The following is a 55848-nucleotide window of genomic DNA, read 5'->3' as shown; positions in this document are numbered from 1 at the left end:
CATGGATTCGCCCATCTCCTTGAAGGCGGGTTTCAGGCCGCCGAGCGTTTGCATGTCCGTGCCGGGGCGCATGTATTCGTCGCGGTCGAGGATCGGCAGCCCGTTCTGGTCGGTCACCGGGATGAGCGATTTCGAAAACCGCCCCTCGTCCCATGCCTGTTTGGCCCGGCGCTGGGATTCGACGGCAAGGGCGTCGGCCTGATCGCGGGTGAAGCCGAATTGCGTGGCGATGATGTCGGCGGAGATGCCCTGCGGGACGAAGTAATGCTCCATCGCGACGGTGGGATCGACGGCCATCGCCGCCCCGTCGGAGCCCATGGGCACGCGGCCCATCATCTCCACCCCGCCGGCGATATACCCGTCACCCGCGCCGCCGCGCACCTGGTTGGCGGCGAGGTTCACCGCCTCCATGCCGCTGGCGCAGAATCGGTTGATCGCGAGGCCGGGAATGGATTCGTCGAGATCGGAGGCCAGAACGGCGGTGCGCGCGAGGCAGCCGCCCTGTTCCTTGACCTGCGTGACGTTGCCCCAGATCACATCCTCGACCGCGTAGCCGTCAAGCGCGTTGCGGTCCTTCAGCGCGTTCAGCATGGCGGCCGAAAGGCTCACAGAGGTCACTTCGTGCAGGGCGCCGTCCTTGCGGCCCTTGCCGCGGGGGCTGCGCACGGCATCGTAGATATAGGCGTCGGTCATGACGGTCTCCTTTCTCAGGCCCGGTCCGCGGGGGAGCCGGGCATCAGGTCATAGGGGTGTTTCCAGCCGGGGGTCCGTTCGATGTTGGACAGCCAGCGGTCGATATTGGTCCAGTCGCCGCGATCGAAGCCGAAGGGTTCGGTGTAAAACAGATACCCGCAGCAAGACAGATCGGCATTGGTCAGCCCGTCGCCCACGATCCAGTCGCGCCCCTCAAGATGGGAGTCGAGCGTGGCATAGGCGGCCTTGAGGCGACCCTGATTGAAGGCGATCACCTCGGCGGGGCGCTTGTCCTCGGGCAGGAAATTCATCAGAAAGCGGGTCATCCCGGCCATCGAGCTGAGCTTGTGGTTGTCCCAGAGCACCCAGCGCAGGATCTCGTAGCGGTCCTTGCGGCTTTCGCCGCCGAACTTGCCCGTCAACTCGGTCACATAGGTCTGGATCGCGCCGGACTGCGAGGTGCGGAAATCTCCATCCACCAGCACCGGAGCCTCGCCCAGCGGGTTGACGGTCTCGCGGTAGTCCGGGCGTCTGGTCTCGCCGCCGAAGAAGTCGACGAAGACCGGCGCCCAGTCGAGGCCGGACAGTTCCAGCGCGAGGGCGGCCTTGTAGGAGTTGCCCGACTCGCCGAAGCAATAGAGTTGAATGGTCATAGATGCCTCCCTCAGTCGTCGTGCGCGTGGGGCCCCGGCGCCGGGCCGGGGCCGCCGTTTTGTTCAGAACGCCTCCGCGTCGAGCGCCATCACCGTGTCGGCGCCCGATTCGATGCGCGCGAGGTGCATCGCCGTGGCCGGCAGGCGGCGCTTCATGTAATAGCGTCCGGTGGCGAGCTTCGTCTCGTGGAACGCGGCGTCCGAGGTGCCGCCATCCAGCGCGGCGGCCGATGCCCTGGCCATCTGTGCCCACATCAACCCAAGGCAGACATGGCCGAACAGATGCATGAAGTCATATGACCCTGCAAGCGCGGCGTTGGGGTTTTTCATGCCGTTCTGCATGAAGAACATGCCCGCGGTCTGAAGATCCTTGGACGCCGCCTTGAGCGGGTCGAGAAAGTCGGCCTTGATCGCCTCGTTGTCGTCGTTGTCCTTGATGAAGCCCTTGACCAGATCGAAGAAGGCCATGACGTGCTTGCCGCCGTCCTGTGCCAGCTTGCGGCCCACCAGATCGAGCGCCTGAACGCCGTTGGCCCCCTCGTAGATCATGGCGATGCGGGCGTCGCGGGTGAACTGGCTCATGCCATGTTCCTCGATATAGCCGTGCCCGCCATAGACCTGCTGCGCGAGCACGGTCATGTCGTAGCCCTCGTCGGTCAGAAAGCCCTTGATCACCGGGGTCATCAGAGAAATCAGTCCGTCGGCGGCCTCGTCATCGGCGCGGTGGGCCTTGTCGATCAGCATCGCGCCCCACAGAAGGAAGGCGCGCCCGCCCTCGACAAAGCTTTTCTGATCCATCAGCGCGCGGCGCACATCGGGGTGCACGATGATCGGATCGGCCGGGCCGTCGGGGTTCTGCGCGCCGGTCACGTCGCGGCCCTGAAGCCGCTCCCTCGCGTAGATCACGGCGTTTTCATATGCGGCGGCGGCCTGCGCGAGCCCCTGCATTCCGACGCCGATGCGGGCTTCGTTCATCATGGTGAACATGGCGCGCATGCCCTTGTGCTTTTCGCCCAGCAGATAGCCGGTGGCGCCGTCGTAGTTCATCACGCAGGTGGCGTTGCCGTGAATGCCCATCTTCGTTTCGATATTGCCGACGCTGACGCCGTTGCGCTCGCCGAGGCTGCCGTCCTCCTTGACCATGATCTTGGGCACGATGAAGAGCGACACGCCCTTGATCCCGTCCGGCCCGCCGGGGATTTTCGCCAGCACCAGATGGATGATGTTGTCGGCCATGTCATGCTCACCGGCGGAGATGAAGATCTTCTGCCCGGTGATCTTGTAGCTGCCGTCGTCCTGCGGTTCGGCCTTGGTGCGCATCAGGCCCAGATCGGTGCCGCAATGCGGCTCTGTCAGGTTCATGGTGCCGGTCCACACGCAAGAGACCATCTTGGGCAGGTAGGTGGCCTTCTGCGCGTCGCTTCCGTGGGTCAGGATCGCGGAGGCCGCGCCGTGGGTCAGGCCCTGATACATGGTGAACGCCTGATTGGCGGCCGAGAACATCTCTCCGACGGCGGTGCCCATCACGTAGGGCATGCCCTGCCCACCGAACTCTTCGGGCAGGTCGAGGCCGGGCCAGCCGCCCTCTTTCACCTGATCGAAGGCGTCCTTGAACCCGGTGGGCGTGTAGACCACGCCATTTTCGAGCCGGCAGCCCTCGGTGTCGCCCACGGTATTGAGAGGCGCGAGCAGGTCGGAACTCAGCTTGCCGGCCTCTTCCAGAACGGCCTTGGTGAAATCGGCCTCCAACTCGTCATAGCCGGGGATACCGGCCTGAGAGACATTGAGCATGTCATGCAGGATGAACTGTGTGTCCCGGACGGGGGCGGTGTAGCTGGGCATCGGTGTCTCCCTTGGTTTGGATTACTCGGCGGCGGTCCGGTCCTGGCGCATGGAGGCGATGATCTTCTCACCCCATTTGAGTTGCTCCTGAAGGTCCGCGATCGCCTGATCGAGTTCGTCGCGCTGCGACTGCATGTCCCTGAGCCGTTCCTGCGCAAGCTCGTAGGTGCGGGTGATCTGGGTCTGCTGCTGGTCGCCCATGTCATACAGGTCGAGAAGCTGGCGGATCTCTTCGAGCGAGAAGCCGAACCGTTTGCCGCGCAGAATCAGCTTCAGCCGCGCGCGGTCGCGCTTGGTAAAGAGCCGCTTCTGACCCTCGCGGTGCGGGAAGATGAGCTCTTTCGCCTCGTAGAATCGCAAGGTGCGCGGCGTCACATCGTAGGTGTCGCACATCTCGCGAATGGTCATGGTCTGATTGGTCATGTCATCAACCCCCGTGATCTGAACATAGGGTGCAGGATAGGCGATGAAAGCGTCGTTACAACAAAAGTTGACGTTTACGTAATGAAGACGCTGCGTCATGCCAAGGTTGACGTAACTTCCTTTCAGGTCACCGCCGAAGTTGCGCAAGTTTCTGCGTGCGGGGTCATGATTGCGGGAGGATTTCGTCGATTTGATCTCTGCGTGTCGCGGTCAGCCGAGCGACGCGGCGGTCTGATCGCGCAAGTCCTGCAACTCGACGATGGCCTGTTCGATCTGCTGCTTCTGATCGCGCAATTCGTCCATCTGGCGGTCGGCCATTTCGATGAATGCCTCCATCTGCGCCTTTGTGCCTTCGCGTTCGTAGATCAGGAGCCATTGCCGGATGTCTTCGAGCTTGATGCCGAATCTGCGCCCGCGCATGATCAGGATCATCCGCGCCACCTCTCGCGGGCCGAAGAACCGCGCGCGGCCTTCGCGCTCGGGCTGGAGAAGTTCGATATACTCGTAGTACCGAAGGGTGCGCGGCGTCACGTCGAACTTGGCGCACATCTCCTTGAACGTCAGGCGGGTTTCGGCCATCGGACTCCTCCATTCGCCAGCGTAACTTAGGCTCCGGCGCGGGGAAGGGCAACCGGCGGGCTTGCACATCCACGCCGATCCGTTCGATATACGGGAGTGGAACGTGTCAGGAGGCGTAATGCCGGAAGAGAATGGGAAACTCGCGCAGCAATTCGTTCATTCGGTGCCTTTCGCCCACGCGCTCGGCATGGAACTGACCGAGATCGGGGATGGCCGCGCGGAGCTGATCATGCCCTTTGATCCGCGCTTTGTCGGCGATCCGGGCAAAGGGGTCATTCACGGCGGCGCGGTGTCGGCGCTGATGGATACCTGCTGCGGGGCGGCGGCGATGTGCCATCCTGACGCCAACTGTTTTACCGCGACGATTGATCTTCGGATCGATTACATGCGCGCGGCGGCGCCGGGGCAGACGATCCGCGCGCGGGCCGAATGCTATCATGTGACCCGCAGCGTGGCCTTCGTGCGCGCTGTGGCGCTCGACGATGACGAGGACCGCCCGGTGGCCACCGCCAACGGCGCCTTCACGCTGGAGGGCAAGGGATGAACCACAGACCGCCCGAACCGGTTCAGCTGATCAAGCAACGCCGCGATGCGGTGTTGAACGCGCTGGTGCATGAGGTGCCCTTCATCCAGTTTCTGGGGGTGGAGTTCGACCGGCGCGGCGATGAGCTGACCGCCGTGATGCCCTATGACGAGAAGCTGATCGGAAACCCGATGCTGCCCGCGCTGCATGGCGGGGCGACGGCGTCGTTTCTGGAAATCACGGCGATCATCGGCCTGAGCTGGATCAGCCTGTGGGACGAGATGGAAAACGGCCGGGCGCAGGCGGACGCGCTTGCCAACGGGCAATTGCCGCGCCTGCCCAAGACCATCGACTTCAATGTCGATTACCTTCGTGCGGGGCTGCCACGCGACAGCTATGCGCGGGCGCAGGTGAACCGATCCGGGCGGCGCTATGCCTCGGTTCACGTGGAGGCGTGGCAGGACCGGCGTGCAAAGCTTTTCGCACAGGCGACGGGGCATTTCATGATGCCGCGCCGCGATGACTGAACCGTCGCCGCGCGCAGAGACGGACATCACCCACGGCCGCGTTCTCAAGATCGCGCTGCCGATTGTGCTGTCCAATGCCACGGTGCCGATTCTGGGCGCTGTGGATACCGGCGTGGTCGGGCAGCTTGGCGCTGCCGCGCCAATTGGCGCGGTGGGGATGGGGACGGTGATCCTCACCACGCTCTACTGGGTGTTCGGGTTCCTGCGCATGGGGACGACCGGCCTTGCGGCGCAGGCGCGCGGGGCGGGCGATACCGCGGAGACCGGCGCGCTTCTGACGCGGGGGATCCTGCTGGCCGGGGCGGCGGGGTTGGTCTTCATCCTGTTGCAGGCGCTGATTTTCAGCGGCGCTTTCGCCATATCACCAGCCAGCGACGAGGTGGAGACGCTGGCGCGCGATTACATGGCGATCCGCATATACGGCGCCCCGGCGACCATCGCGCTTTATGCGATCACCGGCTGGCTCATCGCGCTGGAGCGGACGCGGGGCGTGCTGGCGATCCAGCTTTTCATGAACACGATCAACGTGGTGCTGGATGTCTGGTTCGTCCTCGGCCTCGATTGGGGGGTGCAGGGCGTGGCGAGCGCGACGCTCATCGCGGAATGGAGCGGGCTTAGCCTTGGGCTCTGGCTTTGCCGGGATGCCTTCACCGGCAACCAGTGGCGCGACTGGGGGCGGGTGTTCGATGGCGCGCGCATCCGGCGGATGATGCAGGTGAACGGCGACATCATGGTGCGGTCGGTGCTGCTCATGCTGTCGTTCACCACGTTCCTTTTCATCGGCTCCGCGTTGGGGGATGTGACGCTGGCGGCCAATCAGGTGCTGGTGCAGTTCCTCAATATCACCGCCTTCGCGCTCGACGGGTTCGCCTTTTCCGCCGAGGCGCTGGTGGGCGGATCGGTCGGCGCGGGGGCGCGGGCGCGGTTGCGGCGCGCGGCGCTTCTGGCGTCGCAATGGGGGCTTGGCGGGGCGCTGGGAATGGCGCTGTTCTTCGCGCTCGCCGGGCCGATGATCATCGACCTGATGACCACCGCGGAGGCGGTGCGCGCGCAGGCGCGGGCCTATCTGCCGTGGGCGGTGGCGGCCCCGATCCTGAGCGTTGCAAGCTACATGTTCGACGGGGTGTTCATCGGGGCCACGTGGACGCGCGACATGCGCATCGCGATGCTTCAGTCGGTGGCGCTCTACGTTGTGGCGCTGCTGGTCCTCGTGCCGCTGATGGGCAATCACGGGCTCTGGCTCGCGCTCATGGTGCTGAACGTGGGGCGGGCGTTGACGCTCTGGCGGCGGTATCCGCGGCTGGAGGCGAGCGTGGGAGGCGCGCCGTCAGAGTAGGTCGAGCAGCGCCTCGGGCGGGCGGCCGATCACGGCGGTGCTGCCCCTGATGCCGATGGGACGTTCGATCAGGATCGGATGCGCCGCCATCGCGGTGAGGAGCGTTTCCTCGTCGCTGTCCGCGCTCAGCCCCAGATCCCGGAATGTGGCCTCGCCGGTCCGCATCATCGCGATGGCCGGCAGGGCGAGCGCGGATGTCACGGCGCGCAGTTCCGCAAGCGTCGGTGGCTGCTTGAGATAAAGGCGCAGCGCGACCTGCGCCCCGCGTTCGTGCAGGAGCGCCAGACCGGCGCGGGATTTGGAGCAGCGCGGATTGTGCCAGTAGTCGATCATAGCCAGTCCTTTCGATTCTGGCCCACGGCCTGCGCGACATTGTCAAAGCCGTCACGCGCCAGAAGCCGGTCGAGACCGTGCAGGATGTCGGCCACCAGAGACAGCCCGCCGAACACCAGCGCGGTATAGAGCTGCACCGCGGAGGCGCCTGCGAGAATCTTGGCGTAGGCCTGTTCGGCGGAGGCGATCCCGCCCACCCCGATGAGCGGCAACGTGCCCTCTGTCATCTGCGAAAGCTGCGCCAGAACGCGGGTGGAACGCTCGAACAGCGGCGCCCCCGAAAGGCCCCCGGCCTGGTCGCGGTGGGGGGAGCGCAGCCCGTCGCGCGACAGGGTGGTATTGGTGGCGATGATGGCATCGACGCGCGCCTCAAGGGCGACGGCGGCGATCTCGGCAAGGTCGGTCTGCGACAGGTCGGGCGCGATCTTCAGGAACACCGGGATGGGCCGCTCCAGCGTGTCGCGCACCTCCATAACCCCTTGAAGAAGCGCGGAAAGCGCCGCCTTGCCTTGCAGGTCGCGCAGCTTTTCGGTGTTGGGGGAGCTGACATTGACGGTGGCGAAATCAATGTGCGCGCCGCAGCGGGCCAGCACTTGCGCGAAGTCGGCGGCGCGGTCGGGGCTGTCCTTGTTGGCGCCGAGGTTGAGGCCGGTCACGATGTCCAGGGGGCGGTGCGACAGCCGGTCCGCGATCGCCTCCATCCCGTCGTTGTTGAAGCCGAAGCGGTTGATCGCGGCGCGGTCCTCGGTCAGGCGGAACAGGCGCGGTTTGGGGTTGCCGGGCTGCGGGCGGGGTGTGGCGGCGCCGATCTCCAGAAAGCCGAAGCCGGAGCGGGACAGCCCCTGCAAGGCATTGGCATTCTTGTCAAATCCCGCAGCCAGTCCGACCGGGTTGGGCAGCTCAAGCCCCGCCACGGAGGTGCGCAAGCGGGGCGATGTGATCGGCCCGGGGGTGGGCGTCAGCCCCAGTTGCAGGGCGCGGATGGCGAGGGTGTGGGCGGCCTCCGCATCCATGCGGCGCAGGGCGGTCAGGCCGATCCGCTCCAGCCATTTCATGCGAAGCCCCCGCCGGTTTCAAGCGCGGCGCAGCGGATGAGACGCGAGGTTTCGATCGCGGCCTGCCGGTGGATCACCGCCTGCCGGTAGGCGGGATCGGTCACCATTTCAAGGAAGGCATGGGCCGAGGGATAGCGAGCCACGAAGGCCGCGTCCCAGCGTTCCGAGGCTGGGCCGATCAGCGTGGATTCAAAGGCGCCGCGCCAGATGATAGAGCCGCCGACGCGGGAGAGAACCGGGGCGGTGTCCTGCCCGTAGTTCGCGTAAGCCTCTGACCCGGATAGGGATTTTCCATGCAGCGGGTGATCGGCGGGATAGGCGGCCGCCGTGCGGAAACGCACGAGGTTGAGCATGTCGATGGGGTGATCGCGCCCCAGCGCCTTGAAGGCGTCGAACTGGGCGCGGGTGGGATCGACGTGGCCCGCGACCTCCTCGGGGAAGTCATGCGCGTTGCCGATGAGGGGCAGGGGCCGCGCCCAGAGCAGATCGCTCATGCGCAAGTCCCTGTAAAGATGGGGGAAAAGCGCGCCTCTGCGCGACGGCTCCCACTTCAGCGCGTCGCCCAGTGCGTCGCTTTCGGCGGCCAGAAGCATCAACCCGTCCTCGCCCGCGAAGTGCTTGGCGGCGGTGCCAAGGGCCTGTTCCGCCGTGGAAAAATGCACATAGCCATCGGCCAGATCGACCGGGGCGCCCGGCGTGGCGCCGTTGGCGAGAAGCTCGGCCCATTCGCCGGCGCGGAAAATCTTGTAGATCAGCATGGGGTGTGAGTGCCGCGCGTCGGGGCGAAGGTCAAGCGCGGTTTGCGGGCATTGAGACGGGCGCAACCGGCGGGTTTGGCCGAATCAGGGTTAACGCCCTGAAATCGCGAAAAAACCGCTTTCGGTAAAACGTCGGTATTACGTCGGTATCGCGTCGGTGTCCCATGCCGCCAACCTGGGCCCGGGGGCATCGTGAACGCAGCGTGCGGTGAGAGAGTGTTCATTCATGTTGACATTGGGTTAGCGCGCGTTGCGTCTGACCAGAGACGCCTCGCGCTGGTGTTCAACAGAGGACCGGGGGCCGGCGATGGCCTTTGCGGGCAGGTTGGAGCCGGGCCCCAGTGCGCGGAACAAAGGCGCGGCACGCGCCGCCGCGCAGCGCCCGACCGCCCCCTCGGGCTGGCGCTTTCAAAGCGTTGCGTGCCTGCGTGATCGTTGAGGTGCTTTGCACCATAAACTGACATCCACCACCTTTGAGGCGCCCACCCGGCGGTCTGGCGCCGCGCGATATTTCCCCGCGACCGCCATGTCGTTTTTGACCTTTGGAGATATACCATTACATAATGGGGACGTACATCCAACGGTCGTCGTCGCTCAACAAGAGACCCCGAAAGCATCCATCGGGCAAACGCCCTTCCCCAACAGATCGGAGCAATCATGGATACGCAGCCCATTCACATCGCCGCACGTCGCTACGCGGAGGAACACGAGCGCGGACAGCTTTCGCGGCGTGAATTCCTGACCCGCGCCACCGCCCTTGGCGTGTCGTCCGCGGCCGCCTATGGCCTGATCGGGTTGGCGGCCCCCACCCCGGCCCGGGCGCAGGCCCGGCAGGGCGGAACGATCCGCATTCAGTCGGATGTCCGCGCGCTCAAGGATCCGCGCACTTACGACTGGCCGCAGATGTCGAACTTTTCGCGCGGCTGGCTTGAGTATCTGGTCGAGTATCAGCGCGACGGCAGTTTCAAGCCCATGTTGCTGGAAGGCTGGGACGTCAGCGACGACGCCACCCGATACACCCTGCGTGTGCGCCCCGGCGTGACGTGGAACGACGGCACCGACTTTACCGCCGCCGACGTGGCCCACAACATTACCCGCTGGTGCGATCAGTCGGTCGAGGGCAATTCCATGGCCTCGCGCATGACCTCTCTGATCGACCCGGAGACCGGACAGGCCCGTTTCGGCGCGATCGAGGTGACCGACGATCTGACCGTGACCCTGACGCTGCAATCGCCCGACATCACTCTGATCGCCGGTTTCTCGGACTACCCGGCGGCGATTGTCCCGCAGGATTTCGGCGGCGATCCGATGGAAAACCCAAAGGGCACCGGGCCGTATCTGCCCGAGGAATTGTCGGTGGGTGTGAAATCCGCGCTGGTGCGCAACACCGAACATGACTGGTGGGGCGCCGAGGTTTTCGGCGGGCCCTATCTGGACCGGATCGAATACATTGATTTTGGCACCGATCAGTCGGCGCATTTTTCTGCCGCCGAGGCGGGCGAGGTCGATATGCTCTATGAATCGCTGGGCGAATTCGTGGACCTGATGGACAGCATCGGCTGGGAAAAATCCAAGACCGTGACCGCCAATACCATCTGCGTGCGCCCCAATCAGCGCGCCGAGGTCGATGGCACCAGACCTTATGCCGATGTCCGGGTGCGCCGGGCGCTGGCGCTGGCGGTGTCCAACGCGGTCTGTCTGGAACTGGGCTACGCCGGGCGCGGGGAGGTGGCCGAAAATCACCATGTCTGCCCGCTGCATCCCGAATACGCGGAACTGCCCGACCCGGTGACGGACCCGGTGCGGGCCGCCGCGCTGATGGAAGAGGCCGGCATGGCCGATTTCGAGCATGAGCTGATCTCCATCGACGACAACTGGCGGCGCAACACCTGCGATGCGGTCGCGGGCCAGTTGCGCGATGCCGGTATCCCGGTGCGCCGCACGGTGATCCCCGGCAACACCTTCTGGAACGACTGGACGGAGTATCCGTTTTCGGCCACCGACTGGGCGCAGCGACCCTTGGGCGTGCAGGTTCTCGCGCTGGCCTACCGTTCGGGGGAGCCGTGGAACGAAAGCGGCTTTGCCAACGAGGAGTTCGACGCGATCCTGAAAGAGGCGCTGGCGATGCCGGACGCGGACGCGCGGCGCGAGCTGTCGGCCCGGCTTCAGAAGATCATGCAGGATGAGGGGGTCGTCATTCAGCCGTTCTGGCGGTCGACCTACCGCCATTATCGCCCCGGCATCGTGGGGGCCGAGCAGCATCCGACGTTCGAGATCCACGTCTACAAGCTGGGCCTGTCGGACTGAGCCTGACCGGGCCTGCCGGGCGGCACGAGGGACCGGCAGTCGCGCGCGCGGCTGCCGGCTCGCGTTCAGGGGGCGCGTCAGTCCAGGCGCAGGGTGGCGCTGCCCAGTCCGGACATCTCCAGCACGATTTCGCCGGTGCCGTCGTGATACCAGATCGGGCTATGGGTGCCGCATAGCACCACCTGACCGGCCTGAAGCGTCAGGCCCCGCTCGCCCAGATGATTGGCCAGCCATGTCACCGCCTTCAGCGGATCTTGCGGGGCGGCGCCGGTCACGTCGTGGCGGATTTCGCCGTCGATCGCCAGCGTCGTGCGCACCGTATCCGGTTTCAGGGTTTCCGGTGCGGTGCCCGGCCCCCCGAGAACCGCGCCCACGTTGGAGATGTTCTGCGCGATGACATCGGGAAGATGAATCCGGCCCATGTCGGTCTCACGCATGTCCAGCAGCTCTATCGCGGGGATGAAACGGTCGATGGCGGCCAGCACCGTTTGGGTGCCGAAGGGGGCGTCCTGTGGTGCGAGCGTCGTGCCCATGACGGCGGCAATCTCCGGTTCGAGCGCGAACTGCCGGTAATCCGCGGCCCGCAGCATTGCCGGGCTGTCGTGGCGCTGGGCGGTGAACACCCGCCCGCTTGCAGGTTCTCCCAGACCGAAGCGGTCCAGCAGGGCGGTGGAATTGGCCGCGATCTTCCAGCCCGCGACCGGGCCGAAGGCGCCATCCTGCGTGAGGATTTCAGCGACGCTGTCCTGCGTCTTGTAGGCGTCCTTCAAATCCCGTGGCGGATCGGTTTCACGGGCGCTGAAGGGTGCGCCGCCGCGAATGTCCTGCACGATCCGGGTTACGGTTTCAGTCTCTGTCATCATGCGATCATCTTTCTGAAGCTGTCGATCCATTCGAGCCCGGCCGTCGTGTCGCCCGCCGGACGGTATTCCGCCGAGAGCGCCCCGTCATAGCCGGTCTTGCGAAGCGCGGTGAGCGCGGCGGGGAAATCAAGATCGCCGGTGCCCGGTTCGTTCCGGCCCGGCGCGTCGGCAAATTGCACATGGCCGATGCGCGGCCCGGCCTGCGCGATGGCGGCGCACAGGTCCGCCTCGGTGATCGCCATGTGATAGAAATCGAATTGCACGAAGAGGTTGTCATGCTCCGCCTCGTCCAGCAGGTCGAGCGCGTCTTGCAGGCCGGTCAGGAAAAAGCCCGGCACGTCATGCGGATTGACCGGCTCGACCATGACGCGCACGCCGATGTCCGCCATCACGCCCGCAGCATGGCGCAGGTTGTCGATCAGCGTGCGGCGGCACAACGCCGGGTCCGCGTCCGGGGGCGGGCGGCCCGACAGGATATTGACCTTGTCGGCCGACAGCGCGGTGGCCTGCCGCGCGCAGGTGGCGACGGCGGCGCGGAAATCGTCGCCGCGGCCGGGCAGGGCGGCAAGCCCCACCTCGTCACCCGTGCCGCGCGGCACGTTGATCAGCACGACCGGCAGGCCCGTCGCCGCGATGGCGGCGCGCAGCGGGGCGATATCGGCGGCTTCGGGGAACTGGATTTCCACGCCGTCAAACCCGGCATCGCGCGCGGCGGCGAGACGGTCCGCCAGCGCAACCTCGGTGAATAGCATGGAAATATTCGCAATCAGGTGCATCGACGGACCCCGGAAAATTCAACGTTGACAGGAAAAGGGATTCGGGTGTTGGGTGCAAGCACAAACATTCTTAGTTGAAACTTTCTCAGAGGGGAGCATCATGGCCGGCCCGTCCGACAAGACCCAGCCCGACACTCAAACGTCCGGCAGAAAACTGCGCTCCAGAATCACGACGGACGGCATCGACCGCACCCCGCACCGCGTTTTCATGCGGGCGATGGGGCTGGACGACGAGGCGATTGCCAAGCCGATGATCGGCGTCGTGAGCCAGAAGGGCGAGGTGACGCCCTGCAACATGACCCACTACGCTCAGGTGGACTACGCCAAGGAGGGTGTCGCCATGGCGGGCGGCACGCCGCGCGAATTCACCACGATTTCCGTTTCCGACGGGATCGGCATGAACCACGAGGGCATGAAATTCAGCCTTGTGAGCCGCGAGATCATCGCCGACAGCATCGAGGCGGTCATCCACGGGCACGCCTATGACGGGATCGTGGGCTATGGCGGCTGCGACAAGACCCTGCCGGGTGTGATCATGGGCATGGTGCGCTGCAATGTGCCGGCGGTGTTCGTCTATGGCGGCTCGGCGCTGCCGGGGCGGTTTCAGGGGCGCGACGTGTCGGTGCTGGACGCCTTCGAAGCGGTTGGCGCGGTCCAGGCGGGCACCATGACCGAGGACGAGCTGACGCAGATCGAAGAAGCCTGCAAGCCGACCATCGGCGCCTGCGCGGGGCAATTCACCGCCAATACGATGGCGATGGTGTCCGAGGCACTGGGTATGACCGTTCCCAATTCCGCGATGATTCCGGGTGTCTATTCCGAACGGCGCGGTGTCGGCCAGAGGGCCGGCGCGCTGGTGATGGAGATGCTGGAACGCGGCGGGCCGCTGCCCCGCGATATCGTCACGCGCAAGGCGCTGGAGAATGCCTGCGCCATCGTGGCGGCGACCGGCGGATCCACCAATACCGCGCTGCACATCCCGGCCATCGCCCATGAGGCGGGCATCGCCTTCACTGCCGACGACGTGGCCGCGGTGCTGCAACGCACGCCGTTCATCGGCAACCTGCGGCCGGGCGGAAAATACCACGCCAAGGACGTCTACGAGATCGGCGGCGCGCATGTGGTCATCAAGGAATTGATCGCGCATGGCTTCATGCATGGCGACACGCTGACCGTGACCGGCCGGACACTCGCCGAAGAGGTGGCGCATGCCCGAGCGCCCGATGGCGAGGTGATCCGCCCGGTGTCCGACGCGATCATGGCGTCGGGCGGGGTTGTCGTGCTCAAGGGCAACCTGTGCCCCGACGGTGCGCTGCTCAAGGTGGCGGGGCTGAAATCGCTGACCTTCACCGGCATCGCGCGGGTGTTCGAATCCGAGGATGATGCGGTCGAGGCGGTGCACAGCCGCGATTACACCGAAGGCCAGGTGTTGATCGTGCGCAACGAGGGCCCGGTCGGCGGGCCGGGGATGCGCGAAATGCTGGGTCTGACCGCGCTGATCTACGGGCAGGGCATGGGCGAGAAGGTCGCCCTGCTGACCGATGGGCGGTTTTCGGGCGCCACGCGCGGCATGTGCATCGGCCATGCCGCGCCCGAGGCGGCGGCCGGCGGGCCGCTCGGGCTGGTGCAGGACGGCGACAGCATCACGATCGACGGCAAGGCCGCGACCATCACGCTCGACGTGCCCGAGGAGGAGCTGGCGCGCCGCCGCGCCGGCTGGTCCGCGCCTGAAATCCGGCACAAGGGCGGGCTTTTGTCGAAATACGCCGCGACCGTGGGTCAGGCGCATGAGGGCGCCGTGACCCATGCCGGAAACGCCCAGTGGCCGGAACAGCGCCGGGGCAAGACAAAAGGACCACGCGCATGAGCGAGACACCGACACTCGGCTATATCGGCACCGGACTGATGGGTGCGCCGATGGCGGCCCGGCTGATCGAGGCGGGCCATTCCGTCACGGTCTGGAACCGCACCGCCGCCAAGGCGCAGTCGCTGGTCGATCGCGGCGCGGCGTTGGGCGAAAGCCCGGCGGAGGTGGCCGCGGCATCGGATATCGTGTTCCTGTGCCTGACCGACACCGACGCGGTTCGAGAGGCGGTATTCGGCGACAACGGCGTGGCGCGCGGCGCGCGCGAGGGGGCGATCCTCGTGGATTTCTCGTCGATCCAGCCGGACGCGACGCGCGAGATGGCGGCCCGGCTCAAGGACGAGGTCGGCATGGACTGGATCGACGCGCCGGTTTCGGGCGGTGTGCCGGGGGCCGAGGCGGGAACGCTGGCGATCATGGCGGGCGGGTCTGAGGACGGCTTTGCCCGCGTGGAAAAGATCGTGCTGGAGATGGCGTCTCGGTTCACCCTCATGGGGCCGGTGGGTGCCGGCCAGACCACCAAGCTGTGCAATCAGGTGATCGTCGGCTGCACCATGGCCGTTCTGGCAGAGGCCACGCGGCTTGCCACGAACGCGGGGGTGGACGCCTCGCGCCTGCCCGAGGCGCTGGCGGGCGGGTTTGCCGACAGCAAACCGCTTCAGCTTTTCGTGCCGCGTATGGTGAACGCGCAGCACGAGCCGCCGCTGGGCCATGTCCAGACCATGCTCAAGGATCTCGATTCCGTCTGCGATCTTGCCCGGTCCAGCACCTCGCCGGTGCCGTTCACGGCAATGGCGGCCGAGCAGTTCCGCCTGCTGAAGGCGCGTGGTGGCGAAACGGCGGATGCGCTTGAGGTTTTCAAGCTGAGCGCCCCCACGAAACTTTAACAAGACCAACAAAAACTCAATCCAACACGGAGGAAGACATGAAACACTTCAAGACCCTGATAATATCCGCGGCGATCGGTGCAACCGGCCTGCCCGCGATGGCGCAGGAGGTCACGACCCTGCGCGTCGGAAGCTGGCTGCCGCCGCATCACCTGATCGTGTCGGGCATCATCGAGCCGTGGGCGGCCGCGATCGAGGATGAAACCGGCGGATCGCTGCAATTCGAGGTCATGACATCGGCGCTTGGGCCGCCGCCGGCGCAGTTCGATCTTTTGCTCGATCAGTCGTTTGACGTCGGCTATGGCGTGAGCGGTCACAATGCCGGCCGGTTCACCATGACGCAGGTGATGGACCTGCCGTTCATGTCGCCCGACCCATGGGCCGGATCGGCGGCCGCATGGCAGACCTATGAGAAATACGGCGACGAATATGGAGAGCATGAAGGCGCGCATGTCGTCGGGCTGTTCACTCACTCCAACCCGAATATCAACATGGCCGAGGGCCGGGTCGAAACGCTGTCCGATCTCGAAGGCAAGACGATCCGCGTTGGCGGCAACGTGACCGGGCGCATCATGTCCGAACTGGGCGCCTCGCCGGTACAGTTGCCCCCGACCGAGGCGCAGACCGCGATGTCGCGCGGTGTCGCGGACGGGATCACATTTCCGTCCGAATCCATCGACTTCTTCGGCATCACCCCGGTCATCAACTCGATCACGCGCATTCCCGGCGGTCTTTACACCGACACGTTCTGGGTCGCGTTCAACGAGGATAGCTGGAACGGGCTGACCGACGAGCAGCGCGCCGCGGTCAACAAGCATTCCGGCATGGCGATCGCGCTTCTGGCCGGTTTTGCATGGACCAATGGCGACACCTTTGGCGAGGAAAAGCTGGTCGAGAAGGGTGTCGAATTCCTGACCCTGTCCGAAGAGGATGTGGCCACGGCGCGCGACAGGCTCGAACCCCTGCAAACCGAATGGCTTGAGCAGGCCGAGGAGAAGGGCTTCGATGGCGAGGCGATCCTCACCTATGCCCGCGACATGGTTGAACACTATCGTGCCGACAAGGTTGTCAACGTCGTGAAATGAACCGGGAGCTGGCACCGCCTCGTGCGGTGCCAGCCTGCCCATGCCACGGAGCCGCCACCGGATGCACCGCCTTTTTACACTGTTCGACCGTTTGTGTCTGGCGCTGGCCTGGCTGTCGGGCCTGATCGCCGCTTTCGTGATGACGGTCACATTCGTCGGCGTCGTCATGCGATACCTGCTGCGCAAACCGCTGATGGGCGGGTTCGAGATGATCGAGATCGGCATGGGGCTGATCGTGTTCAGCGCCCTGCCATGGATGGTGCGGCGCGGCGCCAATATCCGCGTCACGGTCCTGTCGGACAAGTTTCCGACAATGCTGGCGCGTCTGGCCGATTTTTTCAGCCAGTCCGTCGGTGCGATCCTGATGGCATTCATCGCCTGGCGTGTCTGGCTACAGGGTGAACGTCTGCTGAAATACAACGAGGTGACGATGGAACTCCGCGTGCCCAAGGGGATGATCGCGCAGGGCATGTCCGTCCTGCTGGCGGTCACTGCGCTGGCCTTTCTGCTTTGTGCCGTGGAGGTGCTGCGCCGCGCGGGGCGCGGCGAACCTTCTGCGGGCGGGTCGCGCTGATGGGACTGTGGGAGATTGCCGGGCTGAGCTTCGGCGGCGTTTTCATGCTCATGATCATCGGTATGCCGATCGCGCTGGCGATGCTGCTGGTCGGTCTGGGCGGAATCTGGTTCACCATTTCCGAACGCACCGCGATGGGCATGATCGGCCAGTTGCCGATCAACGCCACCATGTCCTATGAACTGTCGGTCCTGCCGATGTTCATCCTGATGGGTGTTTTCGTCACCCGCGCGCGCATGTCCGAAGACCTCTACCGGTTGTGCCACGGATTTGTCGGCCACCTGCGGGGCGGGCTGGCGGCGGCGACCGTGCTGGCCTGCGGCGGGTTTTCCGCGCTCAGCGGGTCGTCCATTGCGACCGCGGCGACGATGGCGAAGGTCGCGGTGCCGGAAATGCGCCGCTACGGATACGCGGACGGTTTCGCGGCGGCGGCGGTGGCGTCGGGCGGAACGCTTGGCATCCTTATTCCGCCCTCGGTGATCCTGGTGCTTTATGGAATTGCCACCGGCACCGATATCGGCGCGCTGTTTATTGCCGGTATCCTTCCGGGGCTGCTGGCGATCGCACTCTATCTCGTGGCGATCCGGATCACCGCCCAACTCGATCCGGGCTGCGCCCCCGCCGCGCCGCGACAGGACTGGCCCGAACGGATTCGCAACCTGCGCAGCGTGGGGCCGATCCTTCTTTTGTTCATCGGTATCATTGGCGGGCTCTATCAGGGCGTTTTCACCCCGACCGAGGCCGGCGGGGTCGGTGCCACGGGCGCGTTTGTTTTCGCGCTGTGGCGGCGGTCGATGTCCTTTCGCGTGTTCATCGACTCGCTGGTCGAAACCGTGCAGACCACGGCCAGCCTGTTTCTCGTGCTGATCGGGGCGCTGGTATTTTCGAACTTCATGAACCTGCTTGGCCTGCCCGGCGCGCTCTCCGATCTGATCACAGAGCTCGGGCTTGGCCCCACAGCGGTCATATTCGTGATCTTCGCGATCTACCTTGTGCTCGGCATGTTCATGGAAAGCCTGTCCATGATCCTGCTGACGATCCCGATTTTCTTTCCCATCGTCACGGACCTTGGGTTCGACCCGATCTGGTTCGGCATCTTCGCCGTGATGGTCACCGAGTTGTCGCTGATCACGCCGCCGGTGGGGCTGAACCTGTTTGTCATCAAGTCGGTGATCATCGATCTGTCAATGGGCGCCGTCTACCGTGGCATTCTGCCGTTCGTGCTGGCCGATCTTGTTCGGATTGCCATTATCATCGCGGTTCCAGCCATCGCCACGATCCTGCCGGAACTGGCGAAATAGGAGATGCGATGTCTGATCCCATCCTGCCCCCTCTGATCTATGAAGACCAGATCCCGCCGGCTTTCGACCGGCTGGATCACGGTATCCTGCACGAGTTCATCGGGATGTATCTGCGCGTCGCCTATGAGGCGGCCTACGAAGATTTCCGCAAGCGGCTGGGCGACGAGGCTCTCAAGCCGGGGTATTTCACGATCCTGACCCTGATCGTGCACAATCCCCGTATCACCCAGACCCAGATCGGGCTGGCGTCGCAACGCGACAAGTCCAACGTCACCAACGCCTTGCGCTGGATGGAGGACAACGGCTTGATCGTGCGTCACCTGTCCATCCGCGACCGGCGCACCCATATGTGCGTCGCCACGCAGGACGGAATCGAGATGCAGGCCCGTATGCAAGCAAAGGCTGCGTTGCATCTTCAGGCGCTGAATGACGCCATTGGCCCCGAGCGGCGCACCGAGTTCGTCCGCACGCTCAAGGACCTGATCGGAGCGCTTCGCAAGGGCCAGGACTGATCGGCTGCGCGGACCCGCGGCGCGGGACGCGCGGCGCCCGCCCATGACGCAACCCGGAGCGAAAACGGGAAACCCGGGACGACGACGCATCGACTGAACAGGGGATCTGGTGGAGCCTAGGGGAGTCGAACCCCTGACCTCTACAATGCCATTGTAGCGCTCTCCCAACTGAGCTAAGGCCCCGACCGCGCCTACCTAGGACGTCGGCCGGACGGGATCAAGCGAAAAATCTGCCCTGTCCAAAGAATCCCGCACCCCCGGCGCGGGGGCGCTGGCGGCGCGGCTGACGGGTTGGCGGCGGCCGGGTTTCGTGGTAATTATACGTTCGTATAAGATCGTGCCTCTTCTGATTCCCGGAGATCCGCCCTGACCGATACGCGCCGCAGTTTTACCCGCGAGTCTGCCGAGCGGCGGCGCGAGGCGCTGATCGCGGCCACGCTCGCGCTCATCTCCGAGCAGGGGATGGGTGCGGCGACGGTGCGGGCGATCGCGGCACGGGCCGAGGTCACGCAGGGGTTGATCCGGCACTATTTCGACAGCAAGGAGGCGCTTCTGACCGCCGCCTACGAGGCGCATATGCACCGGATGACGCAGGCCACGGCGGATGGGGCCGGGGACGGGACCACGGCGCGGGCGCGGCTGGCGGGGTTTGTGGTGGCCGGGCTGACGCCGCCGGTTGTGGATGGCGCGTCGGTTGCGCTCTGGGCCGGATTCCTCAAGACGGTGCGCGAGAACGAGCGGATGCGTGCGACCCATGAGGCCACCTATCGCGATTTCCGCGACCGGCTGGAGGTGCTGATCGCGGCAGCGCTGGAGGAAGAGGGGCGGCACCCGGGTGCGGAGCAGCTTCGGCGGCTGGGGATCGCGGCCAACGCGGTCATCGACGGGCTCTGGCTGGAGGGCGGGGCGCTTCCGGGCGCCTTCGCCGACGGAGAGCTTCCCGATCTCGGGTTGATGGCGGTCGGGGCGATCGTCGGGTTGAATTTGACAAGCGAGGATAGCAGAGCATGAGACTGGCATCGGTGAACACACGTCTGGCGGGACTGGGCGGCGCGAAATGGGACGTGCATTTCAGGGCGCGCGAGATGGCCGCCGCGGGGCGCGAGGTCATTGAGCTGACCATCGGGGAACCGGATGTGCCCGCACCGCAGATGCTCATCGACGCGGCGCAGGACGCGCTTGCGCGCGGGCGCACCGGCTATTCCGACGGGCGCGGAGAGCCGGGGCTGCGCGCGGCGCTGGCCGAACGCTATACGCACACCACCGGAGGCGCGATCGCGCCCGATCAGGTGATGTGCTTTCCCGGCACGCAGACCGCGCTTTACGCGGTGATGACGGGGATCGTGGAGGCGGGCGACGAGGTGCTTGTGGGCGATCCGATGTATGCCACCTATGAAGGGGTGATCCGGGCCACCGGCGCGGACATGGTGCCGGTGCCGCTGCGCCCCGAACGCGGCTTTCGGCTGTCGGCGGAGGATGTGGCCGCGCGGGTGACGCCGCGCACGCGGGCGATCCTGCTCAACACGCCGCACAATCCGACCGGCGCGATCCTGACCGCGGCGGATATGGAGGCGATCGGCGCGGTGGCGCGCGCGCATGACCTGTGGATCGTGGCCGACGAAGTCTATGAGGAGATGGTGTTCGACGGGGCGGAGTTCGTCTCGCCGCTGGCGTGGCCGGATCTGGCCGAGCGGGTGATCGTTGTTTCCTCGATCTCGAAATCCCACGCCGCGCCGGGGTTCCGCAGCGGTTGGGCCATCGGGCCGGAGGCATTCATGGAGGCGCTTCTGCCGCTGTCGGAGACGATGCTGTTCGGCAATCAGCCGTTTCTTGCGGACATGACGGAACGCGCGATCCGCGAAGGCTCTGACGTGGCGGATGGCATGCGGGCGCGGTTTTCGGCGCGCGCGGCGCGGCTGCGCGACCGGCTGGCGGGCGAGAGCGCGCTTGGCGTGCATATGCCGCAGGCCGGGATGTTCGCCATGATCGACGTGTCGGCAACGGGGATGGACGGGCACGCCTATGCCCTCGATCTGCTGGAGCGCGAGGGGGTGGCGGTGATGCCCGGCGCCTCCTTTGGCGAGGTTCTGGATGGCTGGGTGCGCGTCGCGCTGACGGTGGAGGATGCGGCGTTCGACGCCGCCTGCGACCGGATCGTGGCCCATGCCAATACCTGTGTGGGAGAGCCGGCATGACCAGTATCGCAGAGGCACTTGTCGCGCAGTTGAAGGCGCGCGGGGTGGCGACCGTGTTCGGCATCCCCGGCGTGCACACGGTCGAACTTTATCGCGGGCTGGAGGGATCTGGGATCCGCCATGTCACGCCGCGGCACGAACAGGGGGCGGGGTTCATGGCCGATGGCTATGCCCGCGCCTCGGGCCGGCCGGGCGTGGCCTTCGTGATCACCGGGCCGGGGCTGACCAATACGCTGACGCCGATGGCGCAGGCGCGCGCCGACAGCGTGCCGATGCTCGTGGTCTCTGGCGTCAATGCGCGCCCGAGCCTTGGCAAGGGGCTGGGTCATCTGCATGAATTGCCCGATCAGCAGGCGGTGGCGCGCGGGGTTGCGCTCGTCTCCGAGCAGGTGGGGCAGGCGGGCGATCTGTCCCCGGCGCTCGATCGGGCGTTCGCCTGTTTCGAGGGCGGGCGTCCGGGCCCGGCGCATGTGGAACTGCCGCTCGACGTGGCGGGGGCGCCGTATGACGCCGCGCCCGGGCAGCCCGCTCGGCCCGCCGCGCCAGTCCCCGGCGCGGCAGAAATGGCAGAGGCGGCGGCGCGGCTGCGGGCGGCGAAGGCGCCGGTGATCCTTGTCGGGGGCGGGGCGCGCGGCGCGGCGGCGTCTTTGCGCGCGCTGGCCGAACGATTGGGCGCGCCGGTGGTGCAGACGGTGAACGCGCGAGGCGTGATCCACGGCCATCCGCTTGGCGTGCCCGCCAGCCCGAGCCTTCAGGCGGTGCGCGATCTGATCGCGGGGGCCGATGCGGTGCTGGCGGTGGGCACGGAGCTGGGTCCGACCGACTACGACATGTATGAGCGGGGCGACCTGCCGGAGATGGCCGGGCTGATCCGGGTGGATATCTGCCCGCAGCAGCTTGCCCGGCGCGATGCGGCCCTGTCGCTCAATGGCGATGCGGTGGCCACGCTGGAGGCGCTCAATGCCGCACTTGCCGATGTCGGATCTTTGGAGGCCAACGGCGCGGCGCGGGCGGCCGGTGCCCGGCAGGCCGCGCGCGCGGAGATCGGCCCGCAGATGCGCGCGCTCTGCGATATGCTGGAGGCGATGCGCGATGCGGTGCCGGATGCGCTGATCGTCGGCGATTCGACGCAGGCGGTCTACGCCGGGAACCTCTACTACGATCACGACCGAAGGGGCGGCTGGTTCAATTCGGCCACCGGCTATGGCGCACTGGGGTATGCCATTCCGGCGGCGGTGGGAGCCGCGCTCGGCGCGCCGGGGGCGGATGTGATCGCGCTGACCGGCGATGGCGGGGCGCAGTTCACCCTGCCCGAAATGATGGTGGCGGTGGAGGAGAAGTTGCCCGTCACCTTCGTGATCTGGAACAATCTCGGCTATCGGGAAATCGAAACCGCGATGCGCGAGGCCGGGGTCGCGGTGGTGGGCTGCGATCCGGTCCCGCCGGACTTCGAAGCGGTGGCGCGATCCTGCGGGATGCCGTTCACGCGCTGCGCGCCCGGCCCGCAGGACGTGGCCGCCGCCCTGCGCGCGGCGCGGCGCGGCGATGGCCCGGCGATGGTGGAGGTCGACGCGCGCTGATGCGGTGAGCTACCCCTTATGCACATGTGGAAAGAGCCGCACCGCGTGTGCGACCCTTCCCAGGCCCTTGGAGGGATTATTGCAAGGGGGCAGGCTCGAAGCTCAGCGCGCCGTGGATCGTTGCGGTTTCCGGATCGGCGCCGTTCGCAAACTCCAGATGGGTTTCTTCGGTCACCGAAAGCGTGAAGCTCTCGTTCTGTTCCAGAACGCCGGAATCCCAGCTTGCGTCGGTGGCGGTGGCCATGCCCGCGAGATCGGTGACATTGACGAATTGCACCGTATCGCCGGGATCGACAAAGGCGACATCGGGGAAATACCCGTCACCCATGATCAGGATCTGATGTTCCGCCGCCTGAAGCGGCATGACACCGACCATCACGGTCAGCGCGGCCGCAGCGAATGTCCTGTGCACCATTTCAAAGCCTCTTTCGTTACCAATTCTGTAGAACCTGTGCCCCTTTCAGGATCACCTTTTCAAATACAGTGAAATTGCGGCAGGAATTTGACCATGCCCCGGATGAAACGGGCCGGGGCGGATGGTCGTCCGGGGGATTATCAAATAATCCGAACGGCACCTTCAGGGTGTGGAGCGCGCGATTGCGGTTGGATATGCAGGGCGATCACGGTTTGATGACGTGGCGCGCCCTTTCGCCGCGCGCCGCCACAAGGAGACACCCATGCCCGGCCCCTATCACGTTCCCCAAGGCGGGTTGCCACCGCAGACCCAGCTTCTGACCGGCAGGGCGGTCTTTACCGACGCCTACGCCGTGATCCCCGCCGGCACGATGAGCGATATCGTCACCTCGCGGCTGCCATTCTGGGAGGGGGCGCGGTTCTGGGTGCTGGCGCGGCCCATGAGCGGGTTTGCCGAGACCTTTTCGCATTCCATCGCAGAGCTGGCAGCGGGCGGCGGGTCGGACAGGCCGGAGCTGGACAGCCGGGCGCAGGCGGTGATCTTCGTGGTCGCGGGCATGCTGCGGCTGACGATCGACGGGACGGCGCATGAGATGGGCGCGGGCGGCTATGCCTATATTCCTGCCGGGGCGGACTGGACACTCTGGAACGCGGGGCAGGAGGCGGCGAGTTTCCACTGGGTGCGCAAGGCCTATGAGGATGTCGAGGGGCTGGACCGACCGGGGGCTTTTGTCACCTCGGACGCCGAGGTGCAGCCGCAGCCGATGCCGGACACGGAGGGCAAATGGGCGACAACGCGGTTTGCCGATCCGGACGATCTGCGCCACGACATGCATGTGAACATCGTCACCTTCGAGCCGGGAGCGGTGATCCCCTTTCTGGAAACCCATGTGATGGAACATGGGCTATACGTGCTGGAGGGCAAGGCGGTCTACAGGCTCAACCGCGATTGGGTCGAGGTGGAGGCGGGCGATTTCATGTGGCTGCGCGCCTTTTGTCCGCAGGCCTGCTATGCGGGCGGGCCGGGACGGTTCCGCTATTTGCTTTACAAGGACGTGAACCGGCATATGTCACTGCGCTGAGCGCGCGCCTTCTTTCAGGGCGCGCCGAGGGCACGGGAGAGATCGGCGGCGGCGCGGGATATCAACGCCCCGAGGTGTTCGATACGGTCCTCGCGCATGCGGTGGGTCGGGCCGGAGACGGAGATGCCCGCCACCGCCTCACCGTAGAAGTTCAGGATCGGGGCCGCGATGCAGCGCATCCCCTCGGTCCGTTCCTCGTCGTCGAAACTGTAGCCACACACGCGAATGCGGTCGAGATCGGCGCGCATGGCCGCCGGGTCGGTGATCGTCTTGGGCGTGAACGCCTCTAGGGTGTCGCGCAGGAAGCCGTCGATGCGGGCCGGGTCGGCAAAGGCCAGAAGCGCCTTGCCGATGCCGGAGGCGTGCAGCGGGCTTTGCGTGCCGGGGGGGGAAAAGGCGCGGATCGTTTCATGCGTTTCGACCTGCGACAGGAACAGAATCTTCCCGCCCTTCTCGATCGCAAGATTGGCGGTCTCTCCGGTCGATTCCATCAGGCTGCGCATGACGGGGCGGGCGCGTTCCACCACCGAGGCGCGGCGCAGGAAGGCGGAGCCGAGCCGGAAGGCGCCGGGGCCGACGTGCCATGTCTGATCGCCGGGATCGGCCTCGGCCATGCCGCGCACCTCCAGCGTGGTGAGGATGCGGTAGATCGTGGCCGGGGATTGCCCCAGATCCTCCGCGATTTCGGTGAGGGTCTGACCGCCTTGTGCCGCCAACGCCTCCAGCACGTCAAGCGCGCGGTCAAGCGACTGAATCCGGGTCTTTTCGGTCTGATCGTGGAACGCCTTGGGGCGACCGCGCTGGCGGAGTTTCGGGGGCATGGGATACCTGTGTGTTGCCGCCGAGGGCGGGGGGCTGAGCTATTTTGAAATATTATTTTGTGCAGTGAAAAATATCAAGTGATTGTAATAAGGTTAAGAATTACCCTTTCGCCGTTTCTGAAAAATGTTTTCAAAAAAATTGCGGTATGACGGAGGCGGGCCTATCCTTGCGTCAAGCCAAGCCAAGGAGCCTGCCATGAGCTTTCAGAACCCGGTTTTCATTCCCGGCCCGACCAATATCCCCGAGGCGCTGCGCCGCGCGGTGGACATGCCGACGATCGACCACCGTTCCGCGCTGTTCGCCGAGATCCTGCATCCGGCGCGCGAGAAGGTGAAGGCCGTGCTGAAAAGCGAGGCGGCGGAGGTGTTCTTCTTTCCCTCGACCGGAACGGGGGGCTGGGAGGTGGCGATCACCAACACGCTTTGCCCCGGCGACCGGGTGCTGGCGGCGCGCAACGGCATGTTCAGCCAGCGCTGGATCGACATGTGCGAGCGGCACGGGCTGACGGTCGAGGTGGTCGAAACGCCCTGGGGCGACGGCATTCCCGCCGACCGCTTCGAGGAGATCCTGACCGCCGACGCGGGCCACGAGATCAAGGCCGTTCTGGCCACCCATAACGAGACCGCGACCGGCGTGACATCCGACATCGCGGCGGTGCGCCGGGCGATGGAGGCCGCCGGGCATCCGGCGCTGCTTCTCGTCGATGGGGTGAGTTCCATCGCCTCCATGGATTTCCGTATGGACGAATGGGGCGTGGATGTTGCCGTGACCGGATCGCAGAAGGGGTTCATGCTGCCGGCCGGGCTGGCCATCGTCGGGTTTTCGCCCCGCGCGATGGCAGCGGTGGAGCGCGCGACGCTGCCGCGCACCTTCTTCGACATTCGCGACATGGGGCGCAGCTATGCCGCGAACGGCTATCCCTTCACCCCGGCGGTGGGGTTGCTCAACGGTCTGAACCAGAGCTGTGACATGCTGCTCGCCGAAGGGCTTGAGGCCGTGTTTGCCCGCCACCACCGTATCGCGGAGGGGGTGCGGGCGGCTGTTCGGGCCTGGGGGCTGGAGCTTTGCGCCAACGCGCCGGAGCTTTATTCCGACAGCGTGAGCGCGATCCGCACGCCCGAAGGGGTCAACGCCACCGATATCGTGACCCATGCGGCCGACGTTTATGGTGTGGCCTTCGGTGTCGGGCTGGGCGAGGTCGCGGGCAAGGTGTTCCGTATCGGGCACCTCGGCTCTCTGACCGATGTGATGGCCCTTTCCGGGATCGCCACCGCCGAGATGTGCATGGCCGATCTGGGGATGGATGTGACGCTCGGCTCCGGCGTGGCCGCCGCGCAGGAAGTCTATCGCCGCAGCGCGGGCAACGGCCGGCGCGAGGCGGCCTGAGATGAAGGATGCGCCGATGTATATACCCAACCTCGATGACATGCTGGCCGCGCGCGTGCGGATCGCGCCCCATGTGCATCGCACGCCGGTCCTGACCTCTTCGTTTCTCAATGAACTGACCGGGGCGGAGCTGTTCTTCAAATGCGAGAACTTCCAGAAGGCCGGGGCGTTCAAGGTGCGCGGCGCCTCCAACGCGGTGTTCGGGCTGAGCGACGAGCAGGCCGCGAAGGGCGCGGCGACGCATTCGAGCGGCAATCACGCGCTGAGCCTGTCCTATGCCGCCGGGCGGCGGGGGATTCCCTGCCATGTGGTGATGCCGCGCACCGCGCCGCAGGCCAAGAAGGAGGCCGTGATCGCCTATGGCGGGAAGATCACCGAATGCGAGCCCTCCACCTCCTCGCGCGAAGAGGTCTTCGCGCGGGTGCAGGAAGAGACCGGCGCGGATTTCGTTCACCCCTACAACGATCCGCGCGTGATCGCGGGGCAGGGGACATGCTCTGCCGAGTTGCGCGAGCAGGTCGAGGGGCTGGATGCGGTGATCGCGCCCATTGGCGGGGGCGGCATGATCTCGGGCACCTGCCTGACGCTGTCGAATCTCGCGCCGGAGGTGGAGGTTTTCGCGGCCGAGCCGGAGCAGGCCGACGACGCCTGCCGCAGCTTCAGGGCCGGACACATCATCGCCGATGACGCGCCGGTGACGGTGGCGGACGGGCTCAAGGTGCCGCTCAAGGACCTGACATGGCATTTCGTGAGCCATCACGTCACCGATATTCTGACCGCCTCCGAGCAGGAGATCATCGACGCGATGCGCCTGACGTGGGCACGCATGAAGATCGTGATGGAGGCATCAAGCGCCGTGCCGCTGGCGACCATCCTCAAGAACCGCGAGCGGTTCGCGGGCCGGCGCGTGGGCGTGATCATCACCGGGGGGAATGTCGATCTCGACAGGCTGCCCTGGATGGAAAGCTGAAAATCTGGCGCCGCGCGACAATGCGCGCGCGAACGGAAAGGACCTGAAGGATGAAAGACGTGACCAACCTAGACGACTTCGAAGTCGGCTTCGACATCCCGGCCAAGCCCGGTATGGATGAGGCGGATATTCAAACCCCGTGCCTGATCCTCGATCTCGACGCGCTGGAGCGCAATATCAGGAAGATGGGCGATTATGCCAAGGCGCACGGGATGCGCCACCGGGTGCATGGCAAGATGCACAAGTCCGTGGACGTGGCGAAATTGCAGGAAAAGCTGGGCAACTCTGTCGGGGTCTGCTGCCAGAAGGTGTCCGAGGCAGAGGTGTTCGCCCGTGGAGGGATCAAGGATATACTGGTGTCCAATCAGGTGCGCGACGCGGCCAAGATCGACCTTCTGGCGCGAATGCCGAAATACGGCTGCCGGGTGATCGTTTGCGTCGATGATATCGACAATGTGGCGGACCTGTCCACCGCCGCCGCCGCGCATGGAACGCAGATCGAATGCTTCGTGGAAATCGACTGCGGCGCGGGGCGCTGCGGCGTGACGACAACAGAGGATGTCGTCGCCATCGCCAGGGCGATCGACGCGGCCGATGGGCTGAAGTTCAGCGGTATCCAAGCCTATCAGGGCGCGATGCAGCACATCGACGCATACGAGGACCGCAAGGCCAAGCTCGACATTGCCATCGCCATGGTGCGCGACGCGGTCGAGGCGCTGACCGCCGAGGGGCTGAAGCCGGAGCTGGTGTCGGGCGGCGGCACCGGCAGCTATTACTTCGAGTCCAACTCGGGCGTGTTTAACGAGCTTCAGGCCGGATCATACGCCTTCATGGATGCCGATTACGGGCGCATTCTGGATGAGAATGGCCAGCGGATCGATCAGGGCGAGTGGGAGAATGCGCTCTTCCTGCTCACAAGCGTGATGAGCCACGCCAAACCCGACAAGGCGATCTGCGATGCGGGGCTGAAGGCGCAGTCGGTCGATAGCGGGCTGCCGGTGATCTTTGGCCGGGACGATGTGGAATACATCAAATGCTCGGACGAGCATGGCGTGATCGCCGACCCCGATGGCGTGCTGAAGATCAACGAGAAACTCAAGCTGGTGCCGGGCCACTGCGACCCGACGTGCAACGCGCATGACTGGTATGTGGGCGTGCGCGGCGGCAAGGTGGAATGCGTCTGGCCTGTCACGGCGCGCGGGCGGGCCTACTGATTCGGGGCTTGGTCAGAGGCGCCCGCCGGATCGGGCGGGCGCACCGATACTGAAAAGAAGGATTGCGCGATGATCATCGTTCCCGAACGGGAGATTGCCGGGCTGATCACGCCCGAGGCCGCGTTCGACGCGGTTGAGAACGTGTTCGGCGCGATGGCGCGCGGGGAGGCCCTTAACTTCCCCGTGATTCGCGAGGCGATCGGCCATGCCGACGCGCTCTATGGGTTCAAGAGCGGGTTTGACCGGGCCGGCCTTGTCATGGGCCTGAAATCGGGAGGCTACTGGCCGGGCAACGCCGACAAGGGGCTGACCAATCATCAGTCCACCGTGATTCTGTTCGATCCCGACACCGGGCGGGCCACGGCGCTTGTGGGCGGCAATCTTCTGACCGCGCTGCGCACGGCGGCGGCCGCTGCGGTGTCGATCCGGCATCTAGCGCGGCCGGACGCCAAGGTGTTGGGCATGATCGGGGCAGGTCATCAGTCCACATTCCAGATGCGTGCGGCGCTGGCGCAGCGGCGATTCGAGAGGGTGATCGGCTGGAACCTGCATCCCGAACGCCTCAGCCGTCTGCAAGAGGTGGCGCAAGAGCATGATCTGCCCTTCGAGGCGGTGGACCTGCCCCAGATGCGGGAGGCGGATGTGATCATCACCATCACGTCAAGTTTCGATCCCATCCTGATGAGCGATCATGTCGCCGACGGCACGCATATCGCCAGCATGGGCACCGACACCAAGGGCAAGCAGGAGCTGGAGCCCGCGCTGGTCGCCCGCGCCCGCCGTTTCACCGACGAGGTGGCGCAATCGGTCAGCATCGGGGAATGTCAGCACGCGGTGGCCGCGGGGCTGATCGGTGCCGACGACATCGCCGAGATCGGCGCGGTGATCAACGGCACCTATCCGGGACGCGAAGGCGCGCGGGAGGTCACGCTGTTCGACGGCACCGGCGTGGGGCTTCAGGATCTCGCGGTGGCGGCGGCGGCGGTGCGTTTGGCCGGTGAAAAAGGCGTCGCCATCGAGGTGGATTTCTGAAGCGGGGGCTGGTGTTTCCCGCGCAAACCCGGTGAACTGCATGAAAGCACCACCACAACGGACGCCGGGAAGACATGACCACAGCACCCACTCGCATCTTCATCAACGGGTTTGGCCGGATCGGCCGGACCCTGCTGCGCATCATGGCGCGCGGCGGGGAGTTCGATGATCTGGAGATTGTCGGGATCAACGATATTGAGCCGTTGGAAACCTGCGCCTATCTCTTTGAATACGATAGCGTTTTCGGACCATACCCCGGCGACGTGCAGGCCGGGGGCGGGCAGTTGACGGTGGACGGCCGCGCCATCCCCTTTCACGCGGAAGGCGATTTGCGTGCGCTCGATCTGTCGGGTGTCGATCTTGTACTGGAATGCACCGGCATGGCCGGCAAGCGCGCCGTGGCCGAGCGCGGGATCGAGGCGGGTGCGGGCGCAGTGCTGATTTCCGGCCCGTCCGATGAGGCGGATATCACAGTCGTGATGGGCGCCAACGAGGATCGGCTGGGCGATCACCGGATCGTGTCGAACGCCTCCTGCACGACGAATGCGCTTGCGCCGCTGATGCGCATGCTGGACGACGGGTTCGGCCTGATCAGCGGGCAGATGACCACCGTGCATTGCTACACCGGCAGCCAGCCAACAGTGGACAAGCCGCGCGGCGATCTGGCGCGCAGCCGGGCCGCGGCGCTGTCGATGGTGCCCACGACGACATCGGCGCAGCGCCTGACCGACCGGGTTCTGCCGCACCTCAAGGGACGGGTGGAGGCGCGCGCGATCCGGGTGCCGACCGCCAGCGTGAGCGCCATAGATATGACCATACAGACCCGCGCGCCGGTCACGAAAGAGAGTGCGAACGCCCACCTGAAGGCAGAGGCGGCGCGCTCGCCTTTGATCGGCTGGACGGAAAAGCCGCTGGTGAGCACCGACCTGCGCGCCCGGCCCGAATCGCTCATCCTGTCCGGCCCCGAAACCTCGGTTTCGGACGGCGGGCTGCTGCGGGTGTTCGGCTGGTATGACAACGAATGGGGGTTTTCGTGCCGGATGCTGGACATGGCGCGCCTCATGGCGTGTCGCGGCAACGGCTGAGAGGGACAGAGGGAGGACACAGATGACGAGCAGTGGCAGGGACGACGACAAGCTGCGCGAGCGGGCGCTTTACTACCACGAGTATCCCAAACCCGGAAAACTGGAGATCCGGCCCACCAAGCCGATGGCCACGGGGCGCGATCTCAGCCTGGCCTATTCACCCGGCGTGGCCGAAGCCTGTCTTGAGATCGACAGGAACCCGGCGGAGGCCGCGCGCTATACCGCCAAGGGCAACCTCGTCGCGGTGATCACGAACGGGTCCGCAGTGCTTGGCCTTGGCAATATCGGGGCGCAGGCGAGCAAACCGGTGATGGAGGGCAAGGCCGTCCTGTTCAAGAAATTCGCCGGCATCGACTGCTTCGACATCGAGGTGAACGAGGACGACCCCGAGGCGCTCGCCGATCTGGTGTGCCGGCTGGAGCCGACGTTCGGCGCCATCAACCTTGAGGACATCAAGGCCCCAGATTGTTTCGTGGTGGAGCGGATCTGCCGCGAGCGGATGAACATCCCGGTGTTTCACGACGATCAGCACGGCACCGCCATCGTGGCGGCGGCGGCGGCCTATAACGCATTGATCGTGGCCGGAAAATCGGTGGAGACCATCCGCGTTGCCGCGCTTGGCGCGGGGGCGGCGGGGATCGCCTGTCTCAAGATGCTGATGGTGATGGGCGTCAAGCACGAGAATATCCTCATGCTCGACAGCAAGGGGGTGGTGCATACCGGCCGCAACGATCTGTCTCCCGAGAAGGCGGAGTTCGCGCAGGACACCGATAAGCGCAGCATCGAGGACGCGCTCAGCGGGGCGGACCTGTTTCTCGGGGTGTCGGGGCCCGGGCTGCTCACCGGGGAGATGGTCAAGCTGATGGCGAAGGACCCCATCATCTTCGCGCTGGCCAATCCCACTCCCGAGATCATGCCCGATGTCGCGCGAGAGGCATCCCCGGGGGCGCTCATCGCCACGGGGCGGAGCGATTATCCCAATCAGGTCAACAACGTGCTGTGTTTTCCCTTCATCTTCCGGGGCGCGCTTGACGTCGGCGCGACAGAGATCAACGACGAGATGAAGATGGCCTGCGTGGAGGCGATCGCGGGCCTTGCGCGCGCCACGGCCTCGGCGGAGGTGGGGCAGGCGTATCGCGGCGAGACGCTCAAGTTCGGGCTCGATTACCTGATCCCCAAGCCCTTCGATCCAAGGTTGCTGCCAACCATCGCGCTCGCCGTGGCCAAGGCGGCGATGGACAGCGGCGTGGCCACGCGGCATATCGACCTCGACGCCTATGGCGCGCAGCTTCAGGCGCAGGTGTTCCGCTCGTCCATGATCATGCGCCCCGTGTTCGATGCGGCGCGCGCGTCAACCCGGCGGATCGTCTTCGCCGAGGGTGAGGATGAGCGCGTGATGCGCGCCGCGCAGGCGATGGTCGAGGAGGCGGTGGACACGCCGATCCTGATCGGGCGGCCCGAGGTCGTGGAAATGCGGCTCGACCGGATGGGGCTCAAGATCCGGCCCGGCGCGGATTTCGAACTGGTCAATCCCGAAAGCGACGCGCGCTTTCGCGACTACTGGTCCCGCTATCATCAGATCATGCGCCGCAAGGGGGTTACCCCCGATCTGGCCAAGGCGATCATCCGGACCAACACCACCGCCATCGCCGCCATGGCGGTGGAGCGCGGCGAGGCCGACAGCATGATTTGCGGTACTTTCGGGGAATACCGCTGGCATCTCAACTATGTCACGCAAGTTCTTGAAAACACAGAACTACACCCTATCGGCGCGCTCTCCCTCATCCTGCTGGACCGGGGGCCGATCTTCGTTGCCGATACCCATATCCACATCGAACCGGAGGCCGAGCAGATCGCCGAAACCGTGATCGCCGCGGCGCGTCACGTGCGCCGCTTCGGCGTCACACCGAAGATCGCGCTCTGCTCCGGAAGCCAGTTCGGCAACCTCGACAGCCGCTCGGGCCGGGTGATGCGCGGCGCGCTGGAAATCCTCGACACGCGGTCCCGCGATTTCGAGTATGAGGGCGAGATGCACACCGATGCGGCGCTCGATCCGGATCTGCGCGAGCGGCTGTTTCCCGACGGGCGGTTGAGCGGCAAGGCCAATGTGCTGGTCTATGCCAATACCGATGCGGCGGGGGCCACGCGCAATGTGCTCAAATCGCTAGCGGACGGGCTGGAGGTGGGGCCGATCCTGATGGGGATGGGCAACCGGGCGCATATCGTGACCCCCTCGATCACGGTGCGCGGGCTTCTCAACATCTCGGCGCTGGCGGGAACGACGGTGTCGACCTACGGTTGAGAGAATCAGGGTTAACGTGCTGAAAACGCTGAAAAAGCCGTTTCGGTATCACGTCGGTAAAACGTCGGTATCGCGTCGGTGGCGATGACCGCCTCGCGCCGTCTTCGGACGTGATGAACGGGACGGGCGTTGCGTTGGAGTATTTTCGGAACAAAGAAAGGGCAGGGCACCTGCCGCATCTTTTCGGGTCAAATGCCTTGGGAGTTTGGGGGTGAATCCCCCAACGCACGTATGAGTCGCGCCGCACGGCGCCCCGTTTGGTCCTAGCGCAGAGGCTTGAAATGGGCGTTGCGGGCGGCGCAGTCGCGGCTGACGTCGCGGCCGCAGGGGACGGGCGCGAGATCTTTTGACAGGCAGATGCGCGCCTCCTGGATGTGGCCGTCGCGGCAGGTGATGGTGATCATCTCCTCGGTGAGCGAGGGGTTGGCCCTGAGGAACGCCTCCTCCACGACAGAGGCGGGCAGGCGCACCGGGTCCGTGAGGGTGCGGAACATGGGCGGGCGGGCGATGCTGTCATAGGCGCGGCGCGAGAGGGCGAAGTAGTCCTCTGCCGCAAGGCCCGAGCAGCGCCCGTGCTTTTTCCACTGATACCAGGCCAGGCCCGGGGTGCCCATGATATCGGCCATCGACCGTGTCAGGGCGCGCGGCGGGTTGGGCGTGGCGGTCGGGCAGAAGGCGGGCCAGCCGCGATGATACTGCGGCCAGAGTCCGTGCAGCACCCAGCCATGCCCGCCCCCCGTCTCGCAGGGGGCCGCGCCGCGCGCATCCCCGTCGAGCGCGCACCAGTTGGGCGACCAGCTCAGGCTGAGCAGGTAATAGTCGAACACGCCCGCCGGCTCGCCGTCGGCGCGCGCGGTGGCGGCGGGCAGGGCGAGGATCAGCCCGCAGAGGAAAAGGATCACAGGGCGCATTCGCTCTTTCCTTATGGAACGACAGGCACTATATAGCCGCCAAGTTCCCCGACAACGGAAACCCGTCCCGGATCTGCCATATCCGGGGCAGCCTGCCAAGGCAGGCGCCGGGAAAGTCTTGTCGGGGCCGACCCGTGAAGGAGATGACAATGGCAAAACCGATCATGGCCAAGGCGACAGCCGTCTGGCTTGTTGACAATACCACCCTGACGTTCAAGCAGATCGCGGATTTCGTCGGGATGCATGAGCTGGAGATCCAGGGGATCGCCGATGGCGATGTGGCCGCGGGGGTGAAGGGCTTTGACCCGGTCACCAACAACCAGTTGTCGGCCGAAGATATCGAATTGGCAGAGAAAGACCCGCAGCGCGGGCTCAAGCTCAAGCACAACCCCGCCGCGCAGGGCGAGGAAAAACGCCGCGGCCCGCGCTATACCCCGCTGTCCAAGCGGCAGGACCGTCCCGCGTCGATCCTGTGGCTGGTGAAGTTCCACCCCGAGCTGACCGATGCGCAGATCGGCAAGCTGGTGGGCACCACGAAGCCGACGATTCAGGCCATCCGCGAGCGCACCCATTGGAACATTTCCAATATTCAGCCGATCGACCCGGTGGCGCTTGGCCTGTGCAAGCAGTCCGAGCTTGACGAGGCGGTGCAGAAGGCCGCCGGCACGAAGGTCGCCAAGGGCACGGTGATGAACGATGACGAGCGTCGCAAGCTGGTCAGCACGGAGCAGTCGCTCGGCATGGATGCCGAGCCGCGAATGCCCACTGCGATCGAGGGGCTGGAGACCTTCAGCCTGACCGAAAGCGATGACCGTCAAGCGGACGAAGACAAGCCGGACCGCGGCGATTACAGGGATGCGGAGAGTTTCTTCAACCTGCCCGACGGCGCACATGAAAACGACGATGAGGATGACGACGAGGACGACGACGAGAAGAAGGGCCGCGACACCCGCAAGGGACGCTGAGCCTTACCGGGCGTTTCGTTCAGACTCTGTGCACCGCCCCTTTCGGGGGGCGGTTTTTTCGTGCCGCGCAGGCGCATGTGGCGGTGCGGCCGTCTGCGCGGTCAGAGCGGTTTGCGGGCGCGCAGGGCGGCACCGATGGTGCCTTCGTCGAGATAGTCCAGCTCTCCGCCGATCGGCACGCCCTGGGCCAGCGACGACAGCCGCACCGAATCCTCGAGCATGTCGGCGATGTAATGCGCGGTGGTCAGCCCCTCGACCGTGGCGTTCAGGGCGAGGATCACCTCGGTGATCCCTTCCGCCTCGATCCGGTCCTTCAGGCGCGGCAGCGACAGTTCCTCGGGGCCGATGCCGTCGAGCGCCGACAGGGTGCCGCCGATGACGTGGTAACGGCCCTTGAAGACGCCGGCGCGTTCCATCGCCCAGAGATCCGAGACATCCTCGACCACGCAGAGCTCTCCGGTGGCGCGCCGTTCGTCGCGGCAGATCGCGCAGGTCTCGGAGGTGCCGATATTGCCGCAGGTGAGGCATTCGCGGGCGGTGCGGGCGACGGTCTGCATCGTCTCGGCCAGCGGGCCCAGAAGAAGCGCGCGCTTGCGGATCATGGTCAGCACCGCGCGGCGCGCCGAGCGCGGGCCGAGGCCGGGCAGGCGGGCCATGATCTCGATCAGCCGGTCGATGTCGTTGCTGTTGCTCATCGCGCGCCTTTTGCCGGCGGTCCCTTCAGAAGGGCAGTTTCATGTCCTTGGGCAGGCCCAGATCCTCGGTGATCCGGCCCATCTCTTCCTGCGCGCGGTCGGCCGCCTTGGCCTGCGCGTCCTTGATCGCGGCGAGGATGAGATCCTCGACCACTTCCTTGTCGTCGCCGGAAAAGATCGACGGGTCGATGTCGAGCGACTTCAGTTCCCCCTTTGCCGAGGCGGTGGCCGTCACCAGCCCGGCGCCGGATTCGCCGGTGACGGTGATCTTGTGCAGCTCGTCCTGCATTTCGGCCATGCGGGACTGCATTTCCTGCGCTTTTTTCATCATCCCGGCCATGTCGCCGAGATTTCCAAGGCCCTTGAGCATGTTGTTCTCCTGAGTGGTCTGGCTTGGCTGTTAGATACGGATGGCGATGCGGGCGCACAAGGGGCGGCGCGTCAGTCTTCCTCGAACGGGTCCCATTCGTCGGAGACCTCGGGCAGGGCCTCGGCCTCGGCTTCGGCGGCGATGTCGCGGGCGGAGCGGACGGAGGTGATGCGCGCGCCGGGAAAGGTGTCGAACACCGCCTGCACCAGCGGGTGGGCGCGGGCCTCGTCGCGCAGGGCGTTGTCGTCGGCCTCGCGGGTCTCTGCAATGGTGGGGGCGCCCGCGCCGTTGACCACGCTGACCGCCCAGCGGTTGCCGGTCCAGCGTTGCAAGGTCGCACCGAGGCGCTGCGCCAGATCGCCGGGGGCGTCATCGGTGGGGGTGAATTCGATGCGCCCGGGCTGATAGGCGGCCAGGCGCAGGCAGGTTTCCACCTCCACCAGCAGTTTCACGTCGCGGTTGCTGCGGATCAGCTCGATCACATGCTCGAAGCTGGGATAATGGGTCAGCGCCGGATCGGCGGCCAGCGCCTGCGCGGGGCCGGGACCGCCGGAGGGGGCGCCGCCGCCGGTCGCCCGCGCGGGGGCGTGGGAGGTGTAGCCGCCATTGCCACTGTCCCCGCCATTGCCGGCGGCCGGGGCGCGCGACCCGCCGCCGCCGCCCGGTCCGGGGCCGGCTGCGGGGGGCGGGGGCGTGTCCTGAAGCTTGCGCAGAAGCTCTTCGGGGCTGGGCAGGTCGGCCACATGGGTCAGGCGGATGATCGCCATTTCGGCGGCCATCATGGTATTGGGGGCGTTGCCCACCTCCTCCAGCGTCTTGAGAAGCATCTGCCACAGGCGGGTGAGCACGCGCATTGGCAGCGCGTCCGCCATGGCGCGGCCGCGGGCGCGTTCGTCGGGGCCGACGGTGGGATCCTCGGCGGCCTCGGGGGTGATCTTCACCACGCTGACCCAATGGGTGATCTCGGCCAGATCGCGCAGCACCGCCATCGGGTCCGCGCCCTCGGCATACTGGGCGGACAGCTCGTGCAGGGCGCCGGCGGCATCGCCGCGCAGGATCATGTCGAACAGGTCGAGCACGCGGCCCCGGTCGGCCAGACCGAGCATGGCGCGCACCTGCTCGGCGGTGGTTTCCCCGGCGCCGTGGGAAATGGATTGATCCAGCAGCGAGGTGGCGTCGCGCGCGGAGCCTTCGGCGGCGCGGGTGATCAGCGCCAGCGCGTCGTCGGCGATCGCGGCGCCTTCGGCGGTGGCGATGCGGCGCAGCATGGCGATCATGTCCTCCGGTTCGATCCGGCGCAGATCGAACCGCTGGCAGCGTGACAGCACCGTGACCGGCACCTTGCGGATCTCGGTCGTGGCGAAGATGAATTTCACATGCGCGGGCGGTTCCTCCAGCGTCTTGAGCAGCGCGTTGAAGGCGCTGGTCGAGAGCATGTGCACCTCGTCGATGATGTAGATCTTGTAGCGCGCGGAGGCGGCGCGGTAATGCACGCTTTCGATGATCTCGCGGATGTCGCCCACGCCGGTGCGCGAGGCGGCGTCCATCTCCATCACGTCCACATGGCGGCCTTCCATGATGGCCTTGCAATGCTCGCATGTTCCGCAGGGGTCTGTCGTGGGGCCGCCCTGACCGTCGGGACCGATGCAGTTCATGCCCTTGGCGATGATCCGCGCGGTGGTCGTCTTGCCGGTGCCGCGGATGCCGGTCATGATGAACGCCTGCGCGATGCGGTCGGCCAGAAACGCGTTCTTGAGCGTGCGCACCATCGCGTCCTGACCGACGAGATCGGCGAAGGTCTCGGGGCGGTATTTACGGGCGAGAACCTGATAGGCGGGGGTATCGGACAAGGGGCGCACCTGTTGCGGGGGAATCCTGCCCCGCAGACTAGGGGCTGGCGTGGCGGAGGTCCAGTGGCAGGCCGGGGGCGAGTCCCGCTTGACTTTGTCGCCGCGATGCGGCAAACACCCCTCAACGCCGCCTTGCCGCGTGAGCAGGCCGCGCCCCGTCAGACCGGGCGCAACGGTGTTCGCAATCACCAGATCCCCATCACGCAGGGTTCTTTCGGTCGGGTCGGACCGCATGGGATACGCCCGTGCATGTCGAGGCCCTGCCATACCCTCGTGCGCCGACCCCGAGAGGCGGCCATGACATCCGTCCGTGTGCGGGTCATCTGGCCCTGTGCGGATCGAAAGGATACCTTTTGTTCGATTTCGACATGCTGGGCCTTGAGCCCTCCCTGACCAAGACCATTGCCCGCGCCGGGTTCACCGAGCCGACCCCGATCCAGAATCAGGCGATTCCGCTCGCGCTCGACGGGCACGACATTCTGGGGCTGGCGCAGACCGGCACCGGCAAGACGCTGGCCTTCGGGCTGCCGCTGATCCAGCATCTGCTGGCCGAACCGGCGCGTCCCGCGCCCAAGACGGTCAAGGCGCTTATTCTCGCGCCGACGCGCGAGCTGGTGAACCAGATCGCCGAGAGCCTGCGCCCGCTGGCGTTTTCGACGCCGCTCAAGATCGCCACGGTGGTCGGCGGGCAGTCGATCAACCGCCAGATCGGCGTTCTGGGGCGCGGCACGGATATTCTCGTGGCCACGCCCGGCCGCCTGATCGACCTGATGGAGCGCGGCGCGGTGCGGCTTGAGACCGTGCAGCATCTTGTCCTCGACGAGGCCGACCAGATGCTCGACCTCGGCTTCATCCATGCGCTGCGCAAGATCGCCGCCCGGCTGGGCACGCCGCGCCAGACGATGCTGTTTTCGGCCACGATGCCCAAACAGATGGAAGAGCTGAGCCGTGCCTATCTGACCAACCCCAAGCGGGTGCAGGTCGCGCCTCCGGGCAAGGCAGCGGACAAGGTGACGCAATCCATCATCTTTCTTGAAAAGGCGCACAAGCCCGGCAAGCTGCGGGAAATCCTGTCGCGCGATCTGGATGCGCTGACGCTGGTGTTCGCGCGCACCAAGCACGGGGCGGAAAAGCTGATGAAGCAGCTTGTGGCCGACGGCTACAACGCCGCCTCGATCCACGGCAACAAGAGCCAGGGACAGCGCGACCGCGCCATCAAGGCGTTTCGTGACGGCACCGTGAGAACGCTTGTGGCCACCGATGTGGCCGCGCGGGGGATCGACATTCCCGGTGTGACCTATGTGATCAACTATGACCTGCCCGACACGCCGGACAATTACGTTCACCGCATCGGCCGCACCGCGCGCGCCGGGCGCGAGGGCGAGGCGATCGCCTTCTGTGCGCCCGAAGAGGCGGATCTGCTGTGGCAGGTGGAAAAGGTCATGAAGATCGAGATCCCCGTGGCCAGCGGAACGCGGCCCGAAAGGCTCGGCAAGACGGTCGGCAAGCCGGGCGGCGGACGCAACCGCAATCGCGGCGGTGGCGGCGGCGGCGGTCAAGGCCGTGGCGGCGCGCCTGCCTCGGCGGGCAAGCGCCGGCCCCAGCGGCGTCGGGCGGCGTGACATTCCGGCCTCGGCGGGGAGATCCGGCGAGGCCCTTTGCCCCCCCTTTTGCGCAGCGTGTCGGCCATTTCCATGAAACGGAAAGATTTGACATCCCGCGCGATCCGCCTATCCCGATAGGAAATGTCGATGGATAGCGCAAACGGGGGAGTGGTCTTGACCCAGCCTATCGGGGAGAAGGCGGCGGTGGAGGCATCGGACTACACCATGTCCTATGTCTGCCGCGCGATGGTCGAGCGGAACCGGGACGGCGAGGACGGCGCGCAGCCGGGGCTGTCGCCTGAAACGCTTGAACGGGTTGTCGCGGCGGTGTTCCGGAAATCGCGGGAGAGTGGGTTTGCCACGGTGCGCCTTGAAGAACTGGCGCGGGAGGCGAACCTGTCCGCGACGTTGCTGGACAAGGCGGTTGGCGGCAAATGCGGCCTGATGACCATGATGCTGCATGAGGTGGCGGAGGCGATCGTCGCGGTCCTTGGCCGTCCGCCAGAGGCGATCGGCCGCGATCCGGTGGCGCATCTGGGCTGGTTCATGACCACCCACCTTGCGCTGAGCGAGGCGATGGGGGACTGGTTCGTGTTCATCTTCATGGAGGCACGCAGCCTGCCCGCACCGCAGCGCGCCATGGCGGTCGAGATCGAAGAGGCGACCGACATCTATCTTGCTGAAATTCTGGATGCGGGTCGCGCGGCGGGATGCCTGCGCCCCGATGATCCGGAGTTGATGCCGTTGCTGATCAAGCCCCTGCTCCGGGACTGGTATCTCAAGCGCGCGAAATATCACCGCCGCGGGATCACGCCGGACCGCTATGCCCGCGAGGTCAAGCGGATGGTGATGGCGGCCTGCGGGGCGGCGTCCGGCGCGCCCTGAACGGCGGGGATCAACCGGGCACGCAGACCACGAGGATTCGCGCGTCGCGGTCCCCGTCCGAGGCGTAGAGGTGACCGATGGCGCTGTCGAAATAGATGCTGTCGCCGGCCTGAAGATGCACCGGATCCCGCCCTTCGGCAAAGACCGTGACGGCGCCGTCCATCACGATCAGGAATTCCTGCCCCGGATGGCGCACGAATTCATCGAAGTCCACGAAGGCGCGCGCCTTCAAAGACCCCATCATCGGGCGCATTCCCTTGTTCCACAGGTCGGGAAAGAGCATCTCGTAGACGTAATTCTCGGTTTCCTGCCGTTTGAATTCGCCCCGCCGGGCGACGGCGAAGCTTCCGGGGGTGAACGTCTCTCCGCTATCGCCGAAGAAGGCGGCCAGATCGGTGCCGAGACCGTCGGCAAGCTGTGCCAGCCGGTCATAGGTCAGCGCGATCAGTCCGCGTTCGGCCTTGGAGATGGTGGAGATGGCAAGGCCGGATCGTTCCGCCACCTCGGCCAGTGTCCAATTCTTGTCGCGGCGCAGCTCTCGCAGGCGCCTGCCGAATTCCTGACGCTGAGTCGCGTTATCCTGCGATGTTTTCATGGTATGAGATTACGGGCAAACTTCTGAAAGGCCAAGAATTTTTCCTATCGGAAAAATTTGTTCTTTCCCATTGGAAAATTGCTGCTACGCTCCGAGTCGGAAACCACGCGAGGGGAACGGGATGGCCGCGAGGGCGCAACAGGTCGATATCGTCGTGATCGGTGCGGGCATGGCCGGGGCCTCGGTCGCGGCGGAGCTTGCCGGGGCGGGCGCGGGGCGCATTGTGCTGCTGGAGCGGGAGGCGCAGCCGGGATACCACACCACGGGACGGTCGGCGGCGATTTTCACGCTGGCCTACGGGCCGCCGGTGATCCGGGCACTGACGCGCGCCTCGCATCCGTTCTTTCTTGGGCAGGGGCCGGCGGGAACGCCGCAGGATCTTTTGCGCACGCGCGGGGTGATGTTCGCCGCGCGGGCCGATCAGCGGGAGGCGCTTGCCGCGCTGCACGCGGAGTTGGGCGAGGCGGTGCGCCCGCTGGGCGCGGATCAGATGGCCGAAAGGGTGCCGCTTCTGCGGCCCGGCTATGCGGCGGCGGGGCTGATTGACGAAAGGGCGGCCGATGTCGATGTCGCCGCGCTGCATCAGCATTACTTGCGCGTCTTCCGCGCGGACGGCGGGCATGTCGTCACCGGCGCGGAGGTGCGCGGACTGACCCGCGACGGCGCGGGCTGGCGGGTGGAGACCGAGGCGGGCGATTTTACCGCGCCGGTCGTTGTCAATGCCGCCGGGGCTTGGGCCGATGAGGTGGCCGCGCTCGCGGGGGTCGCGCCGCTGGGGCTGCGCCCGCTGCGGCGCACCGCGATTCTCGTGGCCGCGCCCGAGGGGATGGTGCCGGACCCATGGCCCATGGTGGTCGACGCCGAGGAGCAATTCTATCTCAAGCCCGATGCGGGCAAGCTGCTGCTGTCGCCGGCGGATGCGACGCTGTCGCCGCCCTGCGACGCGCAGCCCGAAGAGCTTGACGTGGCGATCTGCGTGGACCGGATCGAAACGGCGTTCGATCTTCAGGTGCGCCGGATCGAGAGCAAATGGGCCGGGCTGCGCAGCTTCCTGCCCGACGGCGATCCGGTGGCCGGTTTCGCGCAGGACGCGCCGGGGTTCTTCTGGCTGGCGGGGCAGGGCGGCTACGGCATCCAGAGCGCGCCGGCGCTGGCGCGTGCGGCGGCGGCGCTGGTGCGGGGGCGCGCGGTGCCGGGTGATATTGCCGATCTCGGAGTCAGTGCGACGTGCCTTGCGCCCGCAAGAGTGCGGGAGATGGCCTGATGATCTGGGTGGTGATGGCCGGGGCGGCCTTTCTGTTCTCCGGTCTGGCGATTGCCTATGTCATCGGCGGCGCGGCGGTTCTGGCGTTTCTGGCGACCGACAACGCGCGTTATCTGGCGATCCTGCCGCAGCAGATCTTTTCCAAGATCGACGTGTTCGCGCTCATGGCGATGCCGCTTTTCATCCTCGCGGGCGAGTTGATGAACCGGGGCGGGATCACCAAGATCCTGATCAACCTGTCGATGGCGCTTGTCGGGCGGGTGCGCGGCGGGCTGGGGCATGTCAATATCCTAACCTCGGTGTTCTTTGCCGGGATTTCCGGCTCGGCGGTGGCCGATTCCGCGGCGCTGTCCAACACGCTGGTGCCGGAGATGCAGCGGCGGGGCTATACGCTCAGCTATGCGAGCGCGATTACGGCCGCGTCGTCGATCATCGGGCCGATCGTGCCGCCCTCCATCATCCTGATCTTTTACGGGGCGCTCATGGGCACCTCGGTCACGGCGCTGTTTCTGGCCGGGATCGTGCCGGGGCTGGTGCTGGCGGGGGCGCTGTTGCTGGTCAACACCTTCTTTGCGATCCGCGACGACCATCCGCGCGTGCCGCGCGAGGAGATGCCGTCGTTTTTCCCCACGTTGCTGCACGCGCTGCCGGCGCTGTCGATTCCGGCGATCATCCTTGGCGGGATCGTGCTGGGCTGGATGACCCCGACGGAGGCGGCGGCGGTGGCGGTGTTCGCGGCCTTCGGGGCGGGGTGGTTCTATGCCGGGCTTGGCGCCAATGACATCTTCGAGGCGTTCCGGCGCACGGCGCTGCTTTCGGGGTCGATCTTCGTGATCATCTGCGCGGTGTCCGCGCTGGGCCATCTGGGCGCGCTGGAGCGGGTGCCGGAGGCGATTTCGGACACGGTCGCGCGGCTTGGCCTCGGGCCGCTGCAATACATGCTGGCGATGAACGTCATATTTCTTCTGGCGGGAATGGTGCTCGATATTCCGGTGGCGCTTGCGCTTCTGGTGCCGTTGCTGGCGCCGGTGGCGCTTGAACAGGGGGCGGACCCCGTGCATCTTGGGATCGTGCTGTGTTTCAACCTGTGCATCGGGCTTGTCTCTCCGCCGATGGGGGGCTGCCTTCTGGTGGTCTCGGCGGTCACGGGGGTGAACTACTGGCGGCTGGCGCGGACGATCCTGCCGTTCGTGCTCGTTCAGATCGGGGTGCTCGCGCTTCTGGTGTGGCGCCCTGAAATCAGCCTCGCGCTGCCGCGGGCCTTCGGGCTGGCGGGAGGTTAGCGAGGCGCAGATCAACCAGACCAAAAGACCAATCCAACAAGGGAGACAGAACCATGACCATCAGACATATTTTCGGAGCGGCGATGCTGGCCGCCTCGGTGGCCTTTGCCCCGGCGGTGTCGGCGCAGGTGAAGATCGCGCTGGACAGCCCGCCGGATCTTGACGGCTCGGGCAGCTACGTCTGGGCGCATGCCTTCGCCGAATACCTCAACGAGAACGGCATGGAGGCCGAGGAATACCAGCGCGGCGCACTTGGCGGCGATGACGAGCTGTTCGACCAGGTGAGCCAGGGGCTTCTGGAGGTGTCGATGTCGCCGCTCAATATCGTGGGCTCGCTCGACAAGTTGATCTACGGGCTGCGGCTGCCGTATTTCTTCCGCGACATGGAGCAGGTCGATCGCGCCCTGAACGAAGGTGGGATGCTGGCGCAGATCAACGAGGCCACGACGCCCGAAGGCGTGCGCGTGCTGGCGGTCAATACCGTGGGGCAGTCCAGCGGCATCTTCAACACCAAGCGCCCGGTGCGGTCGGTCTCTGACATGGAAGGGCTGCGGATGCGGGCCCTCGACGAAAGCCAGATCGAGCTTTACGAGGCATGGGGCGCGGCCGGCACCATCGTAAGCTGGGCCGAGGTGCCGAACGCGCTTCAGACCGGGGTGGCGGACGGATACATGAACCCGGCCTTCGTGCCGCTTCTGTTCGGGCATACCGATTTCCTCAAGCATTTCACCGATGCGCGCGTCACGCCGTCGCTGCGGATCACCATCGCCTCCGAAGACTGGTATCAGGGCCTGAGCGACGATGAGCGGGCCACTGTCGATGCCGCCGTCGCCGCCGCGACCGAGGCCAACCGTGAATGGCTCGGCACGCAGGATGCTGTGATGGACAAGCTCGAAGAGGCCGGCGTCGAGGTCGTGCGGCTTGATCAGGAGGCCCGTCAGGAGTTCCTTGAAGCCTCTGCCCCGGCCTATCAAAGCGGGCTTCTGAGCGCCGAGCAGATCGCGGCCTGGGACGCCGCGAAGGGCGAGTGATCCGATGATCCGGCTGGCCGATCACGTTGACAGGATTTCCGCCGCGCTCAACCGCATCGCCCTTTGGGGGGCGGTGCTGGCGCTGCTGGTCATGTTGCTGTCGGCCAGTTGGCAGGTGGTGGCGCGCTATGTTCTTGACGCGCCACCGATCTGGACAGAGGAACTGTCGCGGCGCGGCATGGTCTGGGCCGGGATGCTGGGCGCCTCCTGCGCGTTTCGCGCGGGGGCCGATCCCACGCTGTTCCCGGCCATGCGCCACTATCGTGGCGGGACGGGCATGGCGCTGTCGCTCATCCGGGGGGCGGGCGTTGTGATCTTTGCGACGCCAGTGATCTGGTATTCGGTCTTCAATGCCCGGATGGACCCGGCGCGCGGATTTCTGGGCCGCAGTCTCAACCGGCAGGCCGAGATGCTTGAGATTCCGATGATCTTTTTCACGGCGGCGGTGCCGGTCGCCTTCGTGCTGATCGTCATTCACATGACGGCGGGGATACTGGTGCGCGCCTCGGGGCGCCTGCCCGCGAACGAGACACCGAGAGAGGATATCGAGACATGAGATTATTCATCGCCGGGCTGAGCACGGAGAGCAACTCCTTCTCGCCCCTGCCCACCGGGCTGGCCAGCTTCGAGGAGGCCGGGATCTATCACGGCGATGGCACACGCCACGAGATGCATTACTGGACCGCGGCGCTTCACATCTGGCGTGAGCGGGCCGAGGCCGAGGGCTGGGAGGTGGTGGAATCGCTGGCCACCGCGGCGCAGCCATCGGGGCCCACGGTCAAATCCGTCTTCGAGGGGTTCCGCGACGAGATCCTGTCGGACCTGCGGGCAGCGGGGCCGGTGGATATCATCCTGTTCAGCCTGCATGGCGCGATGATCGCGGATGGATACGACGACTGCGAGGGAGAGCTGATCGCCGGGGCGCGCGCGATTGCGCCCGATGCGGTGATTGGCGGGCTTCTCGATCCGCATTGTTTCCTGACCGACCAGATGATGACGAAAGCCACGCTTCTGGTGCCTTACAAGGAGTATCCACACGTGGATATTCCCGAGCGGGCGGGCGATCTGTTCGATCTGGCATCGCGCACCGCGCGCGGCGAGATTGCCCCCGTCATGCGCGATTTCGATTGCCGGATGATCCTTGCCATGCCGACCCCGGCGCAACCGATGCGCGGGTTTGTCGATGACATGATCGCGCGCGAGGGTAAGGACGGCGTGTTGATGCTGGCGGTGGCGCACAGCTTCCCTTGGGGCGATCATCCGCGCGTGGGCGCGCGGGCGCTGGCGATCTGCGACGGTGATGCAGAGCACGCCGAGACCGAGGCGAGGCGTCTGGGCGAGGCGCTTTTCGCGTTGCGCCATGAGTTGCACCGCGAGATGCCCGATATCGACACCGCGCTCGATCAGGCGGAGGCGGAGCCGGCCGGGCCGGTGGTGCTCGCGGATGTGTCGGACAATGCCGGCGGCGGAGCGCCGTCGGACGCGACCTTCCTGCTGCGCGCGATGCTGGAGCGGGGAATGCAGGGCGTGGCCACGGGCATCTTCTGGGATCCGGTGGTGGTGCGTATTTGCAAGGAGGCGGGCGAGGGCGCGACGCTGCCCATCCGGCTTGGCGGGAAATGCGGGCCGGTGTCGGGCGATCCGCTCGATCTGACGGTGACGGTCCGGCGCGTGGCCTCGGGCCTGACGCAGCGGTTCGGAGAGTTGCCCGCGCCGCTGGGCGAGGTGGTGTGGCTGCATTGCGACGGGATCGACATTCTGGTGAACGACACCCGCACGCAGACCTTCCACCCTGAAGCCTTCGAGAACATGGGGATCAGGCTGGCCGAGCGGAAATACGTCTGCGTGAAATCGTCGAACCACTATCAGGCCGGGTTCGCGCCGATCGCGTCGAAGGTGATTCCGGTGGCGACCCCCGGCTCCATCACGCCCGATTATGCCAATATTCCCTATACCAAGCGGGCGCGCGATTACTGGCCCGCCGTGGAGGATCCGTTCCAATGACCAATCCGCTGATTGCCGCACGCGATGCGTTCGCCGATGCCATGCCGGAAACCCGCGCGTCCTTCGGGGGCCGTGAATGGGGCTATATCGACACCGCGGAGGGGGACGAGGCGCTGATCCTCATTCCCGGCACGCTGGGGCGGGGCGACATCTTCTGGCAGCAGATCGAGGCGCTGCGCGCGCGGCTGCGGATCGTGGCGCTGACCTATCCCGCGTCGGGCGGTGTGAGCGAGTGGGCGGATGATCTCGCCGCGCTGATGGACAGGCTTGGCATTGCGCGCGCCTCGGTGCTCGGCTCGTCGCTGGGTGGCTATCTGGTGCAGTATTTCGCGGCGGTTCATCCCGGACGGGTGGTGCGGGTGTTCGCGGCCAACACGATGAGTTCCACCGCAGGCTATGAGACGCGGATGCCCTATGCGCTCGATCTCGATGCGGTGCTGGTGGAAGAGTTGCGCGCCGGTTTCGAGCAGGGGCTGTCGGCATGGGGTGTGAGCCATCCCGAACAGGCCGATCTAGTGGAGCTTTTGCTGGGCGAGGTGGGCGGACGCATCCCCGAGCCGGAATTGCGCACGCGGCTCAAGGCGCTGAAATCCGCGCCCGAACTGCCGGAGGTGACCCTGCCGCGCGCGGCGCGCATCACGATAGAGGCGGATGACGATCCGCTGATCCCGCCGGAAAAGCGCGCGGGCCTGCGCGAAAAACTGGCGCCGGGGGTGGCCTATCGGTTCGCCACGGGCGGGCATTTCCCCTATGTGGCGCGGCCGCAGACCTATACCGCGCTGCTGGAGCAGGCGATGGGCCTTGAGGTGACGGGGCCGGACTGGGGCACACAAGAGGAGCGGGTGCTGTGATCGTTCTGACGCATGAGGATGTGGCGCGGCTTCTACCGATGACAGAAGCGATAGAGGTGATCGACCGCGTGATGCGGCAGGTGTCCGACGGCGGCGCGGAACTGCCGCTGCGGTCCGTGGTGCCGGTGGGCGGGGCCAACCGGATGGGCGTGATGCCCGGTTCCATCGGCGATCCGGCCTGTTACGGGGTCAAGCTGGTGAGCCTGTTTCCCGGCAATCCCGAAAAGGGGCTGTCCTCGCATCGCGGCGCGATTGTCCTGTTCGAGGCGGAGACCGGCGGCGCGGTGGCGATGATGGATGCGGGGCTGCTGACGGCGGTGCGCACCGCGGCGGCGAGCGCGGTGGCGACCCGCGCGCTGGCGCGCGAGGAGGCGTCGCGGCTGGCGATCCTCGGCTATGGCGAGCAGGCCGAACATCACCTTGACGCGATGATGGCGGTGCGCCCGGTCACGCATCTGCATGTGGCCGGGCGCTCGGCCGGCAAGGCGGAGGCGTTCGCGCTTCGCGCGCAGGCGCTTTATCCGGGGCTGAGCGTGGCGCATGGGGACGACTGCCGCGCGGCGGTGGAGGGGACGGACCTGATCTGCACGGTCACGGCCTCTCCCACGCCGATCCTGATGGGCGACTGGGTGCCCGAGGGCGCGCATCTCAATATCGTCGGCTCGTCCATCCCGTCGATGCGCGAGGTGGACGACGCGCTGGTGGAGCGCGCTTCGGTCTGGGTCGATTACATGCCTTCGACGCTGGCGCAGGCGGGCGAGATCGTGGAGATGATCGCCGCCGGAAAGCTGTCGGCCGGGGATCTGATGGGCGAGATCGGCGCGCATCTGCTGGGCCGGGTGCCGGGGCGCGGCGACACTGGGCAGATCACGGCCTATCGCTCTCTCGGGGTGGCGGCGCAGGATCTGGCGGCGGCCCATCACGTCCTTGGCCGGGCGGAGGCCGAAGGGGCGGGGCAGGCGGTCACGCTCTGATCCCCGGCCCGTTGCCGCCACGGCAGCGCGCGCCCCGGCGTTGACACCGGGCCGCGCTTGCGGCCATGTCCGGGCGCGGGGCAAGGGGGCCGGTATGCAGCAGGCGCGAGCAGACGAAGACGGCATTTGCGATCTTTTCGTGATCGGAGGCGGAATCAACGGCTGCGGCATCGCGCGGGACGCGGCGGGCCGGGGGCTTTCGGTGACGCTGGCGGAGCGGGGCGATCTGGCCTCCGCCACCTCCTCGGCGTCCACCAAGCTGTTTCACGGCGGGCTGCGGTATCTGGAGTATTTCGAGATCCGGCTGGTGCGCGAGGCGCTGAAGGAGCGCGAGACGCTGTTGCGCGCGATGCCGCATATCGCGTGGCCCATGCGGTTCGTCCTGCCGCTGCATCCGGGGATGCGGTTCGACACCAGCACCCCGGCGGCGCGGTTCCTGTCGCGCCTGATGCCGTGGATGCGCGGGCGGCGCCCGGCGTGGATGATCCGGCTGGGTCTGTTCCTCTATGACCATCTGGGCGGACGAAAGATCCTGCCGGGCACGACGACGCGCGATCTGCGCAGCGGGCCGGAGGGCGCGCCGCTGAAGGACGCCTTCACCCGCGCCTTTGAATATTCCGATTGCTGGGTGGAGGATTCGCGGCTTGTCGTGCTCAACGCCCGCGACGCGGCGGTGCGCGGCGCGGATATTCTCGTGCGCCACGAGGTGACGGGTGCGGTGCCGGAGGCGGGGATCTGGCGTGTGACACTGCGCGAGACCGGCACCGGCGCCGAATGCACGGTCCGGGCGCGGATGCTGATCAACGCGGCGGGCCCATGGGCCGGAGAGGTGATCGCGTCGCGCCTTGGCATCGACACCGGGGCAAGCGTGCGTCTGGTGCGCGGAAGCCATATCGTCACCCGGCGCCTCTTTGATCACGACAAGAGCTATTTCTTTCAGGGGCGCGACGGGCGGATCATCTTTGTCATTCCCTATGAGGGGGAGTTCACGCTGATCGGCACGACCGACGAGGATCATCCCGACCCGTCGGTGCCGCCGGTCTGCACCGAGGCGGAGCAGGACTATCTCTGCGCCTTCGCGTCGGAATATTTCCGCGTGCCGGTGCGGCGCGAGGATATCGTCTGGACTTATTCCGGGGTGCGGCCGCTTTACGATGACGGCACGCGCAGCGCCACGGCGGCGACGCGCGACTATACGCTGACGGTGGAGGAGGCGGGCGGCGCGCCGGTTCTCAATGTCTTTGGCGGCAAGATCACCACCTACCGGCGGCTGGCCGAAAGCGCGTTGGAGAAGGTGGCGAACCATTTCCCCGGCCTGCCGGGGCGATGGACGGCGGGCGTGCCGCTTCCGGGCGGGGATTTCGCGGTGGATGGCGCCGGGGCGCTGATGGCGCGGCTGCGGGGGGACTACCCGTTTGTGACCGAAAGCTGGGCGCGGCGGCTGATCCGCGCCTATGGTACAGAGGCGTGGGCGGTACTGGGGCAGGCCGGCAGCGCGCGGGATCTGGGCCGTGATTTCGGCGCGACACTGACCGAACGGGAGGTGACGTGGCTGATGACCCGCGAATATGCGCGTGAGGCGGACGATGTGCTCTGGCGGCGGGGCAAGCTGGGCCTGCGGCTGAGCGCGGAGGAGGCGGCCGCGCTGGAGGCGTGGATGGCGCGCGGATAGCTCAGGGTTCTTCCACATCGAGGACGAAGGCGCCGGGGCCGATCTCGTTGCGGATGAGGTTCACGGTTTCCTTTCGGATCGCGCCGTCCTCGGGGCGGAAGAGCCCGCATTTGCGCAGCGCCGCCTTCACGTCGATGTCCTTTCCGAGAAATTCCAGCACCACGCGCGAGGCGCCGGGTTTGCGCCCGCGCCGCGTCGGCCCACCGGTCTGGATGCCCACGAGCCGGTCGAGCCTGTGGCGGTGGCTTGGGTAGAGTGTGACCGACGTGATGGAATTGCGTTCCAGCGTCTCGTATTCCATGACGTAGATGCGGTCCGCGAGGTAGAACAGCGCCCCGTCGTATTTGTTCAGCCCCGAGGCGACCCTTTCGCCGGGTTTGCGCAGGATCTCGATATTGCGCCAGTAGTATTTTCCCTCCTCGGGATAGACGGACGCGAGAGAGCGGATGATCAGCCCCGGATTGCCGAATGAAAAGAAATAGCGAAAGTAGAATCCGACATATTTTTCAAGGCTCTGGCTTGAATGATAGAGCTTTTCGAGATGCTGGAGCGGTTTGCTCAACTCGGTTTCCTGCGCGGGTTTGCGGCGCAGCGAGATCATGTCCTCGAAGGGCGCGGCCTCCATCAGCAGTTCGGCCTCGGTCACGCCGAAGAAATCGCAGATCCGGCGCATGTTGCGGCGCGAGGGGCGCGATTGCCCGGCCAGATACTTGTTGAACTGCTGCCGGTTGAAGTCCAGCTTGCGGCAGACCTCTGCGATGGAGCGGTGATAGCTGCACAGCAATGAAAGATTCGTGGCAAAGTCATTCGTCATGCCCCTAGTGCACACTGACGCGAAAAGAGTGTCAAGGCGCGAAGGGGCGCGAAGTTGAGATTCGCCCGGCCGTATTCGAGGCTGTCGCGTGAGCGTCGCGTTGCGACAGGCGAAAGACAGGGGCGGGAAAGCATATGAAACATGTCACGGAGTATCCCCACGCGGTGAAGGAATATCGCCACGTCGAGGTGCCGATGCCTGACGGATGCATCCTGGCCGCGCGGATCTGGATTCCCGACGGGGCGGAGGCGGCGCCGGTGCCCGCGATCCTTGAATATCTGCCCTATCGCAAGAACGACCTCACCACGGAGCGCGACGCTTCGATGCAACCCTATCTGGCGGGTCATGGCTATGCTGTGATCCGGCTCGACCTGCGGGGGGCGGGCGATTCTGAGGGGCTGATGGTCGATGAATACACCGCGCAGGAATTGCAGGACGGCGTCGACGCCATCGCCTGGATCGCGGATCAGCCATGGTGCGACGGCACTGTCGGCATGATCGGGATTTCATGGGGCGGATTCAACGGCTTGCAGATCGCCGCGATGCAGCCGCCCGCGCTCCGGGCGATCATCACGCTGTGTTCGACCGACGACCGCTATGCCGACGACATTCACTACATGGGGGGCTGTCTGCTGGGCGAGCAGCTGAGTTGGGCCTCGATCATGTTCGGGCGCAACACGCTGCCGCCCGATCCGGCCAATGTCGGGGCGAAGTGGCGCGAGATGTGGATGCAGCGGCTTGAGGGAAGCGGTCTGTGGCTCAAGACCTGGCTGGAGCATCAGGCGCGCGACGATTACTGGAAGCATGGATCGGTTTGCGAGGACTGGTCGAAGATCCGGATCCCGGTTTACGCGGTGTCGGGCTGGGCCGATGGCTATTGCCGCAGCGTCTTTCGCCTCATGGAGCATTTGCAGGGCCCGAAGAAGGGTCTGGTCGGCCCATGGGCGCACCGCTACCCGCATATGGGCGAACCGGGTCCGGCGATCGGGTTTCTGAAGGATGAGCTGCGCTGGTGGGATCACTGGCTCAAGGGGCGGGAGACCGGTATCATGGAGGAGCCGATGCTGCGCCTTTACATGCAGGACAGCGTGCCGCCACAGGGGCATTACGAGCATCGGCCCGGCCGCTGGATCGCGGAGCCGTGCTGGCCCTCGCCCCATGTGGCGCGCACCGATTTTCACCTTTGCCCCGATGGCGGGCTTCGGCGCGAGGCGCCCGAGGGGGCGGCGGAGTTCACGCATCACTCGCCCGCGACGGTGGGCATGGCCTCTGGCAAATGGTGCGGCTATTCCAAGCCGGGCGACGCGCCGTTGGATCAGCGCGCCGAGGATGGCGGCAGCCTGTGTTTCGAGACAGACCCGCTATCCGCGCCGCTGGAGATGGCGGGCGATGCCATCGTGCGCCTGCGGGTGAGCGTGGACCGCCCGGTGGCGCAGGTCGCCGCGCGGATCTGCGATGTGGACGCCGATGGCCGATCCACCCGCGTGTCCTTCGGGGTGTTCAACCTGACCCATCGCAACGGGCATGAGGTGCCCGAGGCGCTGGTGCCCGGCGAGATCTATGACATCGAGATCCCGATGAAACACGTGGCGCAGAGTTTTGCCGCGGGCCGCCGGCTTCGGCTGGCGATCTCGACCAGCTATTTCCCGATGATCTGGCCCGCGCCGGAGCCGGTGCGCCTGACACTGCACAGCGCGGGCAGCGCGCTGTCCCTGCCGCTTCGGGCGGCGCGGCCGGAGGATGACGAACTGCCGGCATTCGGCGCGCCGGAGGCCGGGCCGCCGCCGGGCATGGACCAGATCGAGGCGCCGGAAGTCTATTTCCGCGTTCTGGAGGATGCCGCGAACGGATGCACCGAGATGCAGATCGCCGACGGTGCCGGGGTCTTCCGGTTGCATGACAACGACCTGACGCTGCGCAAAGAGGGGGTTGAGAGCTACAGAATTGCGCATGACGATGTGACATCGGCCTCGGGGCGCTGCGAATGGACCTACGGGATGCAGCGTGGCGACTGGTCTGTGCTGACGAAGACCGAAACCACCATGAGGACGGACCGAAGCGATTTCATCATCCGCGCCCGGCTGCGCGCATGGGAGGGTAGGGTGCTTGTCAAGGAGATCGAATGGGATGAGCGAGTTCCACGAAATCATGGGTAATGACGCTATATGGCGCGGTAATCGCGTCATATGGCGAATGACTGCGAACTGGAGGGGTGCGTTATAAAGATGAATAATTCCCTCAAACACATTGAAAACAGGAGGACCACCATGAAACATAGCGGAACAACACGGCGCGGCTTTCTCGCCTCGACGGCGGCGATCGGCGCGATGGGGCTTATGCCCGCCCTGCCCACGGCGGGGTTCGCGCAGGCCGGATCGGTGCTGCGGCTGCGGCTGGACGGAGACAACGATATTCTTGACCCGGGCTACATGTCCGGCGGCACGGAGATCGAGGCGCAGAAGCAATGCCTGCCGTTCCTTGCGCAGTATGACCGCACCGAAGAGGGCTTCGACTGGGCGCCGACCTATTTCGTCACCAAGCTGGAACAGCGCGATCCGACGCATATCGATTTCGAGCTGGCCGAGGGGCTGGTGTGGTCGAACGGCTATGGCCCGGTGCGGGCCTCGGATGTGAAATTCTCCTATGAACGGATGAAGGGCACCGACTGGTCGGGCTATTTCGATGCCATGGATCATGTCGAGGTGACTGGAGAGCGCAGCGGCACCATCGTGCTCAGCGAGCCGTTCGCGCCGTTCATCATGATCACGCTCTGCCACGGCCCCGGCGCGGTGCTGTGCGAACAGGCGGTCAAGGACGCGGGCGGCGAGTTCACCAACGAATTCCCGGCGGTCTGCGGACCCTATACCTATGAGGCGATCCCCGGTCAGCGCGTGATCTTCCACGCCAATCCCGACTGGGCCGGCCCGAAACCGGCGTTCGAGCGGATCGAGGCCAACGTGATCTCCGAGGTGAAGGCCGCCGAGCTGGCCTTCGAGGCCGGAGAGCTGGATTGCACCGAGGTGGGCGCCGACACGCTGGCGCGCTATACCAAGAACATGCCCGACAATACCGAGATCACCGTTGCGGGTGAGCTGCAATACATGTGGATGGGGATGAACACCGACCATCCCAAGTTGCAGGACATCCGCGTGCGCAAGGCGATCCAGCGCGCGGTGGACGTGGATTCCATCCTTCAGGGCGCCTATTCGGGCACCACGTCGAAATCGCACGGGATCATCTGCCCGGGCCTGATCGGCAACCGCGATCAGAGCGGCTACAGCTATGACCCGGCGGAGGCGCGCGCGCTTCTGGAAGAGGCCGGGGTCTCCGGTCTGGAACTGACGCTGCGCACGCTCAACAATCAGGAGCGGATGCTGGCGGCCCAGATCATTCAGGCCAACCTCGGCGCCATCGGCATCACGGTGAAGGTGCTGCCGGTCGAAAGCGGCCCCTACTGGGAGATGGGTCAGGAAAGCAAGGGCGACACCTGGAAGGATCTGGAGCTTTGGATCATGCGCTTCGGCACCACGCCCGACCCCTATGAGGCCGCGCAATGGTTCGTGTCCGATCAGGTCGGCAAATGGAACTGGGAACGCTGGACCGATCCGGAGTTTGACCGCCTCTATCAGGAGGGGATCGTCGAGACCGACCCGGAAAAGCGTGAAGCGATCTATGTGCGGATGCAGGAAATCATGGAGGATACCGGGGCCTATCTCTGGATCAACCATGAGCCCGAAGCCTTCGTGCATACCACGGACATCGACGTCAACGCCGCGCCGTCGGGCGAGTTGAACTACCGTCTGTTCGACAAGGCCTGACCTGCGGGCCGTTCTGATCGCGGTCCCGCGCGCCCCGGCGCGCGGGATGCCCTTCACTTGCAGAGGATGAAGAACGGATGCTCCTCTACCTCATCAAGCGGCTCGGGTTGTCGGCGGCGGTGGTCTGCCTTGTCATTCTGGTGCTGTTCTCGCTGCTGTATTTCATTCCGGGCGATCCGGCGACCATCGCGCTCGGCCCCCGCGCCACGCCAGAGGCGATCGCGCGCTACGCCGAGAAGATGCATCTCGATGAGCCGGTCTGGCGGCAGTTCGTGATCTACATCGGCAACGTGTTGCAGGGCGATCTGGGCGTGGACGTGTTTTCCAACCGCTCGGTGACCACGATCATCATGGAGCGGATCGGCTTCACGCTGGCGCTGGTCACGACAGGGATGGGATGGGCGATGCTTCTGGGTATTCCGCTGGGCTGCCTTGCCGCCGTGAAACCCAATAGCTGGCTTGACCGGATCACCGGCGTGCTGTCGGTGGGCACCATCGCGGTGCCGTCGTTCCTCGTGTCGATCTGGGCGCTGCTGATCTTTGCCGTGCATCTGCGCTGGCTGCCGGCCATCGGTGCCGGAGAGCCGGGAGAGTTCGGCGACCAGCTCAGCCATCTGGTGTTGCCGGCCTTTGCCATCGGGCTGAGCTGGGTGGGTTATCTCGCCCGCATGGTGCGCGCCTCCATGCTCGAAGTCATGGGCGAAAATTACATCCGCTCGGCGCGGGCCTTCGGGCTGCATCCGCGCAAGGTTGTGTTCGGCTATGCGTTGCGGGTGGCGATCCTTCCGACCATCACGCTCATCGGGATGGGGTTCGGCGGTCTGATCTCCGCCACCGTCTTTGCCGAGATCATCTTTTCCCGTCCCGGTATCGGCAAGCTCATCTTCGATTCCGTGATGGCGCGCAACTTCCCCATCGTGCAGGGCGCGGTCCTCGTGGCCACATCGCTTTACATCTTCGTCGTCCTGTTTTCCGACATCCTTATAGCCTGGTTGGATCCCCGTGTCCGAGAATCGCTCTGAACCCGAAACCGGCATTCCGGCGGTAGACGCATCGGGCCTGCCCGATCACGTCTCCGAAGCCGAAGTCCTTGAATCCGCCGCCCGTGAACGGCGCGAGAAGCTGCTCATGTTCGTCACGAACTGGCAGGGCCTGACCGGGTTGATCCTTGTCCTTCTGTTTTTCGCCAGCGCCATTTTCGCGCCATGGCTGGCCCCGTATGAGCCCAATACGCTCGACATTCCGGCGCGTCTGTCGCCCCCGTCGTTGGAGCATCTGGCGGGGACCGA

53 protein-coding genes, 1 tRNA gene and 1 pseudogene (2 of these 55 running past the window's edge) are annotated in these 55848 nt (G+C 65.9%); 35 read left to right on the top strand and 20 right to left on the bottom strand.

What is annotated here, in order from left to right:
- From BMW66_RS02705 to BMW66_RS02685, 5 genes are all read right to left on the bottom strand, one after another.
- A protein-coding gene (locus tag BMW66_RS02705) for an acetyl-CoA C-acetyltransferase (RefSeq protein ID WP_093115131.1) crosses the window boundary here: on the bottom strand, positions 1-693 show its 5' portion. It extends 519 nt beyond the left edge of the window; only the first 693 of its 1212 coding nucleotides appear in the window; it begins with the start codon at positions 691-693; its stop codon lies beyond the left edge, outside the window.
- Between the two features lie 14 nt (positions 694-707).
- Positions 708-1346, bottom strand: a complete 639-nt coding sequence (locus tag BMW66_RS02700) for a glutathione S-transferase family protein (RefSeq protein ID WP_093115129.1) — start codon at positions 1344-1346, stop codon at positions 708-710.
- A 63-nt stretch (positions 1347-1409) separates the two neighbouring features.
- Entirely contained in the window at positions 1410-3188 is a 1779-nt protein-coding gene (locus BMW66_RS02695; protein WP_093115127.1) for an acyl-CoA dehydrogenase C-terminal domain-containing protein, read from the bottom strand.
- A 21-nt stretch (positions 3189-3209) separates the two neighbouring features.
- A complete protein-coding gene (locus BMW66_RS02690) occupies positions 3210-3611 on the bottom strand; it encodes a MerR family transcriptional regulator (RefSeq protein ID WP_093115407.1) in 402 nt (133 codons plus the stop codon).
- Between the two features lie 210 nt (positions 3612-3821).
- Positions 3822-4190, bottom strand: coding sequence for a MerR family transcriptional regulator (locus BMW66_RS02685; protein WP_093115125.1), 369 nt, complete (start codon positions 4188-4190; stop codon positions 3822-3824).
- Between the two features lie 118 nt (positions 4191-4308).
- On the opposite strand from BMW66_RS02685, the gene BMW66_RS02680 reads away from it, so the two are divergent.
- From BMW66_RS02680 to BMW66_RS02670, 3 genes are read left to right on the top strand one after another with little or no spacing between them, the layout of a single operon-like run.
- A complete protein-coding gene (locus tag BMW66_RS02680; RefSeq protein ID WP_093115123.1) occupies positions 4309-4734 on the top strand; it encodes a PaaI family thioesterase in 426 nt (141 codons plus the stop codon).
- Positions 4731-5240, top strand: a complete 510-nt coding sequence (locus BMW66_RS02675) for a PaaI family thioesterase (RefSeq protein ID WP_093115121.1) — start codon at positions 4731-4733, stop codon at positions 5238-5240. The genes BMW66_RS02680 and BMW66_RS02675 overlap by 4 nt, the downstream gene beginning before the upstream one ends.
- Complete coding sequence (locus tag BMW66_RS02670) at positions 5233-6576, top strand: MATE family efflux transporter (protein ID WP_093115119.1); 1344 nt, start codon at positions 5233-5235, stop codon at positions 6574-6576. The genes BMW66_RS02675 and BMW66_RS02670 overlap by 8 nt, the downstream gene beginning before the upstream one ends.
- Here the strand turns inward: BMW66_RS02670 and arsC are convergent.
- From arsC to BMW66_RS20550, 4 genes and pseudogenes are all read right to left on the bottom strand, one after another.
- Positions 6568-6909, bottom strand: a complete 342-nt coding sequence (arsC, locus tag BMW66_RS02665) for an arsenate reductase (glutaredoxin) (RefSeq protein WP_093115117.1) — start codon at positions 6907-6909, stop codon at positions 6568-6570. The two genes, BMW66_RS02670 and arsC, sit on opposite strands and share 9 nt — an antisense overlap.
- Positions 6906-7964 (bottom strand): quinone-dependent dihydroorotate dehydrogenase, encoded by a 1059-nt coding sequence (locus BMW66_RS02660; RefSeq protein ID WP_093115115.1) that lies wholly within the window; start codon positions 7962-7964, stop codon positions 6906-6908. The genes arsC and BMW66_RS02660 overlap by 4 nt, the downstream gene beginning before the upstream one ends.
- Entirely contained in the window at positions 7961-8317 is a 357-nt protein-coding gene (locus tag BMW66_RS20555) for a DUF1330 domain-containing protein (protein WP_342741840.1), read from the bottom strand. The genes BMW66_RS02660 and BMW66_RS20555 overlap by 4 nt, the downstream gene beginning before the upstream one ends.
- Before the next feature lie 72 nt (positions 8318-8389).
- A pseudogene (locus BMW66_RS20550) lies at positions 8390-8722 on the bottom strand (DUF952 domain-containing protein); the annotation flags it as partial.
- 657 nt (positions 8723-9379) lie between these two features.
- Here BMW66_RS20550 and BMW66_RS02650 point away from each other — a divergent pair.
- On the top strand, positions 9380-11029 hold the full coding sequence (locus BMW66_RS02650) for an ABC transporter substrate-binding protein (protein WP_093115111.1): 1650 nt from the start codon (positions 9380-9382) through the stop codon (positions 11027-11029).
- A gap of 77 nt (positions 11030-11106) precedes the next feature.
- Here the strand turns inward: BMW66_RS02650 and BMW66_RS02645 are convergent, their stop codons facing one another.
- Together BMW66_RS02645 and BMW66_RS02640 are read right to left on the bottom strand one after the other, a co-directional pair.
- Complete coding sequence (locus BMW66_RS02645; RefSeq protein WP_093115109.1) at positions 11107-11892, bottom strand: 2-keto-4-pentenoate hydratase; 786 nt, start codon at positions 11890-11892, stop codon at positions 11107-11109.
- Positions 11889-12644, bottom strand: coding sequence for a hydroxypyruvate isomerase family protein (locus BMW66_RS02640; protein ID WP_175483144.1), 756 nt, complete (start codon positions 12642-12644; stop codon positions 11889-11891). Before BMW66_RS02640 ends, BMW66_RS02645 begins: the two co-directional genes overlap by 4 nt.
- Positions 12645-12768: 124 nt before the next feature.
- On the opposite strand from BMW66_RS02640, the gene ilvD reads away from it, so the two are divergent.
- The 6 genes from ilvD to BMW66_RS02610 all read left to right on the top strand — a co-directional run bounded on the left by ilvD (position 12769) and on the right by BMW66_RS02610 (position 18891).
- Positions 12769-14535: a dihydroxy-acid dehydratase gene (gene ilvD / locus BMW66_RS02635; protein WP_093115105.1), complete on the top strand. Its 1767-nt coding sequence runs from the start codon at positions 12769-12771 to the stop codon at positions 14533-14535.
- Entirely contained in the window at positions 14532-15419 is an 888-nt protein-coding gene (locus tag BMW66_RS02630) for an NAD(P)-dependent oxidoreductase (RefSeq protein ID WP_093115103.1), read from the top strand. Before ilvD ends, BMW66_RS02630 begins: the two co-directional genes overlap by 4 nt.
- A 38-nt stretch (positions 15420-15457) precedes the next feature.
- The gene (locus BMW66_RS02625) at positions 15458-16504 is read left to right on the top strand and encodes a TRAP transporter substrate-binding protein (RefSeq protein ID WP_093115101.1); all 1047 of its coding nucleotides are present in this window, start codon (positions 15458-15460) and stop codon (positions 16502-16504) included.
- A gap of 61 nt (positions 16505-16565) precedes the next feature.
- Positions 16566-17078: a TRAP transporter small permease gene (locus BMW66_RS02620; RefSeq protein ID WP_175483143.1), complete on the top strand. Its 513-nt coding sequence runs from the start codon at positions 16566-16568 to the stop codon at positions 17076-17078.
- Positions 17078-18379, top strand: a complete 1302-nt coding sequence (locus tag BMW66_RS02615; protein WP_093115097.1) for a TRAP transporter large permease — start codon at positions 17078-17080, stop codon at positions 18377-18379. The genes BMW66_RS02620 and BMW66_RS02615 overlap by 1 nt, the downstream gene beginning before the upstream one ends.
- A gap of 8 nt (positions 18380-18387) precedes the next feature.
- Positions 18388-18891 carry a MarR family winged helix-turn-helix transcriptional regulator gene (locus BMW66_RS02610; protein WP_093115095.1) on the top strand — a complete coding sequence of 168 codons (504 nt, stop codon included), beginning with the start codon at positions 18388-18390 and terminating at the stop codon, positions 18889-18891.
- 107 nt (positions 18892-18998) lie between these two features.
- Here the strand turns inward: BMW66_RS02610 and BMW66_RS02605 are convergent.
- Positions 18999-19074 (bottom strand) — tRNA-Ala (locus tag BMW66_RS02605).
- A 183-nt stretch (positions 19075-19257) separates the two neighbouring features.
- Here BMW66_RS02605 and BMW66_RS02600 point away from each other — a divergent pair.
- From BMW66_RS02600 to BMW66_RS02590, 3 genes are read left to right on the top strand one after another with little or no spacing between them, the layout of a single operon-like run.
- Positions 19258-19902, top strand: coding sequence for a TetR/AcrR family transcriptional regulator (locus tag BMW66_RS02600; RefSeq protein ID WP_093115093.1), 645 nt, complete (start codon positions 19258-19260; stop codon positions 19900-19902).
- Positions 19899-21086, top strand: coding sequence for a pyridoxal phosphate-dependent aminotransferase (locus BMW66_RS02595; protein WP_093115091.1), 1188 nt, complete (start codon positions 19899-19901; stop codon positions 21084-21086). The genes BMW66_RS02600 and BMW66_RS02595 overlap by 4 nt, the downstream gene beginning before the upstream one ends.
- Positions 21083-22666 carry a 5-guanidino-2-oxopentanoate decarboxylase gene (locus BMW66_RS02590; protein WP_093115089.1) on the top strand — a complete coding sequence of 528 codons (1584 nt, stop codon included), beginning with the start codon at positions 21083-21085 and terminating at the stop codon, positions 22664-22666. The genes BMW66_RS02595 and BMW66_RS02590 overlap by 4 nt, the downstream gene beginning before the upstream one ends.
- A gap of 76 nt (positions 22667-22742) precedes the next feature.
- Here the strand turns inward: BMW66_RS02590 and BMW66_RS02585 are convergent, their stop codons facing one another.
- On the bottom strand, positions 22743-23081 hold the full coding sequence (locus BMW66_RS02585) for a cupredoxin domain-containing protein (protein WP_093115087.1): 339 nt from the start codon (positions 23079-23081) through the stop codon (positions 22743-22745).
- A 262-nt stretch (positions 23082-23343) separates the two neighbouring features.
- On the opposite strand from BMW66_RS02585, the gene BMW66_RS02580 reads away from it, so the two are divergent.
- Positions 23344-24162 (top strand): bifunctional allantoicase/(S)-ureidoglycine aminohydrolase, encoded by an 819-nt coding sequence (locus tag BMW66_RS02580; RefSeq protein ID WP_093115085.1) that lies wholly within the window; start codon positions 23344-23346, stop codon positions 24160-24162.
- 14 nt (positions 24163-24176) lie between these two features.
- On the opposite strand, the gene bhcR is transcribed toward BMW66_RS02580, so the two are convergent.
- Entirely contained in the window at positions 24177-24983 is an 807-nt protein-coding gene (gene bhcR / locus BMW66_RS02575; RefSeq protein WP_093115083.1) for an HTH-type transcriptional regulator BhcR, read from the bottom strand.
- A 196-nt stretch (positions 24984-25179) separates the two neighbouring features.
- Here bhcR and bhcA point away from each other — a divergent pair, with 196 nt between their 5' ends.
- The 6 genes from bhcA (at position 25180) to BMW66_RS02545 (ending at position 32973) form a co-directional block, all read left to right on the top strand.
- Positions 25180-26370, top strand: a complete 1191-nt coding sequence (gene bhcA / locus BMW66_RS02570; RefSeq protein ID WP_093115081.1) for an L-aspartate--glyoxylate aminotransferase BhcA — start codon at positions 25180-25182, stop codon at positions 26368-26370.
- 1 nt (position 26371) lies between these two features.
- The gene (gene bhcB, locus BMW66_RS02565; protein WP_093115079.1) at positions 26372-27340 is read left to right on the top strand and encodes a beta-hydroxyaspartate dehydratase BhcB; all 969 of its coding nucleotides are present in this window, start codon (positions 26372-26374) and stop codon (positions 27338-27340) included.
- A 50-nt stretch (positions 27341-27390) separates the two neighbouring features.
- The gene (gene bhcC / locus BMW66_RS02560) at positions 27391-28554 is read left to right on the top strand and encodes a 3-hydroxy-D-aspartate aldolase BhcC (RefSeq protein WP_093115077.1); all 1164 of its coding nucleotides are present in this window, start codon (positions 27391-27393) and stop codon (positions 28552-28554) included.
- 69 nt (positions 28555-28623) lie between these two features.
- Entirely contained in the window at positions 28624-29586 is a 963-nt protein-coding gene (gene bhcD, locus BMW66_RS02555; RefSeq protein ID WP_093115075.1) for an iminosuccinate reductase BhcD, read from the top strand.
- Positions 29587-29660: 74 nt separating this feature from the next.
- A complete protein-coding gene (locus BMW66_RS02550; protein WP_093115073.1) occupies positions 29661-30671 on the top strand; it encodes a type I glyceraldehyde-3-phosphate dehydrogenase in 1011 nt (336 codons plus the stop codon).
- Between the two features lie 22 nt (positions 30672-30693).
- Positions 30694-32973 carry an NADP-dependent malic enzyme gene (locus BMW66_RS02545; protein ID WP_093115071.1) on the top strand — a complete coding sequence of 760 codons (2280 nt, stop codon included), beginning with the start codon at positions 30694-30696 and terminating at the stop codon, positions 32971-32973.
- A 263-nt stretch (positions 32974-33236) separates the two neighbouring features.
- Here BMW66_RS02545 and BMW66_RS02540 read toward each other — a convergent pair whose 3' ends face one another.
- The gene (locus tag BMW66_RS02540) at positions 33237-33884 is read right to left on the bottom strand and encodes a ribonuclease T2 family protein (RefSeq protein WP_093115069.1); all 648 of its coding nucleotides are present in this window, start codon (positions 33882-33884) and stop codon (positions 33237-33239) included.
- Positions 33885-34033: 149 nt separating this feature from the next.
- Between BMW66_RS02540 and BMW66_RS02535 the strand changes: the two genes are divergently transcribed.
- A complete protein-coding gene (locus BMW66_RS02535; RefSeq protein WP_093115068.1) occupies positions 34034-34849 on the top strand; it encodes a DUF1013 domain-containing protein in 816 nt (271 codons plus the stop codon).
- Between the two features lie 101 nt (positions 34850-34950).
- Here BMW66_RS02535 and recR read toward each other — a convergent pair whose 3' ends face one another.
- From recR to BMW66_RS02520, 3 genes are all read right to left on the bottom strand, one after another.
- On the bottom strand, positions 34951-35544 hold the full coding sequence (gene recR, locus BMW66_RS02530; protein WP_093115066.1) for a recombination mediator RecR: 594 nt from the start codon (positions 35542-35544) through the stop codon (positions 34951-34953).
- A gap of 25 nt (positions 35545-35569) precedes the next feature.
- Positions 35570-35914 carry a YbaB/EbfC family nucleoid-associated protein gene (locus BMW66_RS02525; protein ID WP_093115064.1) on the bottom strand — a complete coding sequence of 115 codons (345 nt, stop codon included), beginning with the start codon at positions 35912-35914 and terminating at the stop codon, positions 35570-35572.
- Positions 35915-35985: 71 nt separating this feature from the next.
- Positions 35986-37764, bottom strand: a complete 1779-nt coding sequence (locus tag BMW66_RS02520) for a DNA polymerase III subunit gamma/tau (protein ID WP_093115405.1) — start codon at positions 37762-37764, stop codon at positions 35986-35988.
- Between the two features lie 353 nt (positions 37765-38117).
- On the opposite strand from BMW66_RS02520, the gene BMW66_RS02515 reads away from it, so the two are divergent.
- Both BMW66_RS02515 and BMW66_RS02510 read left to right on the top strand, forming a co-directional pair.
- Complete coding sequence (locus BMW66_RS02515) at positions 38118-39386, top strand: DEAD/DEAH box helicase (RefSeq protein ID WP_093115063.1); 1269 nt, start codon at positions 38118-38120, stop codon at positions 39384-39386.
- Positions 39387-39542: 156 nt separating this feature from the next.
- On the top strand, positions 39543-40253 hold the full coding sequence (locus BMW66_RS02510; RefSeq protein WP_139196110.1) for a TetR/AcrR family transcriptional regulator: 711 nt from the start codon (positions 39543-39545) through the stop codon (positions 40251-40253).
- A gap of 10 nt (positions 40254-40263) precedes the next feature.
- On the opposite strand, the gene BMW66_RS02505 is transcribed toward BMW66_RS02510, so the two are convergent.
- A complete protein-coding gene (locus BMW66_RS02505) occupies positions 40264-40848 on the bottom strand; it encodes a helix-turn-helix domain-containing protein (protein WP_093115061.1) in 585 nt (194 codons plus the stop codon).
- A gap of 121 nt (positions 40849-40969) precedes the next feature.
- Between BMW66_RS02505 and BMW66_RS02500 the strand changes: the two genes are divergently transcribed.
- From BMW66_RS02500 to glpD, 8 genes are all read left to right on the top strand, one after another.
- A complete protein-coding gene (locus tag BMW66_RS02500) occupies positions 40970-42112 on the top strand; it encodes an NAD(P)/FAD-dependent oxidoreductase (protein WP_093115060.1) in 1143 nt (380 codons plus the stop codon).
- Complete coding sequence (locus BMW66_RS02495; protein WP_093115059.1) at positions 42112-43395, top strand: TRAP transporter large permease; 1284 nt, start codon at positions 42112-42114, stop codon at positions 43393-43395. The genes BMW66_RS02500 and BMW66_RS02495 overlap by 1 nt, the downstream gene beginning before the upstream one ends.
- Positions 43396-43448: 53 nt before the next feature.
- Complete coding sequence (locus BMW66_RS02490) at positions 43449-44426, top strand: TRAP transporter substrate-binding protein (protein ID WP_093115058.1); 978 nt, start codon at positions 43449-43451, stop codon at positions 44424-44426.
- Positions 44427-44430: 4 nt separating this feature from the next.
- Complete coding sequence (locus tag BMW66_RS02485) at positions 44431-44982, top strand: TRAP transporter small permease (protein ID WP_093115057.1); 552 nt, start codon at positions 44431-44433, stop codon at positions 44980-44982.
- Entirely contained in the window at positions 44979-46430 is a 1452-nt protein-coding gene (locus tag BMW66_RS02480; RefSeq protein WP_093115056.1) for a M81 family metallopeptidase, read from the top strand. Before BMW66_RS02485 ends, BMW66_RS02480 begins: the two co-directional genes overlap by 4 nt.
- The gene (locus BMW66_RS02475; protein WP_139196109.1) at positions 46427-47281 is read left to right on the top strand and encodes an alpha/beta fold hydrolase; all 855 of its coding nucleotides are present in this window, start codon (positions 46427-46429) and stop codon (positions 47279-47281) included. The genes BMW66_RS02480 and BMW66_RS02475 overlap by 4 nt, the downstream gene beginning before the upstream one ends.
- Entirely contained in the window at positions 47278-48255 is a 978-nt protein-coding gene (locus BMW66_RS02470; protein WP_093115055.1) for an ornithine cyclodeaminase family protein, read from the top strand. The genes BMW66_RS02475 and BMW66_RS02470 overlap by 4 nt, the downstream gene beginning before the upstream one ends.
- 94 nt (positions 48256-48349) lie before the next feature.
- The gene (gene glpD / locus BMW66_RS02465; protein ID WP_093115054.1) at positions 48350-49927 is read left to right on the top strand and encodes a glycerol-3-phosphate dehydrogenase; all 1578 of its coding nucleotides are present in this window, start codon (positions 48350-48352) and stop codon (positions 49925-49927) included.
- A gap of 1 nt (position 49928) precedes the next feature.
- On the opposite strand, the gene BMW66_RS02460 is transcribed toward glpD, so the two are convergent.
- Positions 49929-50741, bottom strand: coding sequence for a helix-turn-helix domain-containing protein (locus BMW66_RS02460; RefSeq protein WP_093115053.1), 813 nt, complete (start codon positions 50739-50741; stop codon positions 49929-49931).
- A 134-nt stretch (positions 50742-50875) separates the two neighbouring features.
- Here BMW66_RS02460 and BMW66_RS02455 point away from each other — a divergent pair, with 134 nt between their 5' ends.
- From BMW66_RS02455 to BMW66_RS02440, 4 genes are all read left to right on the top strand, one after another.
- On the top strand, positions 50876-52897 hold the full coding sequence (locus BMW66_RS02455; protein WP_093115052.1) for a CocE/NonD family hydrolase: 2022 nt from the start codon (positions 50876-50878) through the stop codon (positions 52895-52897).
- A gap of 111 nt (positions 52898-53008) precedes the next feature.
- On the top strand, positions 53009-54559 hold the full coding sequence (locus BMW66_RS02450; RefSeq protein ID WP_175483142.1) for an ABC transporter substrate-binding protein: 1551 nt from the start codon (positions 53009-53011) through the stop codon (positions 54557-54559).
- A gap of 77 nt (positions 54560-54636) precedes the next feature.
- The gene (locus tag BMW66_RS02445; RefSeq protein ID WP_093115050.1) at positions 54637-55581 is read left to right on the top strand and encodes an ABC transporter permease; all 945 of its coding nucleotides are present in this window, start codon (positions 54637-54639) and stop codon (positions 55579-55581) included.
- Positions 55562-55848, top strand: partial view of an ABC transporter permease gene (locus BMW66_RS02440; protein WP_245729306.1) — the start only. It continues 658 nt past the right edge of the window; 287 of the gene's 945 nt are visible here — the first part of the coding sequence; its start codon is at positions 55562-55564; its stop codon lies off the right edge, out of view. The genes BMW66_RS02445 and BMW66_RS02440 overlap by 20 nt, the downstream gene beginning before the upstream one ends.

This window comes from Salinihabitans flavidus (genome assembly GCF_900110425.1).
GTDB classification, from domain to species: Bacteria; Pseudomonadota; Alphaproteobacteria; order Rhodobacterales; family Rhodobacteraceae; genus Salinihabitans; species Salinihabitans flavidus.
The sequence above is the reverse complement of the archived record's forward strand: the minus strand, read 5'-3'. Positions and strand labels throughout refer to the sequence as shown.

Coding starts and splice junctions, on each gene's coding strand:
- BMW66_RS02615 (WP_093115097.1), top strand. CDS start 17,078: ATGGGACTGTGGGAGATTGCCGGGCTGAGCTTCGGCGGCGTTTTCATG.
- BMW66_RS02590 (WP_093115089.1), top strand. CDS start 21,083: ATGACCAGTATCGCAGAGGCACTTGTCGCGCAGTTGAAGGCGCGCGGG.
- BMW66_RS02625 (WP_093115101.1), top strand. CDS start 15,458: ATGAAACACTTCAAGACCCTGATAATATCCGCGGCGATCGGTGCAACC.
- BMW66_RS02490 (WP_093115058.1), top strand. CDS start 43,449: ATGACCATCAGACATATTTTCGGAGCGGCGATGCTGGCCGCCTCGGTG.
- BMW66_RS02480 (WP_093115056.1), top strand. CDS start 44,979: ATGAGATTATTCATCGCCGGGCTGAGCACGGAGAGCAACTCCTTCTCG.
- BMW66_RS02580 (WP_093115085.1), top strand. CDS start 23,344: ATGCCCGGCCCCTATCACGTTCCCCAAGGCGGGTTGCCACCGCAGACC.
- BMW66_RS02495 (WP_093115059.1), top strand. CDS start 42,112: ATGATCTGGGTGGTGATGGCCGGGGCGGCCTTTCTGTTCTCCGGTCTG.
- bhcR (WP_093115083.1), bottom strand. CDS start 24,983: ATGCCCCCGAAACTCCGCCAGCGCGGTCGCCCCAAGGCGTTCCACGAT.
- glpD (WP_093115054.1), top strand. CDS start 48,350: ATGCAGCAGGCGCGAGCAGACGAAGACGGCATTTGCGATCTTTTCGTG.
- BMW66_RS02690 (WP_093115407.1), bottom strand. CDS start 3,611: ATGACCAATCAGACCATGACCATTCGCGAGATGTGCGACACCTACGAT.
- BMW66_RS02660 (WP_093115115.1), bottom strand. CDS start 7,964: ATGAAATGGCTGGAGCGGATCGGCCTGACCGCCCTGCGCCGCATGGAT.
- bhcB (WP_093115079.1), top strand. CDS start 26,372: ATGAAGGATGCGCCGATGTATATACCCAACCTCGATGACATGCTGGCC.
- BMW66_RS02545 (WP_093115071.1), top strand. CDS start 30,694: ATGACGAGCAGTGGCAGGGACGACGACAAGCTGCGCGAGCGGGCGCTT.
- BMW66_RS02695 (WP_093115127.1), bottom strand. CDS start 3,188: ATGCCCAGCTACACCGCCCCCGTCCGGGACACACAGTTCATCCTGCAT.
- bhcA (WP_093115081.1), top strand. CDS start 25,180: ATGAGCTTTCAGAACCCGGTTTTCATTCCCGGCCCGACCAATATCCCC.
- BMW66_RS02670 (WP_093115119.1), top strand. CDS start 5,233: ATGACTGAACCGTCGCCGCGCGCAGAGACGGACATCACCCACGGCCGC.
- BMW66_RS02525 (WP_093115064.1), bottom strand. CDS start 35,914: ATGCTCAAGGGCCTTGGAAATCTCGGCGACATGGCCGGGATGATGAAA.
- BMW66_RS02685 (WP_093115125.1), bottom strand. CDS start 4,190: ATGGCCGAAACCCGCCTGACGTTCAAGGAGATGTGCGCCAAGTTCGAC.
- BMW66_RS02650 (WP_093115111.1), top strand. CDS start 9,380: ATGGATACGCAGCCCATTCACATCGCCGCACGTCGCTACGCGGAGGAA.
- BMW66_RS02610 (WP_093115095.1), top strand. CDS start 18,388: ATGTCTGATCCCATCCTGCCCCCTCTGATCTATGAAGACCAGATCCCG.
- BMW66_RS02540 (WP_093115069.1), bottom strand. CDS start 33,884: ATGCGCCCTGTGATCCTTTTCCTCTGCGGGCTGATCCTCGCCCTGCCC.
- BMW66_RS02485 (WP_093115057.1), top strand. CDS start 44,431: ATGATCCGGCTGGCCGATCACGTTGACAGGATTTCCGCCGCGCTCAAC.
- bhcC (WP_093115077.1), top strand. CDS start 27,391: ATGAAAGACGTGACCAACCTAGACGACTTCGAAGTCGGCTTCGACATC.
- BMW66_RS02445 (WP_093115050.1), top strand. CDS start 54,637: ATGCTCCTCTACCTCATCAAGCGGCTCGGGTTGTCGGCGGCGGTGGTC.
- BMW66_RS02675 (WP_093115121.1), top strand. CDS start 4,731: ATGAACCACAGACCGCCCGAACCGGTTCAGCTGATCAAGCAACGCCGC.
- BMW66_RS02585 (WP_093115087.1), bottom strand. CDS start 23,081: ATGGTGCACAGGACATTCGCTGCGGCCGCGCTGACCGTGATGGTCGGT.
- arsC (WP_093115117.1), bottom strand. CDS start 6,909: ATGATCGACTACTGGCACAATCCGCGCTGCTCCAAATCCCGCGCCGGT.
- BMW66_RS02645 (WP_093115109.1), bottom strand. CDS start 11,892: ATGATGACAGAGACTGAAACCGTAACCCGGATCGTGCAGGACATTCGC.
- BMW66_RS02640 (WP_175483144.1), bottom strand. CDS start 12,644: ATGCTATTCACCGAGGTTGCGCTGGCGGACCGTCTCGCCGCCGCGCGC.
- BMW66_RS20555 (WP_342741840.1), bottom strand. CDS start 8,317: ATGCTCAACCTCGTGCGTTTCCGCACGGCGGCCGCCTATCCCGCCGAT.
- BMW66_RS02630 (WP_093115103.1), top strand. CDS start 14,532: ATGAGCGAGACACCGACACTCGGCTATATCGGCACCGGACTGATGGGT.
- BMW66_RS02680 (WP_093115123.1), top strand. CDS start 4,309: ATGCCGGAAGAGAATGGGAAACTCGCGCAGCAATTCGTTCATTCGGTG.
- BMW66_RS02620 (WP_175483143.1), top strand. CDS start 16,566: ATGCACCGCCTTTTTACACTGTTCGACCGTTTGTGTCTGGCGCTGGCC.
- BMW66_RS02500 (WP_093115060.1), top strand. CDS start 40,970: ATGGCCGCGAGGGCGCAACAGGTCGATATCGTCGTGATCGGTGCGGGC.
- BMW66_RS02455 (WP_093115052.1), top strand. CDS start 50,876: ATGAAACATGTCACGGAGTATCCCCACGCGGTGAAGGAATATCGCCAC.
- bhcD (WP_093115075.1), top strand. CDS start 28,624: ATGATCATCGTTCCCGAACGGGAGATTGCCGGGCTGATCACGCCCGAG.
- recR (WP_093115066.1), bottom strand. CDS start 35,544: ATGAGCAACAGCAACGACATCGACCGGCTGATCGAGATCATGGCCCGC.
- BMW66_RS02460 (WP_093115053.1), bottom strand. CDS start 50,741: ATGACGAATGACTTTGCCACGAATCTTTCATTGCTGTGCAGCTATCAC.
- BMW66_RS02505 (WP_093115061.1), bottom strand. CDS start 40,848: ATGAAAACATCGCAGGATAACGCGACTCAGCGTCAGGAATTCGGCAGG.
- BMW66_RS02475 (WP_139196109.1), top strand. CDS start 46,427: ATGACCAATCCGCTGATTGCCGCACGCGATGCGTTCGCCGATGCCATG.
- BMW66_RS02550 (WP_093115073.1), top strand. CDS start 29,661: ATGACCACAGCACCCACTCGCATCTTCATCAACGGGTTTGGCCGGATC.
- ilvD (WP_093115105.1), top strand. CDS start 12,769: ATGGCCGGCCCGTCCGACAAGACCCAGCCCGACACTCAAACGTCCGGC.
- BMW66_RS02450 (WP_175483142.1), top strand. CDS start 53,009: ATGAAACATAGCGGAACAACACGGCGCGGCTTTCTCGCCTCGACGGCG.
- BMW66_RS02595 (WP_093115091.1), top strand. CDS start 19,899: ATGAGACTGGCATCGGTGAACACACGTCTGGCGGGACTGGGCGGCGCG.
- BMW66_RS02535 (WP_093115068.1), top strand. CDS start 34,034: ATGGCAAAACCGATCATGGCCAAGGCGACAGCCGTCTGGCTTGTTGAC.
- BMW66_RS02700 (WP_093115129.1), bottom strand. CDS start 1,346: ATGACCATTCAACTCTATTGCTTCGGCGAGTCGGGCAACTCCTACAAG.